The sequence below is a fragment of the Vibrio proteolyticus NBRC 13287 genome (assembly GCF_000467125.1).
Lineage (GTDB): Bacteria > Pseudomonadota > Gammaproteobacteria > Enterobacterales > Vibrionaceae > Vibrio > Vibrio proteolyticus.
Genome location: NZ_BATJ01000009.1, coordinates 173,015 through 222,831, shown reverse-complemented (window position 1 = coordinate 222,831; position 49,817 = coordinate 173,015). Strand labels below are relative to the sequence as shown.

Below are 49,817 nucleotides of genomic sequence, written 5' to 3'. Positions count from 1 at the left end.
CTTACAAAGCCTCGCATTTGCGAGGCTTTTTTATTGCCAACAATTTGATAGCTTATTGTTAACCGTTTAATTACAACCTATTGTTTTAAATGGTACTTCTTTAATTTTCTAACTGCCTCTCAGTATTCCTCACTTTTTTTACTTAATGTGGTTGTATTAACCTGTTAAACCGGCGATTTCTGGCAAATATTTCACTGGTATGTGATTTATATGACGAATTATTCACCGTATGTGTGGATTGCCAGCCAGGTGGCCTTAAACAAAATTGACAATTTTTTACCAGTCGAGATAATCCTTATCCACTTGTCGGGATCGTTTTTTGTACAAATCCAGACAGTGTCTTGTCAGGATGACAAACGAAAGGAAGCTACATGACTAATATTGGAAGCCTGCTAGAGGACGCGGCAACCCTGATGTTTACAGGGATGGCGTTTGTCTTTCTATTCCTCACCATTCTTGTCTATCTCGTTCGGCTGATGTCCAAACTGGTACCAGAAGAAGTGCCAGAGCCGATCGCTACCCCTCATAATAACAATAATGTTCAATCGTCTTCGACCAAGGTTCAGCCTCAGGTGGTTGCGGCTATTTCTGCGGCCGTTCACCAACATCGGGCTCAAGCCGCTAAATAGACGTCGTACGATTTAAAAGGAGTTTAAGAACATGTCAAAACCACTAGCTATTACCGATGTGGTGCTTCGTGATGCCCATCAGTCTCTGTTCGCCACCCGTATGCGACTGGAAGACATGCTGCCAATTGCAGCTCAACTGGATAAAATCGGATATTGGTCGTTGGAAACCTGGGGCGGGGCCACGTTTGATGCGTGTATTCGTTTTCTGGGCGAAGATCCGTGGGAACGTCTGCGTGAACTGAAGAAAGCCATGCCCAACACACCGATGCAGATGCTGTTGCGCGGACAGAACCTGCTTGGTTATCGTCACTATGCGGACGACGTGGTGGAAAAATTCGTCGAACGTGCACATGCCAATGGCATGGATGTGTTTCGTATTTTTGATGCGATGAACGATGTCCGAAACTTTCAGCGCGCGGTGAAGGCGGCGGTGGATGTCGGCGCACATGCACAAGGTACCCTGTCGTACACAACCAGCCCGGTGCACAATACAGACACCTGGGTGGATCTGGCCAAACGCCTCGAAGATCTGGGCTGTCATTCTTTGTGTATCAAAGACATGTCCGGGTTGCTTAAACCGTATGAAGCGGAAGAGTTGATCACCCGGATCAAAGCATCGTGTGCGGTTCCGCTCGCGTTGCATTGCCATGCGACGACGGGGCTGTCGACAGCCACGGCGGTCAAAGCGGCAGAAGCGGGTGTGGATATCCTCGACACCGCAATTTCCTCCATGAGCAGCACATACGGCCATACACCAACCGAAACGGTGGTCGCGATGCTGGAAGGGACGGAGCGTGATACGCAGTTGAAACTTGAACAACTGGAGCCGATTGCGGCCTATTTCCGTGATGTGCGCAAAAAATACGCGCAGTTTGAAGGTCAATTGAAAGGGGTCGACTCACGTATTCTGATTGCTCAAGTGCCTGGTGGGATGCTGACCAACATGGAAAGTCAGTTGAAAGAGCAGGGCGCAGCGGATCGTATTGACGAAGTGCTGGAAGAGATCCCACGCGTGCGTGCGGATTTGGGTTTCATTCCGTTGGTGACTCCTACCTCGCAGATTGTCGGTACCCAGGCGGTGATTAACGTGCTGACCGGTGAACGCTATAAGAGCATCACTAAAGAAACTGCCGGCGTATTGAAAGGCGAGTACGGCGCGGCGCCGGCTGAGCTCAATCAAGAGCTGCAGGCGAAAGTGCTGGATGGGGCGGAGCCGATCACTTGTCGTCCGGCGGACTTATTGACGGCTGAGCTGGATATGTTGACGGATGATCTGTTGATCAAAGCCAAAGCCGAGGGCATTTCGCTGGCCGAGGATGTGGTGGATGATGTGTTGACCTACGCGCTATTCCCGCAGGTGGGGTTAAAGTTTCTTAAGAACCGCAACAATCCGCAGGCGTTTGAGCCGGCTCCGACTCTGGAATCGGCGCAGCAGGCTGCGGCGCCAGTTGTAAAGCCTGCAGGTGGCATTGAAACGTACAGTGTCAAAGTCGATGGTCAGGTGTACGACGTCGAAGTGGGACCTCAGGGGCAACTGACCTCAGTGACGCCAGCAGGGCAAACCGCCGTTGCGGCTCAACCTGCGGTGGCCAGCAGTGCCGAAGCGGTACCGGCTCCGTTAGCGGGCAATATCTTCAAAGTGAATGTTCAGGCCGGGGCGCAGGTTGCGGAAGGCGACGTATTGCTGATCCTCGAAGCGATGAAGATGGAGACCGAAGTGCGCGCTGCGCGGGGCGGTGTCGTGCAGGATCTGCATGTCAAAGAGGGCGATTCCGTCACGGTTGGCGCACCACTGCTGAGCTTAGCGTAAGGGAGCATCATGGACGGATTATTGACCCTGTGGCGCGAAACGGGTATCGCCAATTTCCAGCTTGGCCAGATCTGTATGATTCTGGTGGGCTGTCTGTTGCTGTTTCTGGCGATTCGCAAAGGTTTTGAGCCTCTGTTGCTGTTGCCGATCGGGTTCGGTGCGATACTGGCCAACATCCCGAATGCCGGATTCACGGAACCGGGAGGCTTGCTCTATTACGTCTACCATGTGGGGATTGAGTCAGGAGTGTTCCCGCTGCTGATCTTCATGGGCGTTGGCGCAATGACCGATTTCGGCGCACTGATTGCTAACCCGAAAACCCTGTGGTTAGGCGCGGCGGCGCAGTTCGGCATTTTTGCTACCCTGTTTGGTGCGATCTTGCTGAACTACGTGCCTGGTATGGAGTTCAGTATGGCGGACGCGGCCTCGATTGCCATCATCGGGGGAGCGGATGGCCCGACGGCGATTTTCCTTGCCAGCCGGTTGTCGCCGGAGCTGCTGGGCGCGATTGCCGTGGCGGCGTACAGTTACATGGCGCTGGTGCCGATCATTCAACCCCCCATCATGAAAGCGCTGACCAATGAGCAGGAGCGTAAGATTCAGATGGCGCAGTTGCGCCACGTCGGCAAAATGGAGAAAGTTCTGTTTCCGCTGGCGGTGTTGCTGATGACCATTCTGTTTCTGCCGTCGGCGACCCCGTTGGTTGGCATGTTCTGTCTTGGCAACCTGATGCGCGAAGCGGGTGTGGTGGAGCGATTGTCCAAAACAGCACAAAACGAGCTGATCAACATTGTGACGATCTTCCTCGGACTCGGCGTGGGATCGAAACTGCAAGCGGATAAGTTCCTCAACTTGGAAACGCTGGGTATTCTGGCGCTGGGCGCAGTGGCGTTCAGTATCGGTACGGCGGCTGGGGTCTTAATGGCCAAACTGCTGAATAAGTTCTCCAAAGAAGACATTAACCCACTGATTGGGGCGGCTGGGGTTTCCGCAGTGCCGATGGCTGCGCGGGTGGTGAATAAAGTGGGCCTTCAAGCCAACTCACAGAACTTCCTGTTGATGCACGCCATGGGGCCGAATGTAGCCGGGGTGCTGGGGTCGGCCGTAGCCGCCGGTATTTTGCTGGCGCTGGTTGGGTAAATTGTCGGTGAAATTGTCACCAAGCCCATTCACGTAATGGTGATAAATGTTATATATTCAAAGGGATGCTTTCGCATCCCTTTTTCTTTTTGCACAGGGAATAACAAAATGGAAAACAAGCAGATTGCGATTACCCAATTTGGCGGCAGTGATGTCTTGGCCCTTCAAACTTCTGCGACACCCGAGCCGCAGCCGGGAGACGTGCTGATCCAGGTCGCATTTGCAGGCGTCAATCCGATTGATGTGAAGACCCGTGCAGGTTTGGGCTGGGCAGCAGCGCAGAATAAGGACAAACTGCCTTGGGTTCCGGGTTACGATGTCGCGGGCAAAGTGATTGCCGTGGGACAGGGCGTGACTCGTTTTGCCCTCGGAGACAACGTGGCGGGCTTCATTGGTTTCCCGTTGACCGGAGGGGGGTACAGTCAGTATGTCGCGGTACCCAGTCAGGCGCTGAGCCGTGTACCGGACGCGGTGACATTGGAGGCTGCCGCGGCGCTGCCATTGGCCGGACAAACGGCGGCGCAGGCGCTGAACAAAGCGCAGGTCAAAGAAGGCGACCGGGTACTGATCCTGGCGGGCGCGGGTGGTGTCGGGCATCTGGCGGTTCAAATCGCCGTAGCGGCGAAAGCAGAAGTCTACACTACCTGCAGCGAACGCAATCTCGACTATCTGGCGACACTCGGCGCTCACGCGGTCAACTATCAGTTTGCCCCGGTGTCAGAGCGCCTTAGTGATGTGGACGTACTCATCGACCTGGTCGGTGGGGACGCAGCACTGGACGCGCTGAAATGCCTCAAAGACGAGGCCCGCGTAGTGACGGTGCCGACGCTGACGGCAGAGTTGATTTGTGAAAAAGCCAAACTGCTCGGTTTTGAAGCGACCGGCATGTTGGTTGACCCCAATCCAGAGCAAATGGAGACCTTGCTGTATATGGTCAGTGTTGGCCTGCTCAAAACTGAAATTCAACATATCTATCCCCTCGAACAGGCGGCTCAGGCTCATGAGCAGATTGAGTCCGGCCGCACCCGCGGAAAGCTATTGCTCAAAATGCAATGATTGAGGCGTTCAACGCCGGATTTGAGAACATGGCGCTGTGGTTCTCGGATTCGGCTTTGTGGGTACTCTTTTTCAGCGGATTTCTCAGTGCGACTCTGTTACCCGGTGGCTCGGAAGCGGGGCTGATCGCCACCTTATCTCTTCATCAGTATGCCCCCGGCTGGGTGATATTGACCGCGACTTTAGGTAACACGCTCGGCGGTCTGACCAACTACTGGTTAGGTTGGTGGCTACCCAATCGAACTCAAGACCAAAAACATGGTCATAAAGCTCTGTATTGGTTAAATAAGTACGGCTACTGGTCTCTGTTACTCAGTTGGCTGCCCGTTGTGGGCGACCCGCTGTGTCTGGCTGCGGGCTGGCTCAGAATGCGTTTTGTGCCGAGTCTGATTTTGATTTTTGTCGGTAAAGCGCTGCGTTATGGTGCGCTTGCCGCTGTGTATTACGGTTTTTTTTAAGGAGAAGTCATGAGGAAATTCTGGCTTGGTGCGTTTTCTGTTATCGCTCTGTACGGATGCTCGAATTCTGACGCCCCTACCTCGCTCGCCTCATCTTCATTGCCATCAGGCGTCACTTTGGTGGAAAACGTCCCTGCCCAGCCGGGTAAGGTGATGATTCCTTATTCGAAATATCAATTGGAGAACGGCCTGACGGTCATTTTGTCTCCCGATCATTCTGATCCGTTGGTGCATGTTGATGTGACTTATCATGTCGGCTCGGCGCGGGAAGAAGTCGGAAAGTCCGGCTTTGCTCACTTTTTTGAGCATATGATGTTCCAGGGCTCGAAGCACGTTGGCGATCAGCAACACTTTAAACTGATCACCGAAGCGGGCGGGACGCTCAACGGCACCACCAACCGCGACCGGACTAACTATTTCGAAACCGTACCATCTAACCAACTGGAAAAAATGTTATGGCTGGAATCGGATCGCATGGGGTTCCTGTTGGATGCCGTCTCACAGCGCAAATTTGAAATTCAGCGTGATACGGTGAAAAACGAACGCGCACAGAATTTTGACAACCGGCCTTACGGCACCATGTGGGAGAAAATGGCCGAAGCCATGTATCCGGAAGGACATCCGTATTCCTGGCAGACCATCGGATACGTTGAAGATTTGGATCGGGTGGATGTGAATGATCTTAAAGCTTTCTTCTTGCGTTGGTATGGCCCCAATAACGCGGTGTTGTCGATTGGTGGGGACATTGATGTCAAGCAGACGCTGGCATGGGTCAACAAATACTTTGGTTCCATTCCCAAAGGGCCACAAGTGGATAACGCCCCGAAACAACCGGCCGTTTTACCCAACAATCGTTACGTGACGATGGAAGATCGCATTCAGCAGCCAATGGTGCTGATTGGGTGGCCGACCACCTATCGTGGTGAGGAAACACAGGCGTCGCTGGACGCGTTGGCGAATGTCCTCGGAAATGGCGCCAACAGTTTGTTGTATCAGAAGCTGGTCAAAACGCAGAAAGCGGTCGACGCCGGTGCGTTTCATGACTGCGCCGAGTTGGCGTGTAATTTCTACGTCTATGCCATGGCGCCGTCAGGGGAAAAAGGCCAGCTCAAACCGCTGTACAATGAAGTGATGCAAACGCTCAGCGGTTTTGCCCAACAAGGAGTGGACAACGACCGGCTGGAGCAAATCTCCGGTATGGCGGAAGCCAATGCTGTGTTTGCGCTGCAGAGTGTTCGAGGCAAAGTGACGCAACTGGCGTCCAACCAAACGTTTTATGGCCAACCTGATCGATTGCAGGCCAAGTTGGATCAAATTCGCGCCGTTACGCCAGACTCAGTCATGGCGGCTTATCAAGATTTCCTTAATGGTCATCCGAAAGTAACGCTGAGCATTGTCCCACGTGGTAAAACCGACTTTGCTGTGCGTAAAGCTGATTTTGTCACACCGCCGCGCAGTTTGCCCGAGTATCAAAAAATCCGTGATGATCAACTCAACTTTCGTCAAGTCAGCGATGATTTTGACCGCGCGGTGATGCCAGCGGTGGCTGAGCCAGTCAAAGCCACCATGCCGGAGTTGTACGAGTTGTATTTGGCTAATGGGACTGACGTGCTGGGAACGCAGAGCTCAGAAACGCCCACAGTACAGATTCAGTTCCGTCTGCCGGCAGGAGAGCGCCAAGTCGCGCAAGGCAAAGAAGGGCTGGCCAACCTGACGGCGTCTTTGTTGCAGGAAGGCACCACGGAGCACAGTGTTGAGCAACTTCAGGCCAAGTTGGATAAACTGGGCAGTGTGGTCAGTATTGACGCTGGTCCGTATGCCACCACGCTGAGTGTCTCCAGCCTCAAGAAGCACGTCAGCGAGACGTTGGCGGTAGTCGAAGAAATGCTGTTCAAGCCTGCGCTCAACGAAAAGGACTTCAAGCGTGTCAAACGTCAGATGCTGGAAGGTGTCGTATATCAGCATCAGAAACCGAGCTGGCTGGCCTCACAGGCTACACGTGAAGTGTTGTTTGGCAACTCGATTTTCGCCCGCACCAGCGACGGCACCCGGGCGTCGATCAGCAGCCTGACGCTCGAAGACGTCAAAGCGTTCTATCGTCAGAATTATACCCCAAACGGAGCACAAATAGTGGTAGTGGGTGACATCAGTAAAAAGTCGGTGGCGAAAGCGCTGCAATTCTTCTCGGCCAGAAAAGGTGAGCCGTCTTCGCTGTATGGCCCAGCGAGCGTCAAGCCACTTGGCGAGCAGCGTATTTATCTGGTCGACAAACCTGATGCGCCGCAGTCGGTGGTGCGTTTTGTGCGTCAGGGCTTGCCGTTTGATGCCACGGGTGAAGTGTTCCAGACGCGCCTGGCGAACTTCAATCTGGCTGGCAACTTCAACAGCCGGATCAACATGAATCTGCGTGAAGATAAAGGTTACACGTACGGCGCTGGCGCGTATTACGCCGCAAACCGAGAGGTCGGGGCCGTGGTGTTTGATGCTCAGGTCAGAGCGGATGCAACGGTGGCGTCGATTGAGGAGCTGCGTAAAGAGATGGCCCGTTACAGCGAACAGGGAATGACGGATGATGAGATGAAATTTATGCGCCTTGCCATCGGTCAACAAGAAGCGTTGAGTTATGAAACACCGTCACAGAAAGCGCAGTTGCTCAGTAATATCCTGACATACAGCCTCGATCCGGACTATCTGCAACAACGCAACCAGATAGTGGCGAGCGTGAACAAAGCGACGCTCAATCAACTGGCGAAAAAGTGGTTTAATCCGAAGGATTATCAAATTATTGTCGTCGGTGATGCAAAGCGCTTACGTCCACAGTTAGAAAAATTGGATATTCCGGTGGAAGATCTTGAAATCATGAGCCAGTAGCCTCATAAATTAGAGAATGTGCAAAGAGGGCAAAAGCGCTTGCCCTCGAATTGACCCAAAGCCTGCCTGAAAGTCAGCCTTCAGGCACAGATAATAAGCGAACCTCATTTTGACTGATTTTGCTGCACGACTCGAGGTCGTCGCCCAACACCCGCAAGTGTTCAAACAGTTTGGCCGTGGTGTAGAGCGAGAGACTCTGCGATACCAACAAGACGGCAAACTGGCCACGACACCTCACCCACAGGGGTTGGGATCGGCATACAGTAATGACCTGATTACGACGGACTTTTCTGAATCTCTGCTGGAATTTATTACTCCGGTGTCACGCGATATCGACACTTTAATGGCCCAGTTGGAAGACATTCATCACTTTACCCAGACCAAGCTGGGGGATGAGAAAATGTGGCCGTTGTCGATGCCGTGTTATGTCGGTGATGAAAGCGACATTAACTTAGCGCAGTACGGCAGCTCCAACGCAGGGAAAATGAAAACCCTGTACCGTGAAGGTCTCAAACGCCGTTACGGCAGTCTGATGCAAATTATTTCCGGGGTGCACTTCAATTTTTCTTTCCCGGAGAGTTTCTGGGATGCGCTGTTTGGTGAGCAAAGCGAGCATGAGCGTGAAGTCTCCCGCTCCCAGGCCTACTTTGGTCTGATCCGGAACTACTACCGCTTTGGTTGGCTGATCCCGTTTTTCTTTGGCGCATCGCCGGCATTGTGTCCGTCGTTTATTCAGGGTCGCGAAACCCGACTGCCGTTTGAACATATCGGCAAGACTTTGTTTCTGCCGCAGTCTACGTCACTGCGCCTGAGTGATCTGGGCTACACCAACCATGCCCAGAGCGCGCTGAAAATCGGCTTTAACAGCTTGGATGAATACCTGCAAGGGCTCAATCAGGCGATCCGGACCCCCTCGGATGAATTTGCGCAAATCGGTGTCAAAGTGGACGGCGAATACCGCCAGCTCAACACTAATGTGCTGCAGATTGAAAATGAACTCTATGCGCCAATCCGGCCGAAGCGTGTCGCGCGCAGCGGAGAGAAACCGTCGGAAGCGCTGGCGCGTGGCGGAGTGGAATACATTGAAGTGCGTTCACTGGATGTGAACCCCTTCAGCCCGGTGGGTATCACGCCTGAGCAGGTGCGCTTTCTTGATCTGTTCCTGACCTGGGCGGTGCTGTCGGACTCGGATCCAATGGACTTTTGTGAGCAAGCCTGTTGGCGGGACAACTGGAACAAAGTGATACTCGAAGGCCGCAAGCCTGGTCTGGAGCTGCAGATTGGCTGCGACGGTGAGCGTCTGACGTTGCAGACGTGGGCCAAACGAGTGTTTGCTGATTTGAGGCGTATTGCGCAGTACATGGACGCTGCGCATGGCACTGATGACTATCAGGCGGTGTGTGACAAGCTGGAGCAATGGATTGATAACCCACAACTGACCATTTCAGCGCAGCTGTTGGAGCTGACCAAGGAGCTGGGCGGACTGGGAGGCGTGGGCTGTTCGCTGGGGAAAGAGTACCGTCAGCATCATCTGGCGCATCAGTACAAGGTGTACAGCGAATCGCACATGGAGCAGGAAGTCATTGCGTCGTGTGTGAAACAGAAAGCGGCGGAAGACGCCGACACACAGAGTTTTGATGAGTTCTTAAGCGATTATTTTGCTTATCTGAAATAAGGGAATAAGATGACAATCTCGCCGACTCAATGCGCTGTTGCCGGCCTGGTGAGCCTGATGTTGACCGGATGTGCCACCGCGCCGCCTAAGCAACAGAACAACATCTGCGAGATTTTCCGCGAAAAGCCGTCCTGGTATGAAGATGCATTAGCGATGCAGGAGCAGTGGGGCACGCCGATAAATGTTGCGATGGCGTTTGTGAAACAGGAGAGCAGTTTCCGTCACGATGCTAAGCCGCCTAAAGATTACCTGCTGGGGTTTATCCCCTGGGGCCGGGTCAGCAGCGCTTACGGGTACGCTCAGGCACAGGATCCAGCCTGGGAGGATTTCCAGGATGCGACCGGAACTGGCGGCTCGCGCAGCAACTTTGATGACTCACTGATGTTTATTGGCTGGTACACCACAGAGACCCGGCGCCAACTGGGGATTTCATTGTGGGACCCGTATAACCAGTATCTGGCTTATCATGAAGGTCGGGGGGGCTATAAGCGCAAAACCTACAATGCCAAACCGTCGTTGAAGCGGGTGGCAAGGAAAGTGGAAAAACAGGCCAAAGATTATGGCTGGCAACTGAAACAGTGCCGCCAGGAGCTGGAAGACAACCGAAGCTGGTTTTTCTGATATCAGCAGTGGTCAATACGGACAGGGAGAGAAGGACAATGCCGTTACTCGATAGTTTTACTGTGGATCATACCCGGATGCATGCCCCGGCGGTGCGCGTGGCGAAAACCATGCAGACACCAAAAGGCGACACGATCACGGTCTTCGATCTGCGATTCACCATCCCGAATAAGGATATTTTGTCGGAACGTGGGATCCACACTCTAGAGCATCTGTTTGCAGGTTTCATGCGTGCCCACCTCAATGGCGATGGCGTGGAGATCATCGATATTTCGCCGATGGGCTGTCGCACTGGCTTTTACATGAGTTTGATTGGCACCCCGGACGAGTCGCGTGTGGCGCAGGCCTGGCTGGCAGCAATGCAGGATGTCCTGAAAGTGGAGAGCCAGAATAAGATACCGGAGTTGAACGAGTACCAGTGTGGTACCGCCGCAATGCATTCACTGCGGGAAGCGCAACAGATCGCTCAGAGTGTGATTAGCTGCGGGATCGCCGTCAACCGGAATGACGAACTGGCGTTGCCGGACAGCATGCTCAAAGAGTTGAAAGTCGACTGAGCAGCAGAAGAGCAAAAAAGCCCTGGCAAGATGTCCAGGGCTTTTTTTGCACGGCTGGTCAGTGTTTGTTCTTCGTTCGTTTCGGGAAGACGCGCACCAGTTTGATGCGGTTCTCTTCCAGCTCAACAATCTCCATCGGATGGCCGGACACCTGCACACTGAGGTGACTCTCGGGAATGTCTTCCAGGTGTTCGAGAATCAGACCGTTGAGGGTGCGTGGTCCGTCTGTGGGCAGTTTCCACTTCAAACCTTTGTTGATATCGCGAATGTTAGCACTGCCCTCAATCAGGAAGCTGCCATCACCTTGTGGGGTGATTTCATCCGACAAACTTGGTGCGATGGAGGTGGTGAATTCACCAACGATCTCTTCCAGAATGTCTTCCAGAGTGATCAACCCGTTGATATCGCCATACTCATCGACAATCAGACCAATTCGTTGCTTGTTGCGCTGGAATTTGAGCAACTGGACATTGAGCGGTGTGCTTTCCGGAATGAAGTACACTTCATCGGCGGCGCGCAGCAGTGTCTCTTTGTTGAATTCATTTTTTTCCAACATCAGACGATACGCTTCACGCAGACGCAGCATACCCACCGCTTCGTCGATTTGGTCACGGTAGAGCACGATGCGGCCGTGTGGTGAGTGGGTCAACTGACGCACAATCGATTTCCAGTCGTCATTGATGTCGATACCGGTGATCTCGTTACGCGGGACCATGATGTCGTTGACCGTAACATGCTCCAGATCGAGGATCGAGATCAGCATGTCCTGGTGACGGCGCGGGATCAGGCCACCGGCTTCATTAACGACGGTCCGCAGCTCCTCCGAACTCAGGTGGTCAGCGCCACCATGATCCGCAGTAACGCCCAGCAGGCGAATAAAACCGTTGGTGATGAAGTTGACCAGTAACACCAGTGGCGACAAAAGTTTCATCAGCAGCGAAAGCAGAACACTACTGGCGTAAGAGACCCGTTCCGGGTACAGCGCCGCCAGCGTTTTTGGGGTCACTTCGGCAAACACCAGGATCACCAGGGTGAGGACACCAGTGGCGATCGCCACCCCGATATCCCCGTAGAGGCGCATACCAAGAATGGTGGCAATGGCTGAGGCGAGAATGTTAACCAGGTTGTTGCCGATAAGGATGAGGCCAATGAGGCGGTCAGGTCGGTCGAGCATTTTTTCGACGCGTTTGGCGCCTTTGTGGCCACTGTTGGCCAGGTGCTTAAGACGGTAACGGTTCAGAGACATCATGCCGGTTTCTGAACCTGAAAAGTAGCCGGAAATGACGATAAGACACGCCAGAATCGCAAACAAAATACCCGTTGAAATGTCTTCCAAAACTTACGTTATCCTTAAAATGTCCTGGTTAAGTTATGACCGAACGAGGTCATGATGTCAATCTCGCTAGCCGGGGCAGGTATTGTAAAAGAAAGGTGCATTTTATGCACCTTCTCTCAATGGGTTAGGTCAGAATGATCTCGCGGACAAAGCGACTGCCGAAGTAGGCCAGTGTCAGCAGAGTCGCCCCCGCGACGGCAAACCAGGTCACCTTGCGGCCACGCCAGCCTTTCTGATAGTGCCCCCACAGCAAGATGGAATAGACGATCCAGGCGATAAACGACAGGATCGCTTTGTGGGCTTTGCCCTGCGCGAACATATCCTGAACAAAGGCGTAGCCTGTTACCAAAGTCCCGGTCAGCAAAAGCGTACCGATCAGAATGATCTTGAAAAGCTGACGTTCCACCATCATTAAAGGAGGCAGGTTAGGATTGATCGCCAGCGCTTTCTTGCTTTTGAGTTTGTAATCCAGCCATGCCAACTGTAGAGCGTACAACGCACCGATGGTCAGGGTGGAATAAGAGAACAGCGCCAGAGAAATGTGGATCAGCAGTTTCGGATTGGTTTCCAGATGCGTGATGAAGGTGCTGGGTAAAAATGTCGCGGCGGAAAGGTTGATGGCTGCAAAGCTGTAAACCACAGGCAGCAGGAACCACAACCGTGTTTTGAGCATCGCAACACTCATGACGACGGAAATGATAAAGCTGATCAGAGAGGCGACATTGAGAATGCTCAGATTCTGCCCGGTTCCTTCCAGGATCAGATCACTCAGTAGCCAGGCATGAAACACAAGAGCAAGCGTGGCACTGACCAGTACGGTTTTGGCTCGGATGCCGGTCTGATGCACCAGACCCGGAACTATGGTTGCAATCGCCAGCACGTACAGCATGGCAGCAACAACAGCGATTAAGGTGTCCATTTCTCTCGTAAAACTGTTGGGTGAATTGTCGAATTATACCTTGCATCAAGCGCTTGGGCTATGTTCGATCCAGATCCAATTGTGCTAGATGAGAGATCAAAACAAGTTTGCTTTGTTATAACGGGTGTCCAGCACCCGCTGGCTAAGGTATACTCGCATCAATAATCGCCTATAAGCGAAGAGAGAAGTATGTTTGAGAATTTAACGGATCGATTATCCAAAACGCTGAAAAATCTCAGCGGTAAAGGTCGTCTGACCGAAGAGAACATCAAAGACACCCTGCGTGAAGTACGCATGGCGCTGCTGGAAGCGGATGTCGCACTGCCAGTCGTACGTGAGTTCATCAAGCGCGTGAAAGAGCGCGCCGTCGGTGTGGAAGTGTCGAAATCCCTGACTCCGGGGCAAGAGTTCATCAAGATCGTTCAGGCGGAACTGGAAGCCGTGATGGGCGAGTCGAACGAAGCACTGAACCTGGCGGCGCAGCCGCCTGCGGTGATTCTGATGGCGGGCTTGCAAGGGGCCGGTAAAACCACTTCGGTCGGTAAACTGTCTAAGTTACTGAAAGAGCGTGATAAGAAGAAAGTGCTGGTGGTGTCGGCGGACGTGTATCGCCCGGCGGCGATCAAACAGCTCGAAACACTGGCCAATGATCTGGGGGTGGACTTCTTCCCATCGTCACCGGATCAGAAACCGATCGACATTGCGAACGCTGCCATCGATCACGCCAAGAAAAAGTTCTATGACGTGCTGCTGGTCGATACCGCAGGTCGTCTGGCGGTGGATGAGCAGATGATGGCGGAAATCCAGCAGCTGCACTCGGCGATCGACCCGGTGGAAACGCTGTTTGTGGTCGATGCCATGACAGGTCAGGATGCGGCTAATACGGCGAAAGCGTTTGGTGATGCACTGCCACTGACCGGTGTGATCCTGACGAAAGTCGACGGTGATGCCCGCGGCGGTGCTGCGCTGTCGGTGCGTCATATCACAGGCAAACCGATCAAGTTCCTGGGGGTGGGTGAAAAGACCGATGCTCTGGAACCGTTCCATCCGGATCGCGTTGCCTCGCGTATTCTGGGCATGGGCGATGTGCTGTCACTGATCGAAGATCTGCAGCGCAACGTTGACCAGGAAAAAGCGGAAAAACTGGCCAAGAAGTTCAAAGAGAAGAAAGGCTTTGATCTGGAAGATTTCCGTGAGCAGTTAGGTCAGATGCAAAACATGGGTGGCATGATGGGGATGCTGGATAAGCTGCCTGGCATGTCGCAATTGCCATCGGATGTGAAAGACAAAGTCGATGACAAAGTCTTTAAACAGATGGAAGCGATCATCAGCTCGATGACGATGAAAGAGCGTCACAACCCGGACCTCATCAAAGGCTCGCGCAAAAAACGTATCGCTGCCGGTTCAGGAACTCAGGTTCAGGACGTCAACCGCCTGCTGAAACAGTTCACCCAAATGCAGAAGATGATGAAGAAAATGCAGAAAGGTGGCATGAAAGGCATGATGCGCAACATGCAGGGCATGATGGGTGGCATGGGCGGCGGCGGTGGTTTTAACCCGTTTGGTCGCTGAGAAGGGCGCTGAATTCGTCACCAAGTTTATTTTCAGGGTGTTAGCCACATCACAAACTTAAATCCGGATTTATGTTGGTGAAAAAGTAGCTAAATCCCTTGCAATACTTCGGAATAAGAGTAAAATTCCGGAGCTTTATTTTGGCACGAGACCCCAGATTGCTTAGTAAAATGAGCGGTTAATGGGGTTAATTTTATTTTTGAGAAAGCAAAGAGGACGATATGGTAACCATTCGTTTGGCACGTCACGGCGCTAAAAAGCGTCCATTCTATCAAATCGTAGTAGCGGACAGCCGCAATTCTGCAACTGGCCGTTTCATCGAGAAAGTAGGTTTCTTTAACCCTACTGCTCAAGGTCAAGAAGAAGGTCTACGTCTGGACCTGGATCGCGTTAACCACTGGGTTGGTCAAGGCGCATCTCTGTCTGACCGCGTAGCTAAGCTGGTTAAAGACGCTCAAAAAGCGGCTTAATTGAATAGCTTACATTCGATGGAAGGTAAAGAAACAATGAGCAAGCAAGGCGATAAAATCGTCGTAGGCAAGTTTGGTGCTACTTACGGCATTCGTGGCTGGCTTAAAGTTTTTTCCTTCACAGACAATGCTGAAAGCATTTTCGATTACAGCCCTTGGTTTGTGAACCATAAGGGCGAGTGGGTCGAGTACAAAGTAGAAAGCTGGAAGCGCCATAACAAAGGTATGGTGGCTAAGCTGGAAGGCATGGATATTCGTGAAGACGCGCATCTGTTGACGAACTTTGAAATTGCAATTGACCCGGCGGTACTGCCTGAATTGTCAGAAGATGAATTCTACTGGCGTGAGTTGTTCGGAATGCAGGTTGTGACCACGAAAGGTTACGATCTGGGCGTGGTGACTGACATGTTGGAAACCGGCTCGAACGATGTTCTGGTAGTGAAAGCGAATCTGAAAGATGCTTTCGGACAAAAGGAACGTTTAATTCCGTTCCTTGAAGAGCAAGTGATCGTAAAAGTCGATCGCCAAGCTCAACGGATCGAAGTTGACTGGGATCCTGGATTTTAACTCCAAGTAACGGAGCGACAGAACAATGTGGGTTGGCGTAATCAGCCTTTTTCCAGAAATGTTCCGCAGCGTTACTGATTATGGAGTAACAGGCCAGGCGGTAAAAAAAGGTCTTTTGTCGGTTGCTTGCTGGAATCCTCGTGATTTCACACACGACAAACATCGCACTGTCGATGATCGACCTTACGGTGGTGGCCCCGGTATGTTGATGATGGTTCAGCCTTTGCGCGACGCCATTGATGCAGCCAAACAAGCCTCACCGGGAAAGACGAAAGTCATTTATCTCTCTCCGCAAGGTCGTAAACTCGACCAACAAGGTGTGGAGGAGCTGGCAACAAATGAGAACTTGCTTCTGATTTGTGGCCGCTATGAAGGGGTAGATGAGCGCATCATTCAATCGGAAGTTGACGAAGAATGGTCAATTGGCGATTTTGTGATGACGGGTGGTGAGATACCAGCCATGACGCTGATCGACTCGGTGTCCCGGTTCATTCCGGGTGTGCTGGGGGATTTTGCATCGGCAGAGGAAGACTCTTTTGCCAATGGCTTACTGGATTGTCCTCACTACACGCGTCCTGAGATGTTGGATGGGATTGAAGTACCTGCGGTGCTCAAATCCGGCAACCACAAGGACATTCGTCGTTGGCGATTGAAACAATCGCTGGGCCGTACCTGGCTGAGAAGACCAGAGCTCCTGGAAAACCTAGCTCTGACTGACGAACAGGAACAATTACTGGCTGAGTTCATTAAAGAGCACAGAACCCAGTAACCTATTTTATTTAGTATCAGTTTATTCTAGGAATTTTAAAAATGAGTAACATCATCAAAGCTCTTGAGCAAGAGCAAATGAAACAAGACCTGCCTAAATTTGCACCAGGTGACACTGTTGTAGTTCAGGTTAAAGTAAAAGAAGGTGAGCGTGAGCGTCTACAGGCTTTTGAAGGCGTTGTAATCGCAATCCGTAACCGTGGTCTTCACTCTGCTTTCACTGTACGTAAGATCTCTAACGGTGAAGGTGTTGAGCGTACGTTCCAAACACACTCTCCAATCGTTGATAGCATCGAAGTTAAACGCCGCGGTGCAGTACGTCGTGCCAAGCTGTACTACCTGCGTGAGCGTTCTGGTAAGTCTGCTCGTATCAAAGAGAAACTTGCTAAGAAGTAATGCTATAACTAGCGTTCTCATCGTAAAAACGGAGCCCCAGGGCTCCGTTTTTTTATTGTGCGTAACAGATACCGCGCACTTGTGAACCGCGCCTACAAAAAAGGCCGATACCGGGTATCAGCCTATTTATGACGAGATTACTGATCTTCTGACCAGCCATCGCTGTCGGACATGTCCGGAGCTCCGGGAATCGATTTCTCTTCGTCTGCCCACTCGCCAAAATCTATCATCTGACACTGTTTGCTGCAGAAGGGGCGGAATGGGCTTTGCGCACCCCATTCAACGTCGGCGCCACATTGCGGGCATTTGACCACGGTTTGTTTTTTCGACATGGATACCATCCAATAGCAGAATTTGCGTTATTGTCGGTGCAGCGGCTCGGAATTGCAACCGTACCGAAGGCGCCAGCGGTTTAACCGCACACCGCTAAATCAAATTCAATATTCTGAGTGCTGGCCTGACCGCTTTCAAAATCCATAAACTTGATCGCGAAGCGATTCTTGTGGCCGGATATCATCGGGTAGACCCCATATTCGACCGGGATTTTGAGACGTAGGATATTGGCTTCGTCGGCATCGCTCTGGAAAAAGCCAGCTTGTGCCTGCCGGGCACGAAACTGACCGGTCTCACGGGTCAATTTGAGCCACAGCTCCAGTGCGTTGGCCAGAGGTTCCAGACTGCGCATCCACTGACTGGCATCGTCAATTTTGCGCTCTACCGGGCGGTGCAGCCAGTGGTGAAGCGCTGGTAAATCGAAACAACAGGCGCCGCCGGGCAGGTTGAATCGTTGACGGATCATGCTGAGAAAGCGGTCTTCTTTGAAGCTCTGACCAAAGCGTTCAGCGCCCATCAACTCACTGTAGGCCTGGTCCACTTCGCTGAGGATCTGATCCAGCATTTCCTGATCCACGCCTTCGACATTGCGCCAGTTGCGATACGTCTGGCGTTGTTTTTCAATGTCCTTGGCCAGTTCGCTTTTCAGCTGGATCTGTTCAAAAATTTCCAGCAGATCGAACAAAGAGCGGAAAAACAGTAAGTGCTGTAACTCATCGGTGAACTGAGACGAAACGTGCAGTTGGTTGAGCAGGGACTCAACGCGCAGATACATGCGTGTTTTCTCGTTTAGCGGATGTTCAAAGTAATGAGTGGTCATCGAGTTAGCCTTACGTTGTTATGCCTCTATTCTCACAGATCTTTCCCACAGAGTGCCAGATACTTTTGGTGTAATTTTGTGATTTGAGGCAAAAGTTTCTGGTTTTCAGTATCATTTTTAATCACATCGTCAGCAATGGCTAAACGTTGCTCGCGGCTTGCCTGTGCTTGAAGGATCGCGCGGGCCTGTTGCTCAGAAACATCGTCTCGCACCATGGTACGCGCGACTTGTGTGTGTTCTTCGACATCGACAACCAGCACTCGGTCAGCCATGCTCTGCAGGTCGTTTTCCACCATCAGCGGGATCACCAGTAAAGCGTAAGCAGAGCTGACTTCCTGTAGATCATCACGCATCTTCTGACGGATCATCGGGTGCAGCAATTGGTTAAGCCAGTTTTTCTCCGCCGGATCAGAAAAAATTTTTTCACGCAGCGCCGCGCGATTGAGCAGGCCTTCCGGAGTCAGAATGTCTTCACCGAAACGTTTGATGATGGCTTTCAGGCCTGGTGTGCCGGGTTCGACCACCTCGCGGGCGACGACGTCGGCGTCGATAACATCAATACCAAAGTGATCGCGAAACAGGTTTGCGACCGTTGTTTTCCCACTGGCGATACCGCCAGTGAGCCCGATTACCAATGCCATAGTTACAGCCCTAATAGTGTCGACAGATACAGGTTCATGATTTGAGAACCCCACATCATACAGACCCAGCCAGCAATCGCCAGATACGGACCGAATGGAAATGCATTATCGATCCCCTGTTTTTGCCATTTCAGTTGCAGCAGGCCAAATATGACGCCCACCACGGAAGAGAGCAGAATGACCAGCGGCAACGACTGCCAGCCGAGCCAGGCCCCCAACGCTGCCAACAATTTGAAGTCGCCGTACCCCATGCCTTCTTTGCCGGTCAACAGTTTAAACCCCCAGTACACCAGCCACAGCGAGAGGTATCCGGCGACGGCACCAATGACGGCATCTTGCAAGGACACCGGACTGATACCCAATAGTGCCAGAACGATACCGGCCCAGGTCAGCGGCAGGGTTAGTTGATCGGGAAGCAGCATGGTGTCGAGATCAATGAAAGTCGCCGCGAGCAGCACAAAACTGAAAAACAGCAAACTGATGGCATAATCGCTGAAACCGAACCGCAGACTGATCGCCAGACACAAACTGGCACTTAGCAGCTCGACTAACGGATAGCGGGCACTGATGCGCGCCTGACAAGTTCGGCAGCGTCCTTTAAGGAGCAACCAACTGAGCAGCGGAATGTTGTCGCGTACCCGGATCGGAGCGTGGCAGTGCGGGCAACGGGAAGCGGGGATACTGAGCGTCAGCTTGCCTTCTGGGATGGGCAGCTGGTATTCCGGAAATGATTCGGCACATTCCGTGCGCCACTCTCGTTCCATAATTTGCGGCAGGCGATGGATCACCACGTTCAGAAAACTGCCGATGATCAGGCCAAATACGGTGGCGAAAACGGGAAACAGCCACGGGTAAAAGTGAAAGATGTCCATATAAAAACTCAGTTGCGTGCCACTTTACAAGCACGTCCGCCGTTAGGCTGGTCGTCTTGAGGAGAAAAATACGACATTTTGTCGTCTGTCGCTAATCTTATCCTAACACGCTCATTAAATTAAAGATTGGCAAGTACATGGCGATCACCAGACCACCAACCAGCCCACCGAGTAGCAGGATCAAGACGGGCTCAATCAGTTTACCCAGGTTATCTACGCTGTTTTCGACGTCGTGTTCGTACAGGTCGGCCACTTTATTGAGCATCTCGTCCAGACGCCCCGCTTGTTCGCCAATCATTACCATCTGAATCATCAGCTCAGGAAAGATCTGATGCCGACGCATTGCATGATGCAAGGCAATACCCGCTGCGGCGTCGTGACACAACTGCTCGGCGGCGAACTGATAATGCAGGTTGCCGCAAGTCCGTGCGCCGCCCTGCAGAGATTGCAGTATCGGGACGCCGGCTGCAAAGCTGGTGGCGAGTGTGCGACTGAAACGAGCCAGCGCCGCTTTGCGAAGTAGCCCACCAAATACAGGTAAGCTCAACACCCATTGATGGCTTCGTCGTCGCAGCCGCTCAGAGCGGCTGCGTAAGGCGTTGAGTGTCAGAATCGCCAGTAAAATGCCAGCGAGCGCCGTCAGGCCGGCCTGGCGCATCAGTTCTGAGGCATGAATGACCTGGCGTGTGAACCATGGCAGCTGGGCCCCAAAGCCGCGAAACATGGCTTCGAACTCTGGGATCACCATGGTCAGCATCAGATAAGTGACCAGCACGGCGGCTGCGATGACCACGGCCGGGTAAATCAGGGCTTTAATTACTTTGGCCCGCAGTTGCTCACTGTTTTCCCGGTAGCTGGCCAGGCGGCAGAATATGCGACTTAACTGGCCGGATTGCTCGGCGCTGGCGACCAGCGCAATGTACACCGGATCGAACGCGCCCAGGGCGCTGCGCAGACTGTCAGACAACGGGGTGCCGGCTTCCACCCGGCCAATCACACCATTGAGCAGGGCCTGCATTGCGTGGTTTCGATGATGATCACGCACCAGGTTGAGAGCGTCGAGTATCGGTACGCCGCTGGAAAGCATGGTTGCGAGTTGGCGAGTGAACAGCGTAATGTCACGAGAGGCGATCCGGGTGGTGAACCGGCTCAGCAGTGGCCGGGCACATGGACGAATCCGGGCTAAGCGGATGTGTTGCTCGTTGAGATGTCGGCGGACCTCACTTTCACTGCCAGCGAGCAGAGAGCCCGCACGTTTTTGGCCATGCTGGTCACGCCCCTGCCAGCGAAAGTAACTTAAGGATTGACGCGGATTGTGTTGTGTCATCGTATTGCTGCCGATTTAAAGGTGCAACACGCGCTGCAATTCCGCCAGACTGGTGTGTCCCTGACGCAGCAGATCCGCAGCCGATTGCACCAGTGTCAGCATGCCCGACTGCACAGCCAGAGTTTCCAGTTCATGTTTGCTGGCTCGCGCGATCAACGCGTCTGCCAGTGGCGCCGTCAATGGCATCATTTCATACACGCCAACTCGGCCACAATAGCCATGGGTACAGTGAGGGCAGCCGGGCGCATGAGCTGAAAAACAGGAATGGGCGATATTGAGTTGGTGTTGCCAGTACTCAGGTAGAGCGTGTGTACGCTTACAGTGGGGGCAGAGCCGGCGCACCAGACGCTGCGCGATGATCAGCGACAACGAAGCCGAAAGATGGTACGGCGCGATGCCCATGTTCGTCAGACGGGTTAACGTCTCGGCGGCGGAGTTGGTGTGCAACGTGGACAGCACCAGATGTCCGGTTTGCGCGGCGGTCACGGCAATCTGGGCGGTTTCACTGTCGCGGATTTCACCCACCATGATGATGTCCGGATCCTGGCGTAAAAAAGCTCGCAGCGCAGTCGCGAAATTGAGGCCAATCGCCGAATCAATGTGAACCTGATTGACACCCGGCAGATTGATTTCGACCGGGTCTTCTGCGGTGGCGATATTGACCTGGCTGGTATTGATGTGTTTTAGGCCAGCATACAGCGACACCGTTTTGCCACTGCCGGTCGGGCCGGTGATTAATATCAATCCCTGGGGTTTACTCAGAGCACCAAGATACAGTTGTTGCTGCTTCTCGTTGAGCCCAAGCGATGTGATCTGTAGGGCCGTGGCCTGATTATCGAGTATGCGCAGCACCACTTTTTCACCCCACAGGGTTGGTAACGTCGAGACGCGCATATCAATCGCCTGTTGTTCACTGAGGCGTAGCTTGAGGCGGCCATCTTGCGGCAGACGTCGCTCTGCGATGTCCAGACGGGCGAGGATCTTCAGCCGGGCCGTCAGGCGGCGGCTGAGGTGGTTAACCGAATGCGGGCTGTCGACCAGAACGCCATCACAACGCAGACGAATACGATACTGGTGTTCATATGGCTCAAAATGGATATCGGAAGCCTGTCGCTGCACCGCATCCAGCAGAACCTGGTGAATGAAACGGCTGACGGGCGAGTCATCTTCCCGCAACAAGTCGGTTTCCTGGCGTTCTGCTGCGCTGTTGTCTTCCAACCCGGCCAGCTCTTCCTGTGATACCTCTTTGCTGGCTGACGTGCTCAGACTTGGATGACGGCCGTACAACTGGCGAATGGCACTCAACAGGTGGTCTGCACGGGCGATTCGGTATTCTATCGTCAGTCCGGTGGCAAAACGGAATTCGTTCTCGGCCTCTTTAACTGACGGATCTGCGACCGCCAGAATCAGGCACTGCGCATCGTAGGCCAGCGGCAGCGCCTGATAACGGCATATCAGCTCGCGCAGGGCGAACCGCTGACACACGGACTGATAATCGAAGTCAGCCAGCTCGATTATCGGCAGAGCAAACAGCTCGCCAATCTGATGCGCCAACTGACCGAGATCAAGATGAGTCAGGGCCATCAGGGCATTGGCGGCGTGGGGTGTCTCGTGCAGTGCGTTGTTGAGGGCTTCACCATCCTGACGGTTGAGTAACCCCGCCTGACTTAACACTGCGGCGAGAGACGAACCGGCCATCACGAGCAGCCGTTTGGTTTGATGTCGTTGCCAGCCCCACTGACCTGACATCCCCAGCCGCTGGTACCACGACTGAAGGTAATGGTGGCGCCATTGATTGAACTGTCGCTGAAGGTAAAACGCAGACCATCGTTGGATGAGAGGAGGCTGACAGTCCCCAGTGTGCTGGACCCGGCAGAGATACCGAGATCATTGGTCAGGCTGGCGCCACTGAGTGAGCTGTTCTGTTGATAGTAGATCTCGGCTGGGGTGATCAGGGACTTTATTGTCGCCAGTCCTGAGGCCATCTCACTTTTGGAGACATAGCTTTTGTAGGCCGGTACCGCAATGGCCGACAGAACACCGATAATCGCCACGACGATCATCAGTTCGATCAGGGTAAATCCGGAATGGGCGGTGCGCATGGTTGCTCCTTGCTGTTGGGAACGCAGTGGGCGTAGAGCGTAAGATGTGGTAAGGCGGGAAGACTAGCGCCTCAAGTGCCGTTCGCGAGCAAGGTAGAGCAGGGTGAGAGACCACAGACATATCAGCTGCAGGATTTTTCGGTCAGGCTCAAACAAAAAAGGAGCCATTGGCTCCTTTTTTGAGTAACGCTCAGTGATTACTGAAAGCGCATCGACAAATCCAGCGCTCGGACGTGTTTGGTCAGTGCGCCGACCGAGATGTAATCCACGCCCGTTTCGGCGTATTCACGCAGTGTCTCGAGGGTGACATTCCCGGAGTTTTCCAGTGCTGCACGCCCGGCGTTGATTTTCACTGCTTCACGCATCATATCGGTACTGAAGTTATCCAGCATAATGATGTCGGCCCCGGCATCGATAGCCTGGTTCAGCTCTTGCAACGATTCCGTCTCCACTTCAACCGGTTTTCCTGGGTTAAGGTGTTTGGCGGTTTTGATCGCTTGGGCGATTCCCCCGCAGGCGATGATGTGATTCTCTTTGATCAGATAGGCATCGAATACGCCGATACGGTGGTTGAACCCTCCGCCGCATGCGACAGCGTATTTGAGCGCGCTGCGCAGGCCTGGAATGGTTTTCCGGGTGTCCAGCAACTTACATTGCGTGCCTTGCAACTGAGCGGCGTATTGCGCAGTCACTGTGGCACAGCCGGACAGGGTCTGAATAAAGTTCATGGCATTGCGCTCGCCGGTGAGCAGAATGCGTGCCGGACCCGACAGTGTGCATAAGGTTTGGTTAGGGATGACCGCTTCACCGTCCTGAACATGCCAGTCGATAGTGACTTCGCCGCCCAACTGACGAAAGACTTCGTCGGCCCAGGCTTGCCCGCAGAAGATACCGTGCTCACGGGTGATGATGGTCGCGACGTTGTGGGCATCGGCTGGGATCAGACTTGCGGTGATGTCCGCAGCGGGATCTAACGTGCCTCCCAAATCCTCTTTGAGCGCATCGGTAACGGCTCGGGAAATTTCCTTGGGAAGCTGCTGTTTCAGGTAGTCCAGGCGCGCCTGACTGTTGTGTGTCTCTTTCATCGCAAATCTATAACCGGGTTAAACAGAGAGGGCATAATACGCGGAGTGGGGACGAAATTCAGCCATTAATCTCGCATTTCAGCGCAGGCAGGATAAAATCAGCAACAAATGAATGCGTAAAGGCTAACAGTATGATTGATCACGCCGGCTGGTATCACAATGCCAGACACGTCCCTTCTCCGTTTTATGATCAACGCAGTGATGAACAGGATATTTCTTTGCTGGTGATTCATAACATCAGCTTGCCGCCCGGGCAGTTTGGCGGACCATACATTGAACAGTTTTTTACCGGCCGGTTGAACCCGGATGAGCACCCGTTTTTTAACGTGATCCATCCGTTGCGGGTCTCGGCGCATTGTTTGATCCGCCGTGACGGTGAAGTGGTGCAGTTCGTGCCGTTTCGTGCAAGAGCCTGGCATGCCGGCACCTCATCATTTGCCGGGCGTGATCGATGCAATGATTATTCGATAGGTATCGAGCTGGAAGGCAGTGATTTTGTTGCGTACAGCGACGCTCAGTATCAGGCGCTGAATGAGCTGACCCAGGCGTTGATGTTGGCCTATCCGGCGATCACCTTGCCGCGGATCACCGGACATCAGTATATCGCGCCGCTGCGCAAAACCGACCCGGGCCTGGTGTTTGACTGGTCACGGTATAAAGGCGCACTGAGCAGCCAATAGGTGCGTGCGCCAGTCTCGGAGTTAAAGCGAGTCGTGATACTCGATTAGGATCTGTTCTACCCAGGTCTGGATGCGCTCATCACTGAGTTCATATTGGGAATCTTCGTCCAGCGCCAGGCCGACAAACTGACGGCCGTCGGCGGTCAGTGCTTTTGATGCATCAAACTGATAGCTGTCATCGTTTGGCCAGTAGCCGATGATATTAGCGCCCGTCTTGCGAATCTCCTCGTGCAGCAGCCCCATCGCATCGAGAAACCATTCGCCATAGCCTTCTTGATCGCCTAAGCCGAACAACGCGACGGACTTGCCGTTTAACGGTACGCCATCGATGTGCTCCCATATTGCGCTCCAGTCTTCCTGAATTTCGCCGAAATCCCAGGTTGAGATGCCTAATATCAGCAGATCGTAGTCACTCATCAGGGTAAGAGGTGTTTCTTTCACATTGTGGATGTCTACCAAGTCCTCGCCAATAATTGCGCGCATTTTTTCCGCCGCCATTTCGGTATAGCAGGTGGTGGAACCGTAAAAAAGACCGATCTTCATACTTCTCTCTAATCGTGATGAGTTTTAGCGAATTCTAACCATAAATTGGCCGTGATTGCAGTGAATATCACGTTGTTGCACGATTTTTTATAGCTTTCAACGGCTTGCTGTCTTAACCTGATGGCTGTTTGAAACGAGGTACACCGTGTCAGAAATCATGTCTCCCGACCAAGGGATCGTTGAACAGTTTTTGGATGCCATGTGGATGGAGCGGGGTCTGTCGGAAAACACCCTAGCGTCCTATCGTAACGATTTGCTCAAGTTGCTCCAGTGGATGGAGAAGCACCATTATCGTCTCGATTTTATCAGTCTGTCCGGTTTGCAGGAGTATCAGACCTGGCTGGTGGATCAGGATTATAAACAGACCTCACGGGCGAGAATGCTCTCGGCGATTCGCCGTTTGTTCCAGTATCTACACCGTGAGAAAGTTCGCGCCGATGACCCGAGTGCGCTACTGGTCAGCCCCAAGCTGCCTAAGCGTCTGCCGAAAGATCTTACTGAAGCTCAGGTGGATGCCTTGCTCGACGCGCCGGATCCAAACGATCCGGTCGAGCTGCGTGACAAAGCCATGTTGGAACTGCTGTACGCCACCGGCTTGCGGGTGACGGAGCTGGTTAGCCTGACCATGGAGAACATCAGCCTGCGTCAGGGGGTGGTGCGGGTGATCGGTAAAGGCGGCAAAGAACGCCTGGTTCCGATGGGCGAAAATGCGGTTGATTGGGTGGAGACTTTCCTCGAACAAGGTCGCGCTTTCCTGCTCGGGGAGCAAACCTCCGACGTGGTCTTCCCCAGTAAACGCGCGCGCCAGATGACACGCCAGACGTTCTGGCATCGGATCAAACATTACGCAGTGATCGCCGGGATTGATACCGACTCGCTGTCACCGCACGTGTTGCGCCATGCGTTTGCAACCCATTTGCTCAATTACGGCGCCGACTTGCGCGTCGTGCAAATGTTGCTGGGCCATAGTGACTTATCCACGACCCAAATTTATACTCATGTAGCAACGGAACGACTTAAACAAATTCACAGCGAGCACCATCCGCGTGCCTGAAGTAAGGTAAATCTCATGAGCGTATTACGCCGAATGACTCTGCTGGCGCTGCCACTGTTTGTGGCGGCCTGCAATGCTGAAACGAAAGAAGTGAGCCCGCAAGCACCACAAGTGGCTCAGGATCAAACTGCATCGATCGATAAATCTGTTTTTCAACAACGTTTTGCGCCGTTAGGCCTGGAAGTGATTGATGTGACCTCGGCAGACATCGCCGGAATGGTCGAAGTACAGACTTCTGGTGGCGTGCTGTTTGCGTCACCGGATGCTAAGTTCTTTATCGCCGGCACCCTGTATCAGATGAATGACCAGGGCGGTTACGAAGACGTGTTGGCCAAGCGCCAGGCACCGATCAACGCCCAAAAAATCGCCTCGATGAGCGACAACGTGATCGAATACAAAGCGGACAAAGAAAAATTTGCCGTGACGGTGTTTACCGACATTACCTGTGGATATTGCTCGCGTCTGCACAGCCAGATGCAAGGCTATAACGATCTCGGTATCACGGTTCGTTATATGGCTTACCCGCGTCAGGGCGGCACTGGTCAGGTGGCCGATCAGATGGCGGCTATCTGGTGTGCGGACGATCCGAAACAGGCGATGAACCTGGCCAAAACGCGACGTGAACTGCCGGAGCAGAATGACAAATTTGCGCAGTGTCAGCAGATCGTCAAAGGCGATTATAATTTGGGACGAGAGCTGGGTATCAGCGGCACGCCAGCGATCTTCATGCCGAACGGGGAAATGGTCGGCGGCTATCTGCCACCGGCGCAACTGATTCAACGTCTGCAACAAACTCAATAAGGAAACCCGGGCCTCTACTGAGAGGCCCTTTCGCCTATGATAGAAATTCAACGTCGTCCTGAACCTGATCTTTCTCTGCTGCCTGACACCATCCATCCGCTGTTAAAACGCATTTACATCAACCGGGGTATTCGTTCGCCTGACCAGTTAGAAAAGGCGGCCAAAGCGTTGCACTCCTACCAGCAGTTAGGCGGGATTGAGGCTGCGGTAGAACTGTTATTTGAGGCGATCAAAGACCAACGGCGTATTATTATTGTCGGTGACTTTGATGCCGATGGTGCCACCAGTTCGGCCTTATCCGTGTTGGCGCTGCGTATGCTGGGCTCGCACAACGTCGATTATTTGGTCCCCAACCGTTTTGAAGACGGTTACGGGCTTAGCCCGGAGGTGGTCAATCAGGCCATCGAACTGGGCGCTGAAGTAATCATGACGGTGGACAATGGCGTGTCGTCGATTGAAGGCGTACGCTACGCCAAGCAGCAAGGGCTGCAAGTGCTGGTCACCGACCACCATCTGCCAGGGCATGAATTGCCAGAAGTCGATGCGATGGTGAACCCAAACCTGCAGACCTGTGCGTTTCCATCCAAAGCACTGGCTGGGGTGGGGGTGGCATTTTACCTGATGATGGCGCTGTGTGTGCACATGCGCAAAACGGGCTGGTTCAGCGAGCAGGGGATGGTTGAGCCCAAACTGATGGAACTGATCGACCTGGTGGCGCTGGGGACGGTGGCCGATGTGGTGCCGCTGGACGAAAACAACCGTATTCTGGTGCATCAGGGGCTGCAACGTATTCGTGCCGGTAAAGCGCGCCCGGGGATCCAGGCGCTGATTGAAGTGGCCAAACGGGATGCCCGCCGACTGGTGGCGTCGGATTTTGGCTTTGCGCTCGGGCCACGCATTAACGCGGCAGGCCGCTTGGATGATATGTCGTTCGGAGTGGAATTGCTGCTCAGCAACAATATTCATGCTGCACGGCGTATGGCGAGCGAGCTGGACGGACTCAATCAGACGCGCAAAGAGATTGAAGCGGGAATGAAGCAAGAGGCTATGGCGTTTTGTGAGCGCTTGCAGTTCGGTGAAAACAGCGAGCTGCCGCATGGCTTGGTGCTGTTCCAGCGCGACTGGCACCAGGGCGTCATCGGCATTCTGGCGTCGCGAATCAAAGAGCAGTTCCACCGGCCGGTAATTGCGTTTGCCGATGGCGGCGAAGGAATGATCAAAGGCTCGTGCCGCTCAATCCCCGGGCTGCATATGCGCGATACGCTCGATCGCATTGATACTCAGAATCCTGGGCTGATCCTCAAATTTGGCGGTCATGCGATGGCGGCCGGTTTGACGATTCAGGAGCAAAACTTTGAGCGGTTTGCCCGCCTATTTGATCTGGCGGTGAAACAGGATCTCGATGATGCCGCTCTGAAAGGTGTGGTGCTCTCAGACGGTGAACTGAAGCCGGAAGAGTTTTCAATGCACGTTGCCGAGATGCTGCGTAGTGGCGGGCCGTGGGGGCAGGCATTTAACGAGCCTGTGTTCGACGGCGAGTTCAAAGTGCTGCATCAGAAACTGGTGGGAGAAAAGCACCTCAAACTGATGCTGGAACCTTTGTTCAAAGGCCACCCAACCAACATCATGCTGGATGGTATTGCGTTCAATGTCGATTTGCGCCGCTGGCCGGATGCGTCGGTTAAAACGGTGCGCCTGGCTTACAAACTCGACATCAATGAGTTTCGTGGTAATCAATCACTACAGCTGATGATAGAGCATCTTGAAGCCAATTGAGCTCTAGATTAATTAGAAATAAGCCGACCTTTTGATAGGTCGGTTTTTTATTACCAGTCGATAGGTTGGAACGCATTCCGTGCCGATTTTGACCTCAGAAAGGGGGCGAGTGCACGAATTGAGGGCGGAATAACCAAAGCGTCATTTTTCTTTAAAACTTCCCCATTACTGTCGTTTCTGGCCCGCTATTTCCCCATCCGTATACATTTTGTAATTGGTCTGACCAATTATATTGCCGTTTTAATAGCCACTTGTTATCAAAGTGTTGAGCTGTGTTCCGTTCTATGATTTAGGTCAATTTTTGGCTGGACAGTCACGTTTTAATTATGTTAATTTCTCCGTCAATTTAAAATTGGTATTACCAATTACCTGCACGAGTAGAAGAACAATAAATTATGGCTTATCAAAGGATTCGTCAGCCTAAGCTTTCTGATGTGATTGAACAGGAGTTAGAACGGCTGATTGTGGAAGGAACACTCTCTCCAGGGCAACAACTGCCACCGGAGCGCGAGCTGGCAAAACAGTTCGACGTGTCTCGTCCATCCGTTCGGGAAGCCATTCAACGCCTGGAAGCCAAACGTCTCCTGACCCGTCGTCAGGGCGGTGGCACCTTTGTCAGCGAGAACATTTGGCAGAGCTTTTCAGATCCTCTGCTAAATTTATTGTCTAGCCACTCTGAAACTCAGCTGGATTTACTGGAAACGCGTCACGCGATGGAAGGAATCTCAGCCTATTTCGCAGCATTGCGTGGTACCGAAGAAGATTTTGCGCGTATCCAGCACTGTCTGGAGCGGATCAGTAACGCCCAGTCGAGCAAGAACCTGGAAGATGAAGCGGCGGAAGTCATGCAATTTTTGATTGCCCTGACGGAAGCGGCCCATAACGTGGTTCTGCTGCACATCGTTCGCAGCCTGGCTCCGTTGCTGGAGCAAAATATTCTGCAGAATTTTAAGCTATTACGTCGCCGCCCTGAAGCGGTGGAGAAAGTAAGTAAACACAGAGCTAATATCGTGGATGCGATCGTTGCCGGACAGCCTGAAAAGGCGCGTGAAATGTCTCATTCGCACTTAGCTTACATTGAAGAAACATTGTTGGATCTGACCCGGGAAGAGTCTCGTCGCGAGCGTTCTCTGCGTCGGATGCAACAGGGCAATGACTCATAACGACGATTTGCAAGTTTAATAGATCCAACCAACAGAAGGATAGATCGCCATGTCTGATATGAAGCATGACGTAGATGCACTGGAAACTCAAGAATGGCTAGCCGCCCTTGAGTCAGTAGTACGTGAAGAAGGTCTAGAACGTGCTCAGTTCCTACTAGAGCAAGTTCTGGACAAAGCACGTCTGGACGGTGTTGACATGCCAACTGGAATCACGACGAACTACATCAACACGATTCCAGCAGATCAAGAACCTGCATACCCAGGTGACACTACACTTGAGCGTCGTATTCGTTCCATCATCCGCTGGAACGCAATCATGATCGTTCTGCGTGCATCTAAGAAAGACCTTGAGCTGGGCGGCCACATGGCGTCTTTCCAGTCTTCTGCTGCATTCTACGAAACATGTTTCAACCATTTCTTCCGTGCGCCAAACGAGAAGGATGGTGGCGACCTAGTTTACTACCAAGGTCACATCTCGCCTGGCATCTACGCTCGTGCATTCGTTGAAGGCCGTCTAACTGAAGAGCAGCTAGATAACTTCCGTCAAGAAGTCGATGGTAAAGGTATCCCGTCATACCCACACCCTAAACTGATGCCGGAATTCTGGCAGTTCCCGACCGTATCTATGGGTCTGGGTCCAATAGCTTCTATCTACCAGGCTCGTTTCCTTAAGTACCTAGAAGGCCGTGGCCTGAAAGATACTTCTGAGCAGCGCGTATACGCGTTCCTGGGTGACGGTGAGATGGATGAGCCAGAATCACGTGGTGCTATCTCTTTCGCTGCGCGTGAGAAGCTAGACAACCTGTGTTTCCTAATCAACTGTAACCTTCAGCGTCTAGACGGCCCTGTCATGGGTAACGGTAAGATCATTCAAGAACTTGAAGGTCTGTTCAAAGGTGCTGGCTGGAACGTAGTGAAAGTAATCTGGGGTAACAACTGGGATTCACTACTAGCGAAAGATACCACTGGTAAGCTTCTACAGCTTATGAACGAAACGATCGATGGCGATTACCAAACGTTCAAAGCGAAAGATGGCGCATACGTACGTGAGCACTTCTTCGGTAAGTACCCAGAAACAGCGGCACTCGTTGCTGACATGACTGACGACGAAATCTTCGCACTTAAGCGCGGTGGTCACGAGTCTTCTAAGCTATACGCGGCATACAAAAACGCGGCAGACACTAAAGGCCGTCCAACGGTTATCCTGGCTAAGACGGTTAAAGGTTACGGCATGGGTGACGCGGCTGAAGGTAAGAACATCGCGCACCAAGTTAAGAAGATGGACATGACTCACGTACTACACCTACGTGATCGTCTAGGCCTACAAGATCTTCTAACTGATGAAGCAGTGAAAGAGCTTCCGTACCTGAAACTTGAAGAAGGTTCAAAAGAGTACGAATACCTACACGCTCGTCGTAAAGCGCTACACGGCTACACGCCTCAGCGTCTACCTAAGTTCACTCAAGAACTAGTGATCCCTGAGCTAGAAGAGTTCAAACCTCTGCTAGAAGAGCAGAAGCGTGACATCTCTTCTACGATGGCATTCGTACGTTCACTGAACGTTCTGCTTAAGAACAAGAACATTGGTCAGAACATTGTTCCTATCATTGCGGACGAAGCACGTACATTCGGTATGGAAGGTCTATTCCGTCAAATCGGTATTTATAACCCGCACGGCCAGACTTACACACCAGAAGACCGTGGCGTGGTTTCTTACTACAAAGAAGCGACTTCAGGTCAGGTTCTGCAAGAAGGTATCAACGAGCTAGGTGCTATGTCTTCATGGGTTGCAGCAGCAACTTCATACTCGACAAACGATCTGCCAATGATTCCGTTCTACATCTACTACTCTATGTTCGGTTTCCAACGTGTTGGCGACATGGCGTGGATGGCGGGTGACCAACAAGCACGTGGTTTCCTACTGGGTGCAACGGCTGGTCGTACCACTCTGAACGGTGAAGGTCTGCAGCACGAAGATGGTCACTCGCACATCATGGCGGGTACAGTTCCTAACTGTATCTCTTACGATCCGACATTCGCTTACGAAGTAGCGGTCATCATGCAAGACGGTATCCGTCGCATGTACGGTGAGCAAGAGAACGTGTTCTACTACCTAACGCTAATGAACGAGAACTACGCAATGCCAGCAATGCCAGAAGGCGCTGAAGAAGGCATTCGTAAGGGTATCTACAAGCTGGAAACTTACACAGGTTCTAAAGGTAAAGTTCAGCTAATGAGCTCTGGTACTATCATGAACGAAGTACGTAAAGCAGCTCAAATCCTGAGCGATGAGTACGGTGTTGCATCTGACGTTTACTCTGTAACGTCATTCAACGAAGTAACTCGCGACGGTCAAGCGGCAGAGCGTTACAACATGCTACACCCAGAAGCGGAAGCGCAAGTACCATACATTCAAACAGTAATGGGTACTGAGCCAGCTATCGCAGCAACTGACTACATGAAGAACTACGCAGAGCAGGTTCGTGCATTCATCCCTGCTGAATCTTTCAAAGTTCTTGGTACTGATGGCTTCGGTCGCTCAGACAGCCGTGAAAACCTACGTCGTCACTTCGAAGTGAACGCAGGTTACGTAGTCGTAGCAGCGCTAACTGAACTAGCGAAACGTGGCGAAGTTGAGAAGTCTGTAATTGCTGAAGCAATTAAGAAATTCGACATCGACACTGAAAAAACAAACCCGCTATACGCTTAATTAAGAAGGTAGATAAGAAATGGCAATCGAAATTAATGTACCAGACATCGGTGCGGATGAGGTTGAAGTTACTGAGATTCTTGTAAGCGTTGGCGACAAGGTTGAAGAAGAGCAGTCTCTGATCACTGTTGAAGGCGATAAAGCTTCTATGGAAGTGCCTGCTTCTCAAGCGGGTATCGTTAAAGAAATCAAAGTTGCAGAAGGCGACAAGGTTTCTACTGGTTCTCTAATCATGATTTTCGAAGCCGAGGGTGCAGCTGAAGCTGCACCTGCTCCTGCGGCGGAAGCAGCTCCAGCAGCAGCTCCAGCTCCAGCAGCAGCGGCAGAACTGAAAGAAGTTCACGTACCAGATATCGGTGGTGACGAAGTTGAAGTTACTGAAATCATGGTAGCAATCGGCGACAGCATCGAAGAAGAGCAATCTCTGATCACGGTAGAAGGCGACAAAGCTTCTATGGAAGTGCCTGCACCATTCGCAGGTACGCTTAAAGAGATCAAAGTAGCAGCAGGCGATAAAGTATCGACTGGCTCTCTAATCATGGTATTCGAAGTAGCAGGTTCAGGTGCTCCAGCAGCAGCTCCTGCGGCAGTAGAAGCACCAGCGGCAGCAGCTCCAGCAGCATCTGCAGCGAAAGAAGTTAACGTTCCAGATATCGGTGGCGATGAAGTAGAAGTGACTGAAATCATGGTAGCCGTTGGCGATACAGTGGAAGAAGAGCAATCTCTGATCACTGTTGAAGGCGACAAAGCTTCTATGGAAGTGCCGGCACCATTCGCTGGTACGGTTAAAGAAATCAAGATTGCAGCTGGCGACAAAGTGTCTACTGGCTCACTAATCATGATTTTCTCTACAACGGAAGGCGAAGTAGCGGGCGCAGCTCCAGCACCTGCAGCGGCTCCAGCTCAAGCAGCAGCACCAGCAGCTCCGGCTCCTAAAGCAGAAGCTCCAGCGGCAGCAGCAACAGGCGATTTCAAAGAGAACGACGAGTACGCTCACGCGTCTCCGGTTGTTCGTCGTCTAGCTCGTGAGTTCGGCGTAAACCTTTCTAAGGTTAAAGGCAGCGGTCGTAAGAGCCGTATCCTGAAAGAAGACGTACAGAACTACGTGAAAGAAGCGCTTAAGCGTCTTGAGTCTGGTGCAGCAGCATCTGGCAAAGGCGACGGTGCCGCTCTTGGTCTACTACCGTGGCCAAAAGTGGACTTCAGCAAGTTCGGTGAGACAGAAGTTCAACCGCTATCTCGCATTAAGAAGATCTCGGGTGCTAACCTACACCGTAACTGGGTAATGATCCCACACGTTACACAGTGGGATAACGCAGACATCACGGCTCTTGAAGCATTCCGTAAAGAGCAAAACGCGATTGAAGCGAAGAAAGACACTGGCATGAAGATCACGCCACTTGTGTTCATCATGAAAGCAGTAGCTAAAGCGCTTGAAGCGTTCCCTGCGTTCAACTCTTCTCTATCAGAAGACGGTGAGAGCTTAATTCTGAAGAAATACGTGAACGTTGGTATCGCAGTAGATACACCAAACGGTCTGGTTGTTCCTGTATTTAAAGATGTGAACAAGAAAGGCATCTACGAGCTATCAGAAGAGCTAATGGCTGTTTCTAAGAAAGCTCGTGCTGGTAAGCTAACTGCGGCTGACATGCAAGGTGGCTGTTTCACAATCTCGAGCCTGGGCGGCATCGGCGGTACTGCGTTTACGCCAATCGTAAACGCGCCAGAAGTGGGTATCCTGGGTGTGTCTAAGTCAGAGATGAAGCCGGTATGGAATGGTAAAGAGTTCGAACCGCGTCTACAGCTTCCACTGTCTCTATCATACGACCACCGTGTGATCGATGGTGCGGAAGGTGCGCGCTTCATCACTTACCTGAACGGTTGTCTGAGCGATATCCGTCGTCTGGTTCTGTAATAGAATTGGCATCCATCAGAGGCGGCATTAGCCGCCTCTGCTAATAGAAATATCTGACAATTCAGTTAAGAAATCGCTTTTCCAAATTGAATTGTTGTACAGCTCACAGGCTAAATTGATTTACTTTTCACACCATTAACAACTCTGTAAACTGTTGGCGGTCTGAAAAAGCATCTGTTTAAAACGAACCACTCTTAAACATATAAAATCAATACCCCACTCAGCCTGTTAGGGATAATGACTACAAGAGGTCAAAATGAGCAAAGAAATTAAAGCCCAGGTAGTAGTACTTGGTGCCGGTCCTGCTGGTTACTCCGCTGCTTTCCGTTGTGCAGACCTAGGTCTGGACACTGTTCTTATCGAGCGTTACAGCACTCTTGGTGGTGTGTGTCTAAACGTGGGTTGTATCCCATCTAAAGCACTGCTTCACGTAGCAAAAGTTATTGAAGAAGCAAAAGCACTTGCTGATCACGGCATCGTATTTGGTGAACCTCAGACTGACATCGATAAAGTTCGTCTGTGGAAAGAAAAAGTAATTAACCAACTGACTGGCGGTCTTGGCGGCATGGCTAAGATGCGTAAAGTGAATGTGGTTAACGGCTTCGGTAAATTTACTGGTCCTAACACGATTGAAGTGGAAGGTGAAGACGGTAAGACGGTCGTCAACTTTGACAACGCGATTGTCGCGGCGGGTTCTCGTCCAATCAAACTGCCATTTATCCCGCATGAAGACCCACGTATCTGGGACTCTACGGATGCACTTGAGCTGAAAGAAGTACCAGGAAAACTGCTGATCATGGGCGGTGGTATCATCGGTCTGGAAATGGGCACGGTTTACCACTCTCTGGGTTCACAGATTGATGTGGTCGAAATGTTCGATCAGGTGATTCCTGCCGCGGATAAAGACATCGTTAAGGTGTACACCAAGCGCATCAAAGACAAGTTTAACCTGATGCTGGAAACCAAAGTAACCGCAGTTGAAGCGAAAGAAGACGGTATCTACGTTTCCATGGAAGGCAAGAAAGCGCCAGCTGAAGCCGAGCGTTACGATGCTGTTCTGGTTGCTATTGGCCGTGTACCTAACGGTAAACTGCTGGACGCGGAAAAAGCGGGTCTGGAAGTGGACGAGCGTGGCTTCATCAATGTTGATAAGCAAATGCGCACTAACGTACCACATATCTTTGCTATCGGTGATATCGTGGGTCAGCCAATGCTGGCGCACAAAGGTGTGCACGAAGGCCACGTAGCGGCAGAAGTGATTGCAGGTAAGAAACACTACTTCGATCCTAAAGTGATTCCTTCAATTGCGTACACTGAGCCAGAAGTCGCATGGGTAGGTAAGACTGAGAAAGAAGCGAAAGCGGAAGGCATCAACTACGAAACGGCGACTTTCCCATGGGCAGCGTCTGGCCGTGCTATCGCCTCTGATTGTGCTGATGGTATGACTAAGCTGATCTTCGATAAAGACACCCACCGTGTGATCGGTGGTGCTATCGTCGGTACAAATGGCGGTGAACTGCTGGGTGAAATCGGTCTGGCGATTGAAATGGGCTGTGATGCCGAAGACATCGCTCTGACGATCCACGCTCACCCAACTCTGCATGAGTCAGTGGGTCTGGCAGCGGAAGTCTTTGAAGGTACGATCACTGACCTGCCAAACGCAAAAGCGAAGAAGAAAAAATAATTCGCTGAGCCACTAGCAAAAAAACCGCTGACGAGTCAGCGGTTTTTTTATATCTGTTGATTAACAAGCTCTGAGCGCCGGGCAACAAAAAAGGCCGTGAATATCACGACCTTTACCGCTTGGGTTACCCGTTTACTGATGCTTGTAAATGCACAGCATATCCAGATAACTCTGAACCAGTTTTTCCAGCTCATCTTTGTTCTTGGCACGGTTAGCCTGAACAAACAGTGAGTAGCAGATACCCTGGAACAGGTTTGCCAGATCTTCCGGACTGTGTTGATCACAGACTTCACCACGCTCGATCGCCTTAGCGAACATGTTCTGAACCAGTAGCTGGTTGGTGCGGTTAGACGACACAAACAGCGGCCAGACTTCATCACGGGTGGATGCGCTCCATTCGAACCAGACTTTCAGCCAATGACAATCTTCAGCAACCAGAGTGATCATCGATGTGGTCAGATTACGAAGGTTTTCTTTGGCGTGAATATCCAGATCGATATTTTCGGTCAGGAAGTTGGAGAACTGACGTACGACGTGAGTAAGAACGTCGTCTACCAGATCTTCACGGGTTGGGAAGTAGTTGAATACCGTTGCGACTGAAACCTGTGCGATTTCAGCGATGTCCGCGTGGCCGCCGCGACCAATCCCGCGTCGGGCGAAAACCTCAAGGGCGATTTCCATCAGTTGAAGTTTACGCTTTTGCGGCGATAAGCGCGTACGCGGTCTTTTCGCTATAGAATCCATATTGTTATCCTTGCCAATTGAGTTGTAGTGTGGGCTTATGCCCTATTGTTTATTTTATAATTTGCTTACAGCTCAATGAGTGTACTGGTGCATATCTCATAGGTCAATGATTTGTGATGAATTAGTAACCAAGATAGCGAAAAATGTGCAGACCTATTCACTTCATCATGCAAGTTTGCCGATTTTGGCGAATCATTTAACTAACTTGCGCAGGGATGGTAAGATACGCGCCAAGTCAATTCAGCAGTGGAATCGTTTGCGTTACGACACTGCGACCACCCGAAGAAACGAGATTGGTATGAAACACACAGTTGAAGTCATGATCTCTGAGCAGGAAGTTCAGGATCGCGTTCGTCAGTTAGGCAAGGAAATCACCGAATTCTACAACGGCAGTGAGGATCTGGTTCTGGTTGGTTTGCTCCGTGGCTCGTTTGTCTTTATGGCTGACCTTGCTCGCGCGATTGAACTGACGCATCAGGTCGACTTTATGACGGCCTCAAGCTACGGCAACGCGATGGAGAGCACGCGTGACGTTCGTATCCTGAAAGACCTGGATGATGACATCAAAGGGAAAGATATTCTGCTGGTGGAAGACATCATCGATACGGGCAACACGCTTAATAAGGTCAAAGAGATTCTGTCTCTTCGCGAGCCAAACTCGATTCAGATCTGTACGCTGCTGGATAAGCCATCCCGTCGCGAAGTCAACGTGGACGTGAAATGGATTGGTTTTGAAATTCCGGATGAGTTTGTCGTAGGGGTCGGGATTGATTACGCCCAGAAATACCGTCATTTGCCTTACATCGGCAAAGTGGTGCCTCAGGAATAAAAAAATGCCCGTCTCAGACGGGCATTTTTTATAGCCAAACTCAGGCCTTAACGACACAAAAGTTTGTGCTCTGGGTTCAAAATGGTTTCCATGGCTTTCTGGTAAGACGCTTCGATCGCCTCACGTGAGCTGGAGCGCACGCCCAGATATTCGAGTTTACCGTCGCCAATTCCGTACACCACGCCGTGGATTTCCACGTCCTGCCCGCGTTCCCAGGCATTCTGCATGATGGTGGAATTACCAAGATTGTTCACTTGTTCCGCGACGTTGATTTCGCCGAGCTTGTCAGCCCGATCTTCCGCCGGCATGGCGTCAAGGTATTCACGGTGTTTGAAGTACAGATCGCGAATGTGCAGCAGCCAGTTGTTGATCAATCCCAGCTGCGGGTTGTCGATCGCTGCATTCACCCCGCCACAGCCATAGTGGCCGCACACGATAATGTGTTTGACTTTGAGCACGTCGACCGCGTACTGCACCACGGACAGACAGTTGAGATCGGTATGAATGACCTGGTTCGCCACGTTACGGTGAACAAACAGTTCGCCGGAATACAAACCCGTCAGGCGTTCAGCCGGGACGCGGCTGTCAGAACATCCTATCCACAAGAAGTCCGGCTTTTGTCCTTCGGCGAGTTGGGTAAAGTACTCCGGGCGCTCTGATTTAATCGATTCAGACCACTTGGAGTTGTTTTCAAAAAGCTGTTTAATTTCCGGCATCTTAACACTTCCCTAAAAATCTGTTTCCAATATACACAATGTTACAATTTCAGGCTCGAAAAAATTCGGTCAATTCCGACTCCTCTGACGTCTTACATGACTGAAATATCATATTCTTACGCACTAAGATAACTATCAGTTATAAGTCAATACCACTCTGATCTAGATAAACGGCTGCATCTTCTGCGCCGCTTTGTTAGCGTATTGCGATTTTTTTCTTTTCCTCTGGGAGTTTAGTCGTGTTTGGAAGTCGATTTGAGGATATGAACATTAAAGGTGATCTGTTTGGTGGTGTTACCACCGCGATCATTTCCCTGCCGCTGGCTCTGGCTTTTGGGGTGGCCTCAGGAGCCGGGGCGGAAGCCGGTCTGTGGGGGGCCATTATGGTGGGGCTGTTTGCGTCATTGTTTGGGGGCTCATCAACGCTGATTTCAGAGCCTACCGGGCCAATGACGGTGATCATGACCGCGGTGCTGACCAGCATGGTGGCACGCTATCCGGAAGCCGGGATGGCGATGACATTCACTGTGGTGATGATGGCCGGCGCTTTTCAGATCCTGCTCGGAACACTCAAGCTGGGTAAGTACGTCACCTTGATGCCATACAGCGTGATTTCCGGCTTTATGTCGGGTATCGGGGTCATACTTGTTATCCTGCAACTGTCGCCGCTGCTTGGGCAGGCAGCGCCCGCCGGCGGGGTGATGGGAACCTTGTCGGCGTTGCCAGAGATTGTCGCCAATATGAAGTTCAGTGAGTTGTTTCTGGGCGTGCTGACACTCGCTATTTTGTTTTTCTTTCCGCCGAAATACCGCCGCTATGTACCAGCTCAACTGGTCGCACTGGTGGCCGTGACGCTATTGTCGGTGGTGGTGTTTGACAGCGATGCGATTCGTCGTATTGGAGAGATCCCCAGTGGGCTGCCTTCGCTCGTGATCCCGACCATTGATGCCTCAACATTCACCACCATGGTGATTGACGCGCTGGTGCTTGGTACACTCGGATGCATTGATACCCTGTTGACGGCGGTGATCGGTGACTCACTGACGCGCAAAGAGCACGACTCAGACAAAGAGCTGCGAGGTCAGGGGCTGGCCAATATGATCTCTGGTCTGTTTGGCGCGCTGCCAGGGGCGGGCGCAACCATGGGCACAGTGACCAATATTCAGGTGGGCGCACGTTCGCCTCTCTCTGGCGTGGTGCGGGCGTTGGTATTGGCGCTGGTGGTGTTGGTGGCTGGTGGGTTAACCGAACCGATCCCGATGGCCGTTTTGGCGGGCATCGCAGTGTATGTTGGTTTCAATATCCTCGACTGGAGCTTTATTCAACGGGCGCACCGGGTGAGTGTACAGGGGATGGCGATCATGTACGGCGTTATGCTGCTGACGGTATTCGTCGATCTGATTGCCGCTGTTGGTCTGGGCGTGTTTATTTCCAATATCCTCATCATTGAGCGTCTAAGCCGTGAACAGGCACGTCAGGTGAAAGCAATCAGTGATGCCGATGACGATGATGTGCCACTGACGGACAGCGAGCGGGCGCTGCTGGACAGAGCCAACGGAAAAGTGCTGTTTTTCTACCTGTCCGGGCCGATGATTTTCAGTGTCTCCAAAGCGATTTCTCGTCAACATGCCAGCATTGCCGATTATGACGCGATGATCCTCGATCTGACCGATGTGCCCATGATCGACGTGACCGTCGGATTGGCGCTGGAAAATGCGATCAAAGATGCTCAGGACGCAGATTGTGAGGTGTATTTGTTGTGCCCGAATGAGCATACGCGTCAGCAACTGGAAAAGTTCCATGTTCTGGAACTGGTATCAGCCGACAACACCTATAAGTTCCGTTATGAAGCGCTCAAAGCGGTGGTGAAGAAAAATGATCTGACTGAAGGGAGCGGGCAGGATGAATTAACTGCAGCGAACGGAGTGTAATGTCGCATTCTGGTCGCAAACGGTAGGGAAAGCACGCTGATTCTCAGCGTGCTTTTTTGTGTCAATAAATAATTAAAATCTAATATAGCCTTGAAAAGTGACGCATTTGTCATCATTTGTAACACGTTAATGATCAACACAGCGATACCCAGTTATGTACGCATTGGAAATAGAACACCTTCGCAAGACCTATGCAGGGGGCTTTGAGGCGCTTAAAGGCATCAGTTTGACGGTTGAAAAAGGCGATTTTTACGCCTTGCTCGGCCCCAATGGTGCTGGCAAGTCGACCAGCATAGGCATCATCTCTTCGTTGGTAAACAAAACCGCCGGTAAAGTGAGAGTATTTGGTTACGACATCGATACCGATCTGGAGCTGGCCAAACAGAACCTCGGGCTGGTGCCGCAGGAATTCAATTTCAATCAGTTTGAAACCGTTGAACAGATCGTCTTGCAGCAAGCTGGCTACTACGGGGTGCCCAAAGCGGTGGCGAAACAGCGCGCCGAGACATACCTGTCCAAGCTTGATCTGTGGGAGAAACGCAATGAACGGGCACGCAATCTGTCGGGCGGAATGAAGCGCCGGCTGATGATTGCACGGGCGCTGATGCATGAGCCGCAACTGCTTATCCTCGATGAACCGACCGCGGGTGTGGATATTGAGCTGCGCCGCTCGATGTGGGAGTTCCTCAAAGAGATCAACGCCGAGCAGGGCATCACCATCATCCTGACCACCCACTATCTGGAAGAAGCGGAAATGCTGTGTCGGCATATCGGCATCATCAACCGTGGGGAGCTGATCGAAAACACCACCATGAAAGACTTGCTCAGCAAACTGCATGTGGAAACGTTCATTCTCGATCTGGAACCGGGCAGTGACGTGCCGTCATTAGAGGGGGTAAACAGCCAGTTTATGGTGAATGGTTCACTGGAAATTGAACTGGATAAAGCACAGGGGCTGAATCCGATTTTCAGCCAGCTCAGCGAGCATGGGGTCAAGGTTCTGTCTATGCGCAACAAAGCCAACCGACTGGAAGAGCTGTTTGTCAGTATTGTCCGTGAACAGAGTGGAGCTCAGTAATATGTACCGTTTGTATTGGACTGCGTTTTGCAGTCTGCTGACCAAAGAGATCAACCGTTTTACTCGTATCTGGGTACAGACGCTGGTGCCGCCAGCGATCACCATGACGCTTTACTTTATTATTTTCGGCAGCCTGATTGGTTCGCGAATCGGCGAAATGAATGGCTTCAGTTACATGGAATACATTGTGCCGGGCTTAATCATGATGTCGGTGATCACCAACTCGTACTCTAATGTGGCGTCGTCGTTTTTCAGTGCCAAGTTTCAGCGCAATATTGAAGAGCTGCTGGTGGCTCCGGTGCCAAACTACGTGATTATTCTCGGCTTTGTGATGGGCGGCGTGGTGCGTGGCTTACTGGTCGGGGCAATCGTGACGTTTGTGTCACTGTTTTTTGTCGATTTGCAAGTTGAACACTGGGGCATCATCATTGCCACTGTGTTTATGACTTCGGTGGTGTTTGCTCTGGGTGGGTTGATCAACGCTGTGTACGCCAAAACCTTTGATGACATCTCAATTATCCCCACGTTTGTTCTGACGCCGCTGACCTATCTGGGCGGGGTATTTTACTCCATTAGTCTCTTACCGGAATTCTGGCAGGGTGTGTCGAAAATCAACCCGATCGTCTACATGGTCAACGCTTTCCGTTATGGCTTTTTGGGAGTGTCGGATGTCGGTATTGTTACCTCATTTGGGGTGCTGGGGCTGTTTGTGATTGCCTTGTACGCATTAGCGCACTATTTGGTGACCCGTGGCATTGGCCTGCGCAGCTAATCATAGGACGCAGCAAAAAAGGTCGACCCGAGGTCGACCTTTTTCATGGGCGGGAGGGGGTTATTCCTGCTCGGAATTGGCCTCACTGGCTTCTTCTTTGTTTTCTACTGCCAGATCAATCACGGCATTGTCAATCAAACGGGCTTTCCCCAGATAGGCTGACATCAGGATCACAGCCTGAGTGGAGTCGGCATTGATCACTTGCAGAGTGCGCGCATCGCGGATAAAGATTTCATCCGGCTGCAAATCGGCCGCGCGCAGCTGATCGTTGGCATCTTCAATGATCGAGGCATAATCGTCACGACCACCGCGCACTGCACTGCTGATCCAACGCATAGTACGGGCCAGAACCGGCGCACGCTGACGCTCATCGATGGTCAGCAGGTTGTTGCGTGAACTCATGGCCAGACCGTCCATTTCACGAACCGTTGCGACACCGACGATGTCAATGTCCATCGCCAGATCGTCCACCATTTGACGAATCACCGCCAACTGCTGGAAGTCTTTTTCCCCAAAACAGGCCACATCCGGCTGGACGATATTGAACAGTTTGGTGACGATGGTTGCTACGCCCCGGAAGTGGCCCGGACGGGAGGCGCCTTCCAGCATATGCGACAGGCCAGGAACTTCCACATAGGTCTGTTTATCCAGGCCATGTGGGTAGATGATCTCTGGAGTTGGGGTGAACACCAGCTCAACCCCTTCGGCGTTGAGCTTGCTGAGATCGTCATCCAGGGTCCGAGGATAATTGTTGAGATCCTCAGCCCGGTCAAATTGCATCGGATTAACAAAAATGCTGACCACAACGATGTCGGCGTGTTCACGTGCTTGGCGCACCAGCGTCAGGTGACCTTCGTGCAGGTTACCCATCGTCGGAACGAACGCGATTTTTCGACCTTCGCGCTTATACTGTTTGATCTGCTCACGCAGGCCAGTTACTTCAGCAAAAGTTTGCATTATCTGATCCTCTAGGCAATCGTATGGGCGTCATCAGGGAACGCGCCACTTTGCACATCTGCGATATATTTGGCAATCGCTGAGCGAATATCGCCCGTTTCTTTCAGGAAGTCTTTTGAAAACTTCGGCATGTAGTTGGCCGAGATACCCAGCATGTCATGCATCACCAGGATCTGACCGTCGGTTACATTACCGGCACCAATACCGATGACCGGAATGTCCAGTGCTTGGGTAATGCGTTCTGCCAATGCGGCCGGAACGCATTCTAAGACGATCAACTGCGTGCCTGCTTGTTGCAGTGCCAGCGCATCACTGACCATGCGGTCGGCGTTTTCCTGATCACGTCCCTGAACTTTGTAACCACCAAAGATGTTGACCGCTTGTGGGGTGAGTCCCAAGTGAGCACACACCGGTACTGAGCGCTCGGCCAACATACGGATGGTGTCGACCAGCCAGGCACCGCCTTCAATTTTTACCATGTTTGCGCCTGCCTGCATGATCTTGGCGGCATTCTCGCACGCCTGTTCTGGAGTGGCGTAACTCATGAATGGCATATCGGCCATCAGCAGACAGTTCGGGCTACCGGCACGCACACAGCGAGTGTGGTAGGCAATTTCATCAACCGTTACCGGTAGTGTGTCCGGGCGGCCCTGCAGCACCATGCCAAGAGAGTCGCCCACCAGCAAAACGGGCATATCCTGGCTTTCGAACAGTTGGGCGAAACTCGCATCATACGCGGTAGAAGTTGCAAATTTACGACCTTCCTGTTTCCACTTCATCAGGTCGTTTATGGTAATTTTTTTCATGGATTGTCCTTACTAGGAGTTGGCTAGGAGCGCCAAATACTGAGCCCATTGCGCGCGACTTGTTGTAGCAGGTCGGACAGCTCAGTCCCATCAGGGAGTTGTAAACTTGGTGCGATCTCGGCAAGCGGATAGAGCACGAATTCGCGCTCTTTCATTCCGTAGTGTGGAATGATGAGACGCTCGGAGTCGATCACCTCATTGCCGTAAAGCAAAATATCGAGATCTAAGGTTCTTGGGCCCCAGCGTTCGTCTTTACGGACACGCCCTTGTTCCTGCTCAATCGCTTGGGTGCAATCGAGCAGTTCTAAGGGGGTTAATTCGGTTTTTATCGCCACAACAGCGTTAATGTAATCCGGTTGATCCTGCGGGCCCATCGGGCTGCTGCTGTACAGCTGCGAAGCCTGGATAAACGCCGAACGTGGCAACTGAGCCAGCGCCTCGATCGCCTGCCGGGCCTGAGTCACCGGATCCGCCAGATTACTGCCTACGGCAATGTATGCCGTGATCATGAGCTTGCTTTGCTCTTTTTCTTACGAGGACTGCGACGGCGGCGGGAACCGGGCTTTTTACCACCGGCAGGCGTCGCGCTGTCTAAGTCGGCGACCATAGCCTGACGCATGTTGCGGCCGGCATTTTGGAAAGTTTCCCACCAATTAGCAAGCTCTTTGGTGTCTCCCCCCTCAATTTCACCGCGCATTTCAAGAAAATCGAACCCGGCTCTGAATTTATTCAGCTCCATCAGGCGGAATGCACGTTTTCCATTGCGGCGTGGCAGGCGCAGTTGCAACTGCCAGATTTCACGGATGGTCGCAGTGTGACGACGCGGGATGGCAATGGTGCGCACCTGATCATCTAAAATCTGGTTGCTGGCTTCCATGACGGCGTCGTAGTCGTTCATATTGCGCTCAGCCATCAGCTTGTCCGCCAGAGATAGCAATGGGTACCACAACATGGCCGCAAACATAAAGGCCGGATTAATCCGTTTGCCTTCTTCCATGCGCTGATCAGTGGAGTCCAGAACCTGATCCAACATCTGCTCCGTTGGTGAGGAGTAATCGTCGGTAAAGTGTTCAGAAATGGTCGGGAACAACTGCTGGAATAGGTTGTATTCGCGCAGCAGGTAATAGGTTTCCAGACCATGGCCTGATTGCAGCAGTTTGAGCGACTCTTCGTACAGGCGCGCAGATGGAATCTCGCGCAGCAGGTGCGCCAGTTCCTCAATCGGGGCCGCCGTGTCTTCCTCAATATCGAAATCCAGTTTGGCGGCAAAACGAATCGCACGCAGCATTCGGACCGGATCTTCGCGGTAGCGGGTCTGCGGATCGCCAATCAGACGGACCAGCTTGTCATTGAGATCTTCGGCGCCACCGGCGTAGTCGTGAATCGAGTAATCACGGATGTTGTAGTACATCGCGTTGATGGTGAAATCGCGTCGTTCGGCGTCTTCATCAATGCTGCCGTAGACGTTATCACGCAACAGCATCCCTTCTTTCGATTGCTGGGAGACGTTTTTGCTCGGTTCCTGATGGTGGCCACGGAAAGTCGCCACTTCAATGATGTCGCGGCCAAACATGATGTGTGCCAAACGGAAACGGCGGCCGATCAGACGGCAGTTGCGGAACAACTGGCGGATCTGCTCCGGCGTCGCATTGGTGGCGATGTCGAAATCTTTCGGCGTCGCGCCGAGCAACAAATCACGAACACCGCCGCCGACCAAATAGGCATCAAAGCCTGCACCATTGAGACGATACAGAACTTTCAGCGCGTTATCGCTGATTTGTTTGCGTGAAATATTGTGCTCTTCACGCGTAATCACGTTGAGCGCAAGTTGTGTTATCACGCGCGGAGCACGTGTTGTGTTGTCATCTATATTCATGTGCATCTGGCAATAATCAGTTAAGCCAACCCTGATATTGGCCCGTTTCAGCAAAAATTTGCCGCTAATAATAGCTTAAGGGGCGTCGTTTGAGAATCTTGGTGTGATCTCGATCGAATCAGGTAGTTGGCTAATGTGCCAATTATCAACGCCCCAAGCGATGATTTCTTCGATAGAACACGCGTTTATGTGATCCGTCAGCCTAAAGCCAAGAAATTGCATCGCATTGAGCAAGGTGGGTTTTGGGTTCATGACATCGATGGCGGTCGCGTGATTTTGCTTCGACAGCTTGTTTCCGTTGTCATCCATGGCCAGCGGCAGGTGCAGGTAACGGACCGGCGGCTGGTTGAGGGTTTTATAAAGACAGATCTGGCGTCCGGTCGGTTCTATCAGATCCGCACCACGCACCACTTCCGTAACCCCCTGATCGATGTCGTCTAATACTACCGCAAGGTTGTAAGCAAATAAGCCATCACGACGTTTTATAATAAAATCTTCATCTGCCAATGCCAGCGGAATGGCGATTCGGCCGTGTTTCTGATCGTGAAACTCGGTGACGGAATGCGCGACGTGCAGCCGAACGGCGTAGGGCCCGCTGTCACGCAAGCCCAGCTTACGGCATGTGCCGGGGTAATAGCCTCCGGCCGCTTTGATCTGCTTACGGGTGCACTGGCAATAATAGGCCTGGCCGCTTTGCAGCCATTGGTCAATCTGATTCTGGTATAAGTGGTGACGTTGGCTCTGGTATACCACCTCACCATCCCAGTGCAATCCGTATGCCTCCAACGCCGACAGGATCAGGCTGGCTGCTCCCGGCATTTCTCGCGGTGGGTCTAAGTCTTCGATTCTGACTAACCACCGGCCCTGCTGGGCTTTGGCCTGGAAGTAGCTGCCCAGTGCAGCCACCAGGGAGCCGAAGTGAAGCGGACCGGACGGTGACGGAGCAAATCGGCCTACATACTGCATCTCAATCACTCTGTGGGTAGTAAAAGCAAAAAGGGAGCATAGCGCTCCCTTTGGTAATTCAGTGCCTGGTGATTAACCTTGCATCTGCTTTTCTTTGATTTCTGCAAGTGTTTTACAGTCAATACAAAGATCAGCAGTGGGACGAGCTTCAAGACGACGGATGCCGATCTCGACACCACAAGATTCACAGAAGCCAAACTCATCATCCTGAATCTTATTCAGCGTTTTCTCGATCTTTTTGATCAGACGACGCTCGCGGTCACGGTTACGCAGCTCTAAGCTGAACTCTTCTTCCTGAGAAGCACGGTCAACGGGATCCGGGAAATTTGCCGCTTCGTCCTGCATGTGGTGAACGGTGCGATCAACTTCTACCCTGAGCTGGTTCCGCCAGGCTTCTAAGATCTTTGTAAAATGAGCCATTTGCTCAGGTGACATGTACTCTTCACCCGGCTTTTCCTGATACGGCTCAACACCTGCAATGGCTAGGATGCCTAGCGCTTTTTTCTTCGATTCTGGCATGCAGCATCTCCTACTAACACCTAGTCAACTGCGATAACAGTTAATTTAAGGCGGGTATCTATAGCAAAAACAAACTGGGGAGGCAAATCCTGAATTGCAAACTTATCGTCAATGTGAAGGCGACATCATTTTTCAGTCAATTTGAATAAAATCGATCGCCTTGATCAGCTTGATTTCGTGCTCGGAAAGCTGCGCCTTGTAGCACAACACTTCCACTCCCTGTTCCTGAGCTTTTTTCAGTAAAAGTGAATAGTTTGCGTCTATATGGAGGGCTGGCGAAACTTTTTCAATCCCTGAATGCAAAACAGTGAACAAAAGTACTGCCCGTTGCCCATTATTGGCCATTTCTGTGAGCTCTCTCAGATGTTTCTGTCCGCGAGTCGTCACTGCGTCCGGGAAGTAACCTTGACCGTCTTCACCCAAAAGCGTGACGCTTTTCACTTCTATATAGCACGAAGGTTGGGTCTCTGATTTGAGCAGGACATCAATTCGGCTATTTTCCTGACCGTATTTCACTTCGGTCGACAGTTGATCATAGCCCAATAATTCAACGATGGTACCGTCTTGAATCGCTTCGACCGCCAGTTGATTTGCCCGCGCGGTGTTGATGCAGATTCGGTGGCCATCCTGTGTGTCACTCAACTCCCAGCTGTTTGGGTACTTACGCTTTGGGTTGTCTGAGGTGGAATACCACACCATGTTGCCTGGTTCGGCACAGCCGGTCATGGCGCCGGTGTTGGCACAGTGAATCGTACGCACACTGCCGTCCGGTAGTTCGATATCGGTCAGAAAGCGTTTGTAGCGTTTAAGCAGGGTGGCGGACTGGAGTGGGGGATTGAACTGCATTTTTCTACTGGTTTTATGTACAATGTTGCCGCCATTTAAGCACAAGGACTGAACATTGTCACAATTGCCGATTCATGCCGTGATGCCACAACTGCTCTCTGCGGTGCGTGAACACACGCAAGTGATCCTCAAAGCCGCGCCGGGGGCTGGTAAGTCGACCGCCTTCCCACTTGAACTGCTGCGTCAGCAGATGGTGGCGGGCAAAATCATCATGCTGGAGCCACGCCGTCTGGCGGCGCGCAATATTGCCGCCTATCTGGCACGTCAACTCGGTGAGCGCGTCGGCCAGACGGTCGGCTACCGGATGCGCGGCGAGAACAAAACCAGTAGTGCAACCCGCCTTGAGATCGTAACGGAAGGCGTGATGACCCGGATGATTCAGTCTGATCCGGAACTCAATGGGGTCGCAATGCTGATATTTGATGAGTTTCATGAACGCAGCATTCATGCCGATACGGCGCTGGCACTGAGCCTGGAAGTCCAGGAGGCGTTGCGTGATGATCTGAGCATTGTGGTGATGTCCGCCACGCTAGACAGTCAGGCGATGACGGCGTTACTGCCACAGGCGGCCTACATAGAATCGCAGGGGCGGACATATCCCATCGACTACCGTTATCAGCCAGTTCGGCGCCATGAGCCACTATTACCTGCAATGGCCCGTCAGATCCGAGCCTTGCTCGACAGTGAGTCAGGGTCGATGCTGGTGTTCTTGCCCGGAGTAGCGGCGATACGGCACTTGACCGAGCTGTTGGACGGTGTACCGGCGCGCATCTGCCCGTTGTACGGTCAGCTAACGGCGTCCGAGCAGCAACAAGCGATCGCGCCGTCAGCGTCGGGGGTGCGCAAAGTGGTTCTGGCCACCAATATTGCCGAAACGTCACTGACCATCGAAGGTATCCGGCTGGTGGTTGATTCTGGTTTAGAGCGGGTGGCGCGCTTTGATTTGCGCACTGGCATTACCCGCCTCGAGCAGGTTCGTATTGCCCAGTCTTCCGCGGCGCAACGTGCCGGCCGGGCCGGACGTTTAGAGCCGGGTTGTTGTGTGAGAATGTACAGTGAGAGTCAGCTGAATCAGCAACCTGTGGTACCTGAGGCGGAGATCCTACATGCGGATCTGTCGTTTCTGGCGATGGAACTGTCGCAGTGGGGCTGTAGTGACGTTGGTGAGCTCAAGTGGCTGGATGTACCGCCGGACAGCGCGTTGCATCAGGCTCGTGCACTGCTGCAATCGCTCGGGATGCTGGACGGGGCCCTGCAACTGACGTCATTAGGGCGCCGGGCACATCAGTTAGGTGTGGAACCCCGCATGGCGGCGGCACTGCTGCATGCGCAAGCGAAACAGGCGAAGTGGTTACACACTGCGCTTGCCATGGTCGCCCTGTTAGAAGATCCGGAGCGCAATGTGACGGATCTCCAGCACAGTTTG

Annotated in this window: 47 protein-coding genes (1 of these 47 cut by a window edge); 27 read left to right on the top strand and 20 right to left on the bottom strand. The window is 52.2% G+C overall.

What is annotated here, in order from left to right:
* Positions 1–371: 371 nt before the first annotated feature.
* From VPR01S_RS12885 to luxS, 9 genes are all read left to right on the top strand, one after another.
* A complete protein-coding gene (locus VPR01S_RS12885; RefSeq protein ID WP_021705776.1) occupies positions 372–629 on the top strand; it encodes an oxaloacetate decarboxylase subunit gamma in 258 nt (85 codons plus the stop codon).
* 31 nt (positions 630–660) lie between these two features.
* Complete coding sequence (gene oadA / locus VPR01S_RS12880) at positions 661–2,439, top strand: sodium-extruding oxaloacetate decarboxylase subunit alpha (RefSeq protein ID WP_021705775.1); 1,779 nt, start codon at positions 661–663, stop codon at positions 2,437–2,439.
* A 9-nt stretch (positions 2,440–2,448) separates the two neighbouring features.
* Positions 2,449–3,579, top strand: coding sequence for a sodium ion-translocating decarboxylase subunit beta (locus VPR01S_RS12875; RefSeq protein WP_021705774.1), 1,131 nt, complete (start codon positions 2,449–2,451; stop codon positions 3,577–3,579).
* A 108-nt stretch (positions 3,580–3,687) separates the two neighbouring features.
* Positions 3,688–4,635: an NADP-dependent oxidoreductase gene (locus tag VPR01S_RS12870; RefSeq protein ID WP_021705773.1), complete on the top strand. Its 948-nt coding sequence runs from the start codon at positions 3,688–3,690 to the stop codon at positions 4,633–4,635.
* Positions 4,632–5,093 carry a YqaA family protein gene (locus VPR01S_RS12865; RefSeq protein WP_021705772.1) on the top strand — a complete coding sequence of 154 codons (462 nt, stop codon included), beginning with the start codon at positions 4,632–4,634 and terminating at the stop codon, positions 5,091–5,093. Before VPR01S_RS12870 ends, VPR01S_RS12865 begins: the two co-directional genes overlap by 4 nt.
* 9 nt (positions 5,094–5,102) lie before the next feature.
* Complete coding sequence (locus VPR01S_RS12860; protein WP_021705771.1) at positions 5,103–7,964, top strand: M16 family metallopeptidase; 2,862 nt, start codon at positions 5,103–5,105, stop codon at positions 7,962–7,964.
* A gap of 109 nt (positions 7,965–8,073) precedes the next feature.
* Complete coding sequence (gene gshA, locus VPR01S_RS12855; RefSeq protein WP_021705770.1) at positions 8,074–9,639, top strand: glutamate--cysteine ligase; 1,566 nt, start codon at positions 8,074–8,076, stop codon at positions 9,637–9,639.
* Positions 9,640–9,648: 9 nt separating this feature from the next.
* Complete coding sequence (locus VPR01S_RS12850; RefSeq protein WP_021705769.1) at positions 9,649–10,260, top strand: transglycosylase SLT domain-containing protein; 612 nt, start codon at positions 9,649–9,651, stop codon at positions 10,258–10,260.
* Positions 10,261–10,298: 38 nt separating this feature from the next.
* Positions 10,299–10,817: an S-ribosylhomocysteine lyase gene (gene luxS / locus VPR01S_RS12845; RefSeq protein ID WP_021705768.1), complete on the top strand. Its 519-nt coding sequence runs from the start codon at positions 10,299–10,301 to the stop codon at positions 10,815–10,817.
* Positions 10,818–10,875: 58 nt separating this feature from the next.
* Here the strand turns inward: luxS and VPR01S_RS12840 are convergent, their stop codons facing one another.
* Both VPR01S_RS12840 and VPR01S_RS12835 read right to left on the bottom strand, forming a co-directional pair.
* The gene (locus VPR01S_RS12840) at positions 10,876–12,153 is read right to left on the bottom strand and encodes an HlyC/CorC family transporter (RefSeq protein WP_021705767.1); all 1,278 of its coding nucleotides are present in this window, start codon (positions 12,151–12,153) and stop codon (positions 10,876–10,878) included.
* 124 nt (positions 12,154–12,277) lie between these two features.
* Positions 12,278–13,072 carry a cytochrome C assembly family protein gene (locus tag VPR01S_RS12835; RefSeq protein WP_021705766.1) on the bottom strand — a complete coding sequence of 265 codons (795 nt, stop codon included), beginning with the start codon at positions 13,070–13,072 and terminating at the stop codon, positions 12,278–12,280.
* 189 nt (positions 13,073–13,261) lie between these two features.
* On the opposite strand from VPR01S_RS12835, the gene ffh reads away from it, so the two are divergent.
* From ffh to rplS, 5 genes are all read left to right on the top strand, one after another.
* Positions 13,262–14,644, top strand: coding sequence for a signal recognition particle protein (gene ffh, locus VPR01S_RS12830; protein WP_021705765.1), 1,383 nt, complete (start codon positions 13,262–13,264; stop codon positions 14,642–14,644).
* Between the two features lie 221 nt (positions 14,645–14,865).
* Positions 14,866–15,114 (top strand): 30S ribosomal protein S16, encoded by a 249-nt coding sequence (gene rpsP, locus VPR01S_RS12825; protein WP_021705764.1) that lies wholly within the window; start codon positions 14,866–14,868, stop codon positions 15,112–15,114.
* Positions 15,115–15,132: 18 nt separating this feature from the next.
* A complete protein-coding gene (gene rimM / locus VPR01S_RS12820) occupies positions 15,133–15,681 on the top strand; it encodes a ribosome maturation factor RimM (protein WP_021705763.1) in 549 nt (182 codons plus the stop codon).
* A gap of 25 nt (positions 15,682–15,706) precedes the next feature.
* On the top strand, positions 15,707–16,450 hold the full coding sequence (trmD, locus tag VPR01S_RS12815) for a tRNA (guanosine(37)-N1)-methyltransferase TrmD (RefSeq protein WP_021705762.1): 744 nt from the start codon (positions 15,707–15,709) through the stop codon (positions 16,448–16,450).
* 41 nt (positions 16,451–16,491) lie between these two features.
* Positions 16,492–16,845, top strand: a complete 354-nt coding sequence (rplS, locus tag VPR01S_RS12810; protein WP_021705761.1) for a 50S ribosomal protein L19 — start codon at positions 16,492–16,494, stop codon at positions 16,843–16,845.
* 137 nt (positions 16,846–16,982) lie between these two features.
* Here rplS and yacG read toward each other — a convergent pair whose 3' ends face one another.
* The 8 genes from yacG to nadC form a co-directional block, all read right to left on the bottom strand.
* Positions 16,983–17,177 (bottom strand): DNA gyrase inhibitor YacG, encoded by a 195-nt coding sequence (gene yacG, locus VPR01S_RS12805; RefSeq protein WP_021705760.1) that lies wholly within the window; start codon positions 17,175–17,177, stop codon positions 16,983–16,985.
* Between the two features lie 80 nt (positions 17,178–17,257).
* The gene (gene zapD / locus VPR01S_RS12800; protein WP_021705759.1) at positions 17,258–17,998 is read right to left on the bottom strand and encodes a cell division protein ZapD; all 741 of its coding nucleotides are present in this window, start codon (positions 17,996–17,998) and stop codon (positions 17,258–17,260) included.
* Between the two features lie 32 nt (positions 17,999–18,030).
* Positions 18,031–18,639, bottom strand: coding sequence for a dephospho-CoA kinase (coaE, locus tag VPR01S_RS12795; RefSeq protein WP_021705758.1), 609 nt, complete (start codon positions 18,637–18,639; stop codon positions 18,031–18,033).
* 2 nt (positions 18,640–18,641) lie between these two features.
* Positions 18,642–19,511, bottom strand: a complete 870-nt coding sequence (locus VPR01S_RS12790) for a prepilin peptidase (RefSeq protein WP_021705757.1) — start codon at positions 19,509–19,511, stop codon at positions 18,642–18,644.
* 97 nt (positions 19,512–19,608) lie between these two features.
* A complete protein-coding gene (locus VPR01S_RS12785) occupies positions 19,609–20,838 on the bottom strand; it encodes a type II secretion system F family protein (RefSeq protein ID WP_021705756.1) in 1,230 nt (409 codons plus the stop codon).
* A 15-nt stretch (positions 20,839–20,853) separates the two neighbouring features.
* The gene (gene pilB / locus VPR01S_RS12780) at positions 20,854–22,536 is read right to left on the bottom strand and encodes a type IV-A pilus assembly ATPase PilB (protein ID WP_021705755.1); all 1,683 of its coding nucleotides are present in this window, start codon (positions 22,534–22,536) and stop codon (positions 20,854–20,856) included.
* Positions 22,536–22,940, bottom strand: a complete 405-nt coding sequence (locus VPR01S_RS12775) for a pilin (RefSeq protein ID WP_021705754.1) — start codon at positions 22,938–22,940, stop codon at positions 22,536–22,538. The genes pilB and VPR01S_RS12775 overlap by 1 nt, the downstream gene beginning before the upstream one ends.
* Positions 22,941–23,137: 197 nt before the next feature.
* Positions 23,138–24,025, bottom strand: a complete 888-nt coding sequence (nadC, locus tag VPR01S_RS12770; RefSeq protein ID WP_021705753.1) for a carboxylating nicotinate-nucleotide diphosphorylase — start codon at positions 24,023–24,025, stop codon at positions 23,138–23,140.
* Positions 24,026–24,156: 131 nt separating this feature from the next.
* On the opposite strand from nadC, the gene ampD reads away from it, so the two are divergent.
* Positions 24,157–24,705, top strand: coding sequence for a 1,6-anhydro-N-acetylmuramyl-L-alanine amidase AmpD (gene ampD, locus VPR01S_RS12765; protein ID WP_021705752.1), 549 nt, complete (start codon positions 24,157–24,159; stop codon positions 24,703–24,705).
* Positions 24,706–24,726: 21 nt separating this feature from the next.
* Here ampD and fldB read toward each other — a convergent pair whose 3' ends face one another.
* On the bottom strand, positions 24,727–25,248 hold the full coding sequence (gene fldB, locus VPR01S_RS12760; RefSeq protein ID WP_021705751.1) for a flavodoxin FldB: 522 nt from the start codon (positions 25,246–25,248) through the stop codon (positions 24,727–24,729).
* A 157-nt stretch (positions 25,249–25,405) separates the two neighbouring features.
* On the opposite strand from fldB, the gene xerD reads away from it, so the two are divergent.
* From xerD to lpdA, 7 genes are all read left to right on the top strand, one after another.
* Positions 25,406–26,302 (top strand): site-specific tyrosine recombinase XerD, encoded by an 897-nt coding sequence (gene xerD / locus VPR01S_RS12755; RefSeq protein ID WP_040902734.1) that lies wholly within the window; start codon positions 25,406–25,408, stop codon positions 26,300–26,302.
* Between the two features lie 15 nt (positions 26,303–26,317).
* Positions 26,318–27,103, top strand: coding sequence for a thioredoxin fold domain-containing protein (locus tag VPR01S_RS12750; RefSeq protein ID WP_021705749.1), 786 nt, complete (start codon positions 26,318–26,320; stop codon positions 27,101–27,103).
* 36 nt (positions 27,104–27,139) lie between these two features.
* Positions 27,140–28,879, top strand: a complete 1,740-nt coding sequence (gene recJ / locus VPR01S_RS12745) for a single-stranded-DNA-specific exonuclease RecJ (RefSeq protein WP_021705748.1) — start codon at positions 27,140–27,142, stop codon at positions 28,877–28,879.
* 395 nt (positions 28,880–29,274) lie between these two features.
* The gene (pdhR, locus tag VPR01S_RS12740) at positions 29,275–30,042 is read left to right on the top strand and encodes a pyruvate dehydrogenase complex transcriptional repressor PdhR (protein WP_021705747.1); all 768 of its coding nucleotides are present in this window, start codon (positions 29,275–29,277) and stop codon (positions 30,040–30,042) included.
* A gap of 49 nt (positions 30,043–30,091) precedes the next feature.
* The gene (aceE, locus tag VPR01S_RS12735; RefSeq protein WP_021705746.1) at positions 30,092–32,752 is read left to right on the top strand and encodes a pyruvate dehydrogenase (acetyl-transferring), homodimeric type; all 2,661 of its coding nucleotides are present in this window, start codon (positions 30,092–30,094) and stop codon (positions 32,750–32,752) included.
* A 19-nt stretch (positions 32,753–32,771) separates the two neighbouring features.
* Positions 32,772–34,667, top strand: a complete 1,896-nt coding sequence (gene aceF, locus VPR01S_RS12730; RefSeq protein ID WP_021705745.1) for a pyruvate dehydrogenase complex dihydrolipoyllysine-residue acetyltransferase — start codon at positions 32,772–32,774, stop codon at positions 34,665–34,667.
* 256 nt (positions 34,668–34,923) lie between these two features.
* The gene (gene lpdA / locus VPR01S_RS12725) at positions 34,924–36,351 is read left to right on the top strand and encodes a dihydrolipoyl dehydrogenase (protein WP_021705744.1); all 1,428 of its coding nucleotides are present in this window, start codon (positions 34,924–34,926) and stop codon (positions 36,349–36,351) included.
* Between the two features lie 132 nt (positions 36,352–36,483).
* On the opposite strand, the gene VPR01S_RS12720 is transcribed toward lpdA, so the two are convergent.
* Positions 36,484–37,095, bottom strand: a complete 612-nt coding sequence (locus VPR01S_RS12720; protein ID WP_021705743.1) for a LuxR/HapR/OpaR family quorum-sensing transcriptional regulator — start codon at positions 37,093–37,095, stop codon at positions 36,484–36,486.
* Positions 37,096–37,393: 298 nt separating this feature from the next.
* Between VPR01S_RS12720 and hpt the strand changes: the two genes are divergently transcribed.
* Positions 37,394–37,924: a hypoxanthine phosphoribosyltransferase gene (gene hpt, locus VPR01S_RS12715; protein WP_021705742.1), complete on the top strand. Its 531-nt coding sequence runs from the start codon at positions 37,394–37,396 to the stop codon at positions 37,922–37,924.
* Between the two features lie 47 nt (positions 37,925–37,971).
* Here hpt and can read toward each other — a convergent pair whose 3' ends face one another.
* Positions 37,972–38,640 (bottom strand): carbonate dehydratase, encoded by a 669-nt coding sequence (gene can, locus VPR01S_RS12710; protein WP_021705741.1) that lies wholly within the window; start codon positions 38,638–38,640, stop codon positions 37,972–37,974.
* 239 nt (positions 38,641–38,879) lie between these two features.
* Between can and VPR01S_RS12705 the strand changes: the two genes are divergently transcribed.
* The 3 genes from VPR01S_RS12705 (at position 38,880) to VPR01S_RS12695 (ending at position 42,421) form a co-directional block, all read left to right on the top strand.
* Positions 38,880–40,571, top strand: a complete 1,692-nt coding sequence (locus VPR01S_RS12705) for a SulP family inorganic anion transporter (RefSeq protein WP_021705740.1) — start codon at positions 38,880–38,882, stop codon at positions 40,569–40,571.
* A gap of 154 nt (positions 40,572–40,725) precedes the next feature.
* Positions 40,726–41,649: an ABC transporter ATP-binding protein gene (locus VPR01S_RS12700; RefSeq protein WP_021705739.1), complete on the top strand. Its 924-nt coding sequence runs from the start codon at positions 40,726–40,728 to the stop codon at positions 41,647–41,649.
* A 1-nt stretch (position 41,650) separates the two neighbouring features.
* Positions 41,651–42,421, top strand: a complete 771-nt coding sequence (locus VPR01S_RS12695) for an ABC transporter permease (protein WP_021705738.1) — start codon at positions 41,651–41,653, stop codon at positions 42,419–42,421.
* Positions 42,422–42,481: 60 nt separating this feature from the next.
* On the opposite strand, the gene panC is transcribed toward VPR01S_RS12695, so the two are convergent.
* The 7 genes from panC to sfsA form a co-directional block, all read right to left on the bottom strand.
* Positions 42,482–43,378 (bottom strand): pantoate--beta-alanine ligase, encoded by an 897-nt coding sequence (gene panC / locus VPR01S_RS12690; RefSeq protein WP_021705737.1) that lies wholly within the window; start codon positions 43,376–43,378, stop codon positions 42,482–42,484.
* 11 nt (positions 43,379–43,389) lie between these two features.
* A complete protein-coding gene (gene panB / locus VPR01S_RS12685) occupies positions 43,390–44,184 on the bottom strand; it encodes a 3-methyl-2-oxobutanoate hydroxymethyltransferase (RefSeq protein ID WP_021705736.1) in 795 nt (264 codons plus the stop codon).
* 23 nt (positions 44,185–44,207) lie between these two features.
* Positions 44,208–44,693, bottom strand: a complete 486-nt coding sequence (gene folK / locus VPR01S_RS12680) for a 2-amino-4-hydroxy-6-hydroxymethyldihydropteridine diphosphokinase (RefSeq protein ID WP_021705735.1) — start codon at positions 44,691–44,693, stop codon at positions 44,208–44,210.
* A complete protein-coding gene (gene pcnB / locus VPR01S_RS12675) occupies positions 44,690–46,066 on the bottom strand; it encodes a polynucleotide adenylyltransferase PcnB (RefSeq protein ID WP_021705734.1) in 1,377 nt (458 codons plus the stop codon). The genes folK and pcnB overlap by 4 nt, the downstream gene beginning before the upstream one ends.
* A 69-nt stretch (positions 46,067–46,135) precedes the next feature.
* Positions 46,136–47,026, bottom strand: a complete 891-nt coding sequence (gluQRS, locus tag VPR01S_RS12670) for a tRNA glutamyl-Q(34) synthetase GluQRS (RefSeq protein WP_021705733.1) — start codon at positions 47,024–47,026, stop codon at positions 46,136–46,138.
* 72 nt (positions 47,027–47,098) lie between these two features.
* A complete protein-coding gene (gene dksA / locus VPR01S_RS12665) occupies positions 47,099–47,545 on the bottom strand; it encodes an RNA polymerase-binding protein DksA (RefSeq protein WP_021705732.1) in 447 nt (148 codons plus the stop codon).
* A 132-nt stretch (positions 47,546–47,677) separates the two neighbouring features.
* Positions 47,678–48,391: a DNA/RNA nuclease SfsA gene (gene sfsA, locus VPR01S_RS12660; RefSeq protein WP_021705731.1), complete on the bottom strand. Its 714-nt coding sequence runs from the start codon at positions 48,389–48,391 to the stop codon at positions 47,678–47,680.
* A 55-nt stretch (positions 48,392–48,446) separates the two neighbouring features.
* Between sfsA and hrpB the strand changes: the two genes are divergently transcribed.
* On the top strand, positions 48,447–49,817 hold the 5' portion of the coding sequence (gene hrpB / locus VPR01S_RS12655; protein ID WP_021705730.1) for an ATP-dependent helicase HrpB. Its footprint extends 1,086 nt past the window's final position; the window shows 1,371 of its 2,457 coding nt (coding positions 1–1,371); the start codon lies at positions 48,447–48,449; the stop codon falls past the right edge of the window.

Coding starts and splice junctions, on each gene's coding strand:
- VPR01S_RS12785 (WP_021705756.1), bottom strand. CDS start 20,838: ATGACACAACACAATCCGCGTCAATCCTTAAGTTACTTTCGCTGGCAG.
- VPR01S_RS12885 (WP_021705776.1), top strand. CDS start 372: ATGACTAATATTGGAAGCCTGCTAGAGGACGCGGCAACCCTGATGTTT.
- yacG (WP_021705760.1), bottom strand. CDS start 17,177: ATGTCGAAAAAACAAACCGTGGTCAAATGCCCGCAATGTGGCGCCGAC.
- panB (WP_021705736.1), bottom strand. CDS start 44,184: ATGAAAAAAATTACCATAAACGACCTGATGAAGTGGAAACAGGAAGGT.
- pilB (WP_021705755.1), bottom strand. CDS start 22,536: ATGGCCGGTTCGTCTCTCGCCGCAGTGTTAAGTCAGGCGGGGTTACTC.
- VPR01S_RS12870 (WP_021705773.1), top strand. CDS start 3,688: ATGGAAAACAAGCAGATTGCGATTACCCAATTTGGCGGCAGTGATGTC.
- VPR01S_RS12790 (WP_021705757.1), bottom strand. CDS start 19,511: ATGGACATCTTTCACTTTTACCCGTGGCTGTTTCCCGTTTTCGCCACC.
- VPR01S_RS12750 (WP_021705749.1), top strand. CDS start 26,318: ATGAGCGTATTACGCCGAATGACTCTGCTGGCGCTGCCACTGTTTGTG.
- gluQRS (WP_021705733.1), bottom strand. CDS start 47,026: ATGCAGTATGTAGGCCGATTTGCTCCGTCACCGTCCGGTCCGCTTCAC.
- rplS (WP_021705761.1), top strand. CDS start 16,492: ATGAGTAACATCATCAAAGCTCTTGAGCAAGAGCAAATGAAACAAGAC.
- VPR01S_RS12720 (WP_021705743.1), bottom strand. CDS start 37,095: ATGGATTCTATAGCGAAAAGACCGCGTACGCGCTTATCGCCGCAAAAG.
- VPR01S_RS12850 (WP_021705769.1), top strand. CDS start 9,649: ATGACAATCTCGCCGACTCAATGCGCTGTTGCCGGCCTGGTGAGCCTG.
- ampD (WP_021705752.1), top strand. CDS start 24,157: ATGATTGATCACGCCGGCTGGTATCACAATGCCAGACACGTCCCTTCT.
- hpt (WP_021705742.1), top strand. CDS start 37,394: ATGAAACACACAGTTGAAGTCATGATCTCTGAGCAGGAAGTTCAGGAT.
- VPR01S_RS12700 (WP_021705739.1), top strand. CDS start 40,726: ATGTACGCATTGGAAATAGAACACCTTCGCAAGACCTATGCAGGGGGC.
- VPR01S_RS12860 (WP_021705771.1), top strand. CDS start 5,103: ATGAGGAAATTCTGGCTTGGTGCGTTTTCTGTTATCGCTCTGTACGGA.
- luxS (WP_021705768.1), top strand. CDS start 10,299: ATGCCGTTACTCGATAGTTTTACTGTGGATCATACCCGGATGCATGCC.
- VPR01S_RS12775 (WP_021705754.1), bottom strand. CDS start 22,940: ATGCGCACCGCCCATTCCGGATTTACCCTGATCGAACTGATGATCGTC.
- pdhR (WP_021705747.1), top strand. CDS start 29,275: ATGGCTTATCAAAGGATTCGTCAGCCTAAGCTTTCTGATGTGATTGAA.
- folK (WP_021705735.1), bottom strand. CDS start 44,693: ATGATCACGGCATACATTGCCGTAGGCAGTAATCTGGCGGATCCGGTG.
- VPR01S_RS12865 (WP_021705772.1), top strand. CDS start 4,632: ATGATTGAGGCGTTCAACGCCGGATTTGAGAACATGGCGCTGTGGTTC.
- trmD (WP_021705762.1), top strand. CDS start 15,707: ATGTGGGTTGGCGTAATCAGCCTTTTTCCAGAAATGTTCCGCAGCGTT.
- nadC (WP_021705753.1), bottom strand. CDS start 24,025: ATGAAAGAGACACACAACAGTCAGGCGCGCCTGGACTACCTGAAACAG.
- rimM (WP_021705763.1), top strand. CDS start 15,133: ATGGAAGGTAAAGAAACAATGAGCAAGCAAGGCGATAAAATCGTCGTA.
- oadA (WP_021705775.1), top strand. CDS start 661: ATGTCAAAACCACTAGCTATTACCGATGTGGTGCTTCGTGATGCCCAT.
- ffh (WP_021705765.1), top strand. CDS start 13,262: ATGTTTGAGAATTTAACGGATCGATTATCCAAAACGCTGAAAAATCTC.
- rpsP (WP_021705764.1), top strand. CDS start 14,866: ATGGTAACCATTCGTTTGGCACGTCACGGCGCTAAAAAGCGTCCATTC.
- aceE (WP_021705746.1), top strand. CDS start 30,092: ATGTCTGATATGAAGCATGACGTAGATGCACTGGAAACTCAAGAATGG.
- pcnB (WP_021705734.1), bottom strand. CDS start 46,066: ATGCACATGAATATAGATGACAACACAACACGTGCTCCGCGCGTGATA.
- panC (WP_021705737.1), bottom strand. CDS start 43,378: ATGCAAACTTTTGCTGAAGTAACTGGCCTGCGTGAGCAGATCAAACAG.
- aceF (WP_021705745.1), top strand. CDS start 32,772: ATGGCAATCGAAATTAATGTACCAGACATCGGTGCGGATGAGGTTGAA.
- can (WP_021705741.1), bottom strand. CDS start 38,640: ATGCCGGAAATTAAACAGCTTTTTGAAAACAACTCCAAGTGGTCTGAA.
- coaE (WP_021705758.1), bottom strand. CDS start 18,639: ATGGCATTGGTAATCGGGCTCACTGGCGGTATCGCCAGTGGGAAAACA.
- VPR01S_RS12835 (WP_021705766.1), bottom strand. CDS start 13,072: ATGGACACCTTAATCGCTGTTGTTGCTGCCATGCTGTACGTGCTGGCG.
- recJ (WP_021705748.1), top strand. CDS start 27,140: ATGATAGAAATTCAACGTCGTCCTGAACCTGATCTTTCTCTGCTGCCT.
- dksA (WP_021705732.1), bottom strand. CDS start 47,545: ATGCCAGAATCGAAGAAAAAAGCGCTAGGCATCCTAGCCATTGCAGGT.
- sfsA (WP_021705731.1), bottom strand. CDS start 48,391: ATGCAGTTCAATCCCCCACTCCAGTCCGCCACCCTGCTTAAACGCTAC.
- fldB (WP_021705751.1), bottom strand. CDS start 25,248: ATGAAGATCGGTCTTTTTTACGGTTCCACCACCTGCTATACCGAAATG.
- VPR01S_RS12875 (WP_021705774.1), top strand. CDS start 2,449: ATGGACGGATTATTGACCCTGTGGCGCGAAACGGGTATCGCCAATTTC.
- lpdA (WP_021705744.1), top strand. CDS start 34,924: ATGAGCAAAGAAATTAAAGCCCAGGTAGTAGTACTTGGTGCCGGTCCT.
- zapD (WP_021705759.1), bottom strand. CDS start 17,998: ATGACCACTCATTACTTTGAACATCCGCTAAACGAGAAAACACGCATG.
- xerD (WP_040902734.1), top strand. CDS start 25,406: ATGTCTCCCGACCAAGGGATCGTTGAACAGTTTTTGGATGCCATGTGG.
- VPR01S_RS12695 (WP_021705738.1), top strand. CDS start 41,651: ATGTACCGTTTGTATTGGACTGCGTTTTGCAGTCTGCTGACCAAAGAG.